The sequence below is a fragment of the Pseudomonas putida genome (assembly GCA_029953615.1).
Taxonomy (GTDB): Bacteria; Pseudomonadota; Gammaproteobacteria; order Pseudomonadales; family Pseudomonadaceae; genus Aquipseudomonas.
Genome location: CP124529.1, coordinates 4,348,646 through 4,405,179, shown reverse-complemented (window position 1 = coordinate 4,405,179; position 56,534 = coordinate 4,348,646). Strand labels below are relative to the sequence as shown.

Below are 56,534 nucleotides of genomic sequence, written 5' to 3'. Positions count from 1 at the left end.
CGGGCACGGCGCAACAACGCCTGGATGCGCAACTGCAGTTCTTCGGGATGGAAGGGTTTGCTCAAATAGTCATCGGCCCCGGCCTTCAACCCTTCGATACGCTCGGCCCACGAGCCACGAGCGGTAAGGATCAGCACCGGCGTGGCCAGGCCGGCGGCACGCCACTGGGCCAGCACCTCCAGGCCCGGCAGGCCTGGCAGGCCAAGGTCCAGGATGATCAGGTCATAGGGTTCACTCTGGCCCTGGTACACCGCGTCGCGGCCATCGGCCAGCCAGTCCACGGCGTAGCCCTGGCGCTGCAGGCCGGCGGTCAGTTCATCGGCCAGCGGCACATTGTCCTCGACAAGCAACAGGCGCATTCAGTCGTCTTCCTCGTCTTTGAGCAGGGTACCGTTGCTGGCGTCGAGCTTGATTTCGCGCACCACGCCTTCAGCCGTCAGCAACTCGACTTCGTATTCGTAGCGACCGTCGTCTTCTTCCAGCTCGGCCTCCAGCAGGCGCGCCCCGGGGTGACGCCCCAGGGCGGTTTCCAGCAGATGCTCGAGCGGCAGGATGATGCCCTTCTGGCGTAGCTCCAGGGCTTCGTCCTGGTCCAGGTCGCGGGCAACGGCCAGGGAACACACGGCCAGCAGCGCCAGCGCGAGGTAGCGCGCCGGCCGCAGTAGGTGGGTCATCAGTTGTCCCGCTCGTCCTTCAGCACTTCACCGGTCTTGGCGTCCAGCGCCACGTCCCATTCGACGTTCTGCGCGTCACGCAGCTCGACCTTGTAGATATAACGGCCGTACTCGTCTTCAAGTTCCGAGTCGGTGACGGTGGCGCCGGGGTGCTTGGCCACGGCGGCGGCCTTGAGTTCGTCCAGCGATTTGACGGTCTTGGCATTGACCAGCTTGACCACTTCGTCGGGCTGCACGTCCTTGGCGATGGCGGAATGGGCGCCCAGGGCAAGGGCAGCGGCTACGGTGAACAGGGCAGTCATGTGTTTCATCGTTCTTCTCTCCTGAGAACTGTGCAAGTTGTCTACGGGGTTAAGATTAACCACCGGTCCTTAATTCAACCTGAAAACAACTGGCGGCATGATAGCGCAGCTCCTACAGGCCCTGTGCATGCTTGGAACCCTTTACAATGATTCGCCTGCCGCCAAGAGACCCGCCATGAGCGCCATTCACATCAAGTACCCCGCCCTCACTTTCAAGGCCGGTCAACGTGCCCTGCGGCAGATCCGCGAGCGCGGCCTGCAGGCGGCCGATGTCGGTGTGCTGCCGGGTGCGGCGGGCGGACCCAAGCCGCTGGGCATTCAGGGCCTGGACCTGGCGCTGTTCGGTGAGTGGCTGCCGTCGGCACCTCGCCAACGCGCGTTGATCGGCGCCTCGATCGGCGCCTGGCGCTTCGCCAGTGCCTGCCTCGAAGACCCCGTCGCAGGCATCCGTCGCCTTGGCGAACTGTACACCGAACAGGATTTCGCCAAGGGCGTCACCCCAGCGGAAATCAGCCGCAGCTGCCAGCACATGCTCGATGAACTGCTGCAAGGCCGCGACGGCCAGCTGCTGGCCAATCCGCACTATCGCCTGAACATCCTGGTGGTGAAAAGCCATGGCCAGCTCGCCCACGACCATCGTGGCCGCCTGGGCCTCGGCCTGGGTTCGGTAATCGCCAGCAACCTGCTCGGCCGTTCGCGCCTGGGTCGGCACTTCGAGCGCATAATCCTGCACGACGGCCGCGCCACGCCGCCGCTCGATGCACTGACCGACTTCCCCTCGCGCTGCCTGCCGCTGGACCTGGCCAACCTGCGCCATGCCCTGCTCGCCTCCGGTTCCATCCCTATGGTCATGGAAGGTGTGAAAGATATCCCCGGTGCAGGTGCAGGCACCTACCGCGACGGCGGCCTGCTCGACTACCACCTCGACCTGCCCTACCGCGGCGACGACCTGGTGCTGTACCCGCATTTTACCGACAGGGTCGTGCCCGGCTGGTTCGACAAGGCCCTGCCCTGGCGCAGGGGCGATGCCACACGCCTGCAGAACGCGCTGCTGATGACGCCCTCGCCGCAGTACTTGGCGGCACTGCCTTACGGCAAGCTGCCCGATCGCAACGACTTCAAGCGTTTCATGGGTGATGCACCAAGCCGTAGACGCTACTGGTACAAGGCCATTGCCGAAAGCCAGCGGCTGGGCGACGAGTTGCTGGAGCTGATTGCCACCGGGCGGTTGCATGAACGCCTGCAAGCCTTGTAGCGGCCATGCTGGTAGACTGCGCGCATTACTGATTCACACAGAGTTATGACAGCGTGGAAATCTTCAAGGAATTCACATTCGAATCGGCCCACCGCCTGCCACACGTGCCTGCCGGGCACAAATGCGGCCGCCTGCACGGCCACTCGTTCAAGGTCGGCCTGCACCTGACCGGCCCGCTCGACCCGCACACCGGCTGGATCCGCGATTTCGCCGAGGTCAAGGCGATCTTCAAGCCGATCTACGAGCAGCTGGACCACAACTACCTGAACGACATCCCGGGCCTGGAAAACCCCACCAGCGAAGTGATCGCCAAGTGGATCTGGGACCAGGTCAAGCCGCTGATGCCGGAGCTGTCAAAGGTGCGGATCCACGAAACCTGCACCAGCGGCTGCGAGTACAGCGGCGACTGAACCCTGGCAAGGGCGCTATACCAGCGCCCTTGTGCTTCCCTAGAACCTGGCTGACATTTCCAGCACCTGTACAGTCAGCGAACCTTGTGCGCCCAACGTCTCGGTACCCAGCCTGCGTTCGCTACGATCTGCCAGCTTCACGACTCGCCCGCTGCTGTGCCTGAGTTTCACGTTGGCCACTGTTGCCCCCGCTTGCAAGGCCACCGGGTCCAGCCCATCCAGGTGCCACAGGAAATCCGCCTCCGCACGGCCCGCCTCCCAACGCCATGCGAGGCTCATGGTCCAGCCCAGCTGTTTGCGCAGGGTGAAATTCAGGCGCCGGCCACGTTGGTCAAGCGGCCAGATCTCATAGGCATACACCCCGTTATCGACGTAGGCGGCAAACCAGAAACGCTCGCATGCCGGGCGGGTTTCGTCGCCGCGCCAACGCATGTCCAAGGCGTCTGTCTGCTCCACGCTCAGCCTTGCCCTCGGGTTCCACTCCACGCCTTCGTCAAAGCGTGCTGCAACCAACCCTGACACACCATCCGCCTCGCCGGGCCGGGCGACTGGCGCCTCATCCGGCCGCCACCATGCACAGGCGATGAAACTGTGCTCTGGCTTGAACACATAGCGGCTGCCCACACGCTGCAGGCCCGCCCCCCAAGCGACCTCACGGGCTTCATGGGCGTAGTCCAGGACTTCCAGGGCCATCAGGCCTGGCTGGCCCGCCAGCGTGTTTATCAGCCACCCCCCCGGCCTGGCATAGCGCCTTGCCCGTTGCCCGGCGGCATTGAACAGAAACACGTTGCACAACCGCGCCCCACGCTGGAAATCCTTATGGTTGATGCCTTCCAGATTCCACAGGTGCACCGGGTCGGTCAAACGCTGGCGCCCGGCTGCCGCTTCGGTCTGGTCCTTGATGCCCGCATAGCCTGACAACGCCCCTGGGTTACTGTCGACGATCCGGTTCAGCGGTTTCCAGTCTCTGTCATAAGGCCGCATTTCATAGCGCAACGTTGCCCCGGTCCGATCCGAACCGCAGACATAGGCACCAAACCAGAACAGCTCGCCATAAACATGACCGGGCCTGGTGAAGTACTCTGCCTCCAGTCGCAATGGCCCGGTGCCTTCCGGTTCAGCCCGCAGATACCGGTACCAGTTGTCGTTGTGAAGTCCGGCCCCGCCATGATGCAGCCACATGGGGGCGAGTTTGGCAGTTGAGGCGTCCCACTGGTCGGGGCGCAGGAGATCATCGGTCAGCTGCCACCAGCAGCGGGCCAGAAAGGAGAATTCCGGATGGTAGACGTAGTCGGTCACGGGGCGCTTCCTGAATAGTGGAGACGCCGGACACTACGCGAGCAGCGCCAACCGGAATCAGTGGGAAACAGCCTACTCCAAAGCCTGCTGCAGGAACGACGGGGCGATATAGCGCTGGTAGTGCGCTTCTGAAAGCAGGAAGAACTCGCGGTCGATGGCATCGCGCAGTTGCGGCAGCTCCCAGTCGCGGAATTCGGGAAGCAGCACCATGCCGTAGGCCTCCAGGTCACGGATCATCCGTGCCCCGCGGGCTATCAGCTGGTACGCCCAGCAATATTCCGACTGCTGCTCGACAAAGCGGATGGAACGCTGCTCCAGTTGCTGGCGCAACAGGCCTTTGTCGAACACCTCCAGCTTGGCCATCATCACCTGCACCAGCAACTGCTCCAGACGCAGCCACACCGCGCGCTTCTGCGCATCGTCGTAGCCGTTCCAGTTGATCACTTCGTGGTGGAAACGCTTGCAGCCACGGCACACCGTGTCTCCGTACACCGTGGAGCACAGGCCGACGCAAGGGGTCTTGATGGACTTGTTGGACATGAAAAACAACAGCTTGGCGGTGGAACACGAGCCCATGTTAGCCCTTTGTCTAACCAGGGTCACTCGTTAAAGTCGTCATCGCCGCCTTACCTTCGGGCTTTTTTTGCCGTAGAATCACCCGGCCTTTTCAAAGGCAACAATGTCCGTTGGAAGCTGTTTTCAAAGCGTCACGAGCACAGTTCATCCGGTAGAACGGCGTTGGCCCGGGCCATGCATCCCTCGCATGCCCGTGCCAGCCCTCATCAGCTCCCCGTTCTGCTGGCGTAAAACTTTGAAAGCAGCTTCTGTAAGGATTCTTTGCGACTCTGGCTGGGCGGCCCACAAAGCCGTGGCAGCGCATGGGTGCATCGAATGCTGGATGAGCGTCCCGGACCCCCTTTAGGGACCACTGATGAGGGAAATAACTGTGCTTGAAGCCTACCGCAAACACATCGAAGAGCGTGCCGCCCTGGGCATCGTGCCCCAGCCGCTGAACGCCGAACAAACTGCAGGCCTGGTCGAGCTGCTGAAAAACCCGCCGGCCGGCGAAGAAGCCTTCCTCGTAGACCTGATCACCCACCGTGTACCGCCAGGGGTCGACGAAGCTGCCTACGTCAAGGCCGCGTTCCTCTCCGCCGTCGCCAAGGGCGAAGCCAAGTCGCCTCTGATCGACCGCAAGCACGCCACCGAACTGCTGGGCACCATGCAGGGCGGCTACAACATCGAAACGCTGGTCGCACTGCTGGATGACGCCGAACTGGGCGCCGTCGCGGCCGAACAGCTCAAGCACACCCTGCTGATGTTCGATGCCTTCCATGACGTGGCCGAAAAGGCCAAGGCCGGCAACGTTCACGCCAAGGCCGTGCTGGAATCGTGGGCTGCCGGCGAGTGGTTCACCTCGCGTCCGGCCATCGCCGACAAGTACACCCTGACCGTGTTCAAGGTGCCTGGCGAAACCAACACCGACGACCTGTCCCCTGCCCCGGACGCCTGGTCGCGCCCTGACATCCCGCTGCACGCCCTGGCCATGCTGAAAATGGCCCGTGACGGCATCGAGCCGTCGCAGCCTGGTTCGGTCGGCCCGCTGGCCCAGATCGAAGCCGTCAAGGCCAAGGGTTACCCGGTTGCCTACGTCGGTGACGTGGTCGGTACCGGCTCCTCGCGCAAATCCGCCACCAACTCGGTGCTGTGGTTCTTCGGCGACGACATCCCGTACGTACCGAACAAGCGCGCCGGTGGCTTCTGCTTCGGCACCAAGATCGCCCCGATCTTCTACAACACCATGGAAGACGCCGGCGCCCTGCCGATCGAATTCGACTGCACCAACCTGGCCATGGGCGACGTCATCGACGTCTACCCGTTCAAGGGCGAAGTGCGCCGTCACGGTAGCGACGAGCTGGTCACCAACTTCGAGCTGAAAACCGAAGTGCTGCTGGATGAAGTCCGCGCTGGCGGCCGTATTCCGCTGATCGTCGGCCGTGGCCTGACCGAAAAGGCCCGCGCCGAACTGGGCCTGGGTGCCTCCGACCTGTTCAAGAAGCCGGAGCAACCTGCCGATTCGGGCAAGGGCTTCACCCTGGCGCAGAAAATGGTCGGCCGTGCCTGCGGCCTGCCGGAAGGCCAGGGCGTGCGCCCAGGTGCCTACTGCGAGCCGAAGATGACCACCGTCGGTTCCCAGGACACCACTGGCCCGATGACCCGCGACGAGCTGAAAGACCTGGCGTGCCTGGGCTTCTCGGCTGACCTGGTGATGCAGTCGTTCTGCCACACCGCGGCCTATCCGAAGCCGATCGACGTCACCACCCACCACACCCTGCCAGACTTCATCCGCACCCGTGGCGGCGTGTCGCTGCGCCCGGGCGACGGCATCATCCACAGCTGGCTGAACCGCATGCTGATGCCGGACACCGTGGGTACCGGTGGTGACTCGCACACCCGCTTCCCGATCGGCATCTCGTTCCCGGCCGGCTCCGGCCTGGTGGCCTTTGCCGCTGCCACCGGCGTCATGCCGCTGGACATGCCGGAATCCGTGCTGGTGCGCTTCAAGGGCAAACTGCAGCCAGGCATCACCCTGCGTGACCTGGTCCACGCCATCCCTTACTACGCCATCCAGAAGGGCCTGCTGACCGTCGAGAAGAAGGGCAAGAAGAACATCTTCTCCGGCCGCATCCTCGAGATCGAAGGCCTGAACGAGCTGACCGTCGAGCAAGCCTTCGAGCTGTCCGACGCCTCGGCAGAGCGTTCCGCTGCCGGTTGCACCATCAAGCTGCCAGAGAAGGCCATCGCCGAGTACCTGCAGTCCAACATCACCCTGCTGCGCTGGATGATCGGCGAAGGCTACGGCGATGCCCGCACCCTGGAGCGCCGCGCCCAGGCCATGGAAGCCTGGCTGGCCAAGCCTGAGCTGCTGTCGGCCGACGCCGATGCCGAATACGCCGAAATCATCGAGATCGACCTGGCCGACGTGAAAGAGCCTGTGCTCTGCGCACCGAACGACCCGGACGATGCCCGCCTGCTGTCTTCGGTACAGGGCGAGAAGATCGACGAAGTGTTCATCGGTTCGTGCATGACCAACATCGGCCACTTCCGCGCTGCCGGCAAGCTGCTGGACAAGGTCAAGGGCGGTATCCCGACCCGTCTGTGGCTGGCTCCGCCAACCAAGATGGACGCTCACCAGCTGACCGAAGAAGGCTACTACGGCATCTACGGCAAGGCCGGCGCGCGCATGGAAATGCCAGGCTGCTCGCTGTGCATGGGTAACCAGGCACGTGTGCAGACCGGTTCGACCGTGGTCTCCACCTCGACCCGTAACTTCCCGAACCGTCTGGGCGACGCCACCAACGTGTACCTGGCATCGGCCGAGCTGGCTGCTGTCGCGTCGATCATCGGCAAGCTGCCGACCGTCGAAGAGTACATGCAGTACGCGAAGGACATCGACAGCATGGCTGCCGACGTTTACCGCTACCTGAGCTTCGACCAGATCGCCGAGTTCCGCGAAGCGGCAGCCAACGCCAAGATCCCGGTGGTTCAGGCGTAAGCTGAGTTGTAGGATGTAAAGGAAAGCCCCGGCAGAAATGCCGGGGCTTTCTTGTTTCCACCTGTGCTGGCCTCAGATCACGAACAGGTCGACAAACCTGTGCACCGCCATCTGTTCCAGCTTCTGCTGGTCCTTGCACACCTCAAGAATCTCCCCGCACCGCTGCCGCGCAAAGCGCGTCGCCAGGTTGTCCCTGAACTTGGCCTCCAGCAACGGTATGCCCTCTCCTCGCCGCCGACGATGCCCGATCGGGTATTCCACCACCACCTGCTCGGTACTGCTGCCATCCTTGAAGAACACCTGCAGCGCATTGGCGATTGAGCGCTTGTCCGGCTCCAGGTACTCACGACTGAAGCGCGGTTCCTCTACCACCTCCATCTTCTCGCGCAGGCGGTCGATGCTTGGGTGGTTGGCATGGAAGGCGTCTTCGTAGTGCTCGGCCACCAGGTGCCCGAAAATCAGCGGCACCGCCACCATGTACTGCAGGCAGTGGTCACGGTCGGCGGCATTGGCCAGCGGGCCGCTCTTGGAAATGATGCGGATCGCCGATTCCTGTGTGGTGATAACGATACGGTCGATTTCGTGCAGTCGGTTACGCACCAGTGGATGCAGGGTTACTGCGGCCTCGCAGGCGGTCTGGGCGTGGAACTCGGCCGGGAAACTGACCTTGAACAGCACGTTTTCCATCACGTAGCTACCCAAGTCTTGCGGCACCCGCAGCGCTTGCTGCTCGGAAGGTTTGAGTGCCAGGTCCTTGTTGGTGTGGCTGAACAGCACATCGTAGAACCCCCACTGTGGCGCGGTGAGCACGCCTGGCACGCCCATTTCGCCACGCAGGGCAATATCGGCCAGGCGCACGCCACGGCTGGAAGCATCACCGGCGGCCCACGATTTGCGCGAGCCGGCATTGGGCGCATGGCGGTAGGTTCGTAGCGCCTGGCCATCGACGAAGGCGTGGGACAAGGCTGACAGCATCTGCTCGCGGTTGGCCCCCATCAGCCTGGCACACACGGCCGTGGAGGCTACCTTGACCAGTATCACGTGATCGAGGCCAACACGGTTGAAGGCGTTTTCCAGGGCCAGCACGCCCTGGACCTCATGGGCCATGACCATGGCTTCGAGCACATCGTGCATCAGCAGCGGTGCTTCACCTGCGGCCACGCGCTTTTGCGACAGGTGATCGGCAACCGCCAGGATGCCGCCGAGGTTGTCCGAGGGGTGGGCCCATTCGGCGGCCAGCCAGGTATCGTTGTAGTCCAGCCAGCGCACCGTGCAGCCGATATCCCAGGCGGCCTTGACCGGGTCGAGGCGGTAGGCGGTGCCGGGGACGCGCGCGCCGTTGGGCACGACGGTGCCTTCCACCTGGGGGCCGAGCAGCTTGGTGCATTCGGGGAAGCGCAAGGCCAGCAGGCCACAGCCGAGGGTATCCATCAGGCAGTTGCGCGCGGTGTCCAGGGCTTCGGCGGATTCGACCCGGTACGTGAGGGCGTAATCGGCGAGGGTTTGCAGCACCCGGTCGTAGTCCGGGCGGGCGTTGAGGTCTACGTTGGCGCTCATATGCAGCTCCCTTCAGAATTGCCGGGGCTGCGTTGCAGCCCTTCGCGGGCTTGCCCGCTCCCACAGGTACACCACAGCCTTCGGAACCTGCGATTACCTGTGGGAGCGGGCAAGCCCGCGAAGGGGCGAAAAGCGGCCCCAACGAACTAAAGCCGAGCGCCAGTGGTGCGTTAGAAGCTATCGCCAGGCACGCGAACCCAGCCTTCCATCAGCACGCGAGCACTGCGGCTCATGATTGCCTTGGTCACTGTCCACTCACCATTCACCTGGCGCGCCTCGGCCCCCACCCGCAGGGTGCCCGAGGGGTGGCCGAAACGCACGGCACTGCGCTCGCCCCCGCCTGCGGCGAGATTGACCAGCGTGCCCGGAATGGCTGCCGCGGTGCCGATGGCCACCGCGGCCGTACCCATCATCGCATGGTGCAGCTTGCCCATCGACAAGGCCCGTACCAGCAGGTCGATATCACCCGCCTGCACCGCTTTGCCACTGGACGCAGTGTAGGTGCTCGGTGGCGCGACGAAAGCCACTTTGGGCGTGTGCTGACGCCCGGCAGCCTGGTCGACGTTGTCAATCAGCCCCATGCGCACAGCGCCATAGGCGCGAATCGTCTCGAAGCGCAGCAGCGCCTGCGGGTCGCCGTTGATGGCGTCCTGCAGTTCGGTGCCGGTGTAGCCGATATCCGCCGCGTTGACGAAGATGGTCGGGATGCCGGCATTGATCAGGGTCGCCTTGAACGTACCGACACCCGGCACCTCGAGCTCATCCACCAGGTTGCCGGTAGGGAACATCGCCCCGCCGTCGCCATCGTCGTCGGCAGCCGGGTCGAGAAACTCCAGCTGCACCTCGGCGGCCGGGAAGGTCACGCCGTCCAGTTCGAAGTCGCCGGTTTCCTGCACTTCACCTTCGGTGATCGGCACATGGGCGATGATGGTCTTGCCGATGTTGGCCTGCCAAATGCGCACGGTGGCGATGCCGTTACGCGGGATGCGCGCGGGGTCGACCAGGCCGCTACTGATGGCGAACGACCCGACCGCGGCGGAAAGATTGCCGCAGTTGCCGCTCCAGTCGACGAAGGCCTTGTCGATACTGACCTGGCCGAACAGATAGTCGACATCGTGATCGGGCTTGATGCTTTGCGACAGGATCACGGTCTTGCTGGTGCTCGAAGTGGCGCCGCCCATACCGTCGATCTGCTTGCCGTAGGGGTCGGGGCTGCCGATTACCCGCAGCAGCAGGGCATCGCGCGCCGGGCCGGGGATTTGCGCCTGCTCGGGCAGGTCTTGCAGGCGGAAGAACACGCCTTTGCTGGTGCCGCCACGGATGTAGGTGGCGGGGATTTTTACTTGCGGTACATGAGCCATGGATGTGCTGTCCCGTCTGAAATGCAAATTACCCTGGGGCCGCCTTGCGGCCCATTCGCGGGCTCGCCCGCTCCCACAGGTATTGCGCAGTATTCAATACCTGTGGAGGGCCTGTGGGAGCGGGCGAGCCCGCGAATGGGCTGCAAAGCAGCCCCCCTTAGCTACGCCGTGGCTTCGAGGAAATCCTGGGCAAAGCGCTGCAGCACCCCGCCGGCCTCGTAGATCGACACTTCCTCGGCGGTGTCCAGGCGGCAGGTCACCGGTACCTCCAGGCGCTCGCCGTTGGCGCGGGTAACCACCAGGGTCAGCGTCGCCCGCGGCGTCCGCGCGCCCAGCACGTCATAGGTCTCGCTGCCATCCAGGCCGAGGGTCTTGCGATCGGTGCCCGGCTTGAACTCCAGCGGCAGTACGCCCATGCCCACCAGGTTGGTCCGGTGAATACGCTCGAAGCCTTCGGCGACGATCGCCTCGACACCGGCCAGGCGCACCCCCTTGGCCGCCCAGTCACGGGACGAACCCTGGCCGTAGTCGGCACCGGCTACAATGATCAGCGGCTGCTTGCGCTCCATGTAGGTCTCGATCGCCTCCCACATGCGGGTGACCTTGCCTTCCGGCTCGATACGCGCCAGCGAGCCCTGCTGCACGCTGCCGTCTTCCTTGCGCACCATTTCGTTGAACAGCTTGGGGTTGGCGAAGGTGGCGCGCTGGGCGGTCAGGTGGTCACCACGGTGGGTCGCGTAAGAGTTGAAGTCTTCCTCCGGCAGGCCCATCTTCGCCAAGTACTCGCCGGCAGCGCTGTCGAGCATGATGGCGTTGGACGGCGACAGGTGGTCGGTGGTGATGTTGTCCGGCAGCACTGCCAGCGGGCGCATGCCGCGCAGGGTACGTTCGCCGGCCAGGGCCCCTTCCCAGTATGGCGGGCGGCGGATGTAGGTGCTCATCGGGCGCCAGTCGTACAGCGGCGCCACCTTTGGCCCGCGGTCTTCCTCGATGGCGAACATCGGGATGTATACCTTGCGGAACTGCTCAGGCTTGACCGCGGCACGCACCACGGCGTCGATCTCTTCGTCGCTGGGCCAGATGTCCTTGAGGCGGATCTCCTTGCCATCGACCACACCCAGCACATCCTTCTCGATGTCGAAGCGGATGGTGCCGGCGATGGCGTAGGCCACCACCAGTGGCGGCGATGCGAGGAAGGCCTGCTTGGCATAGGGGTGGATACGCCCGTCGAAGTTGCGGTTGCCCGACAGCACGGCGGTGGCGTACAGGTCACGGTCGATGATCTCCTGCTGGATCACCGGGTCCAGGGCGCCGGACATCCCGTTGCAGGTGGTGCAGGCGAAGGCGACGATGCCAAAGCCGAGCTGTTCCAGCTCCTTCTCCAGCCCCGCCTCTTCAAGGTACAACTGCACGGCCTTGGAGCCAGGTGCCAGCGACGACTTGACCCAAGGCTTGCGGGCCAGGCCCAGCTTGTTGGCATTGCGCGCCAGCAGGCCTGCGGCAATCACGTTGCGCGGGTTGCTGGTGTTGGTGCAACTGGTGATGGCGGCAATGATCACTGCGCCGTCAGGCATCTGCCCAGGCACTTCTTCCCACTTGCCGGCGATACCCCTGGCCGCCAGTTCACTGGTGGCGACACGGGCATGCGGGTTGGACGGGCCGGCCATGTTACGCACCACACTCGACAGATCGAAGCTCAGGGTGCGCTCGTAGACGGCGCCGCCCAGGCTATCGGCCCACAGGCCGGTGGCCTTGGCATAGGCTTCTACCAGCTTGACCTGCTGCTCTTCGCGGCCGGTCAGGCGCAGGTAGTCGATGGTCTGCTGGTCGATGGCGAACATCGCCGCGGTGGCGCCATATTCAGGGGCCATGTTGGAGATGGTGGCGCGGTCGCCCAGGGTCAGGGCACGGGCACCTTCGCCGTGGAACTCCAGGTAGGCACCGACGACTTTCTGCTTGCGCAGGAATTCGGTCAGGGCCAGCACCAGGTCGGTGGCGGTGATGTTCGGCGCCAGCTTGCCAGTCAACTCGACGCCGACGATTTCCGGCAGGCGCATCCACGAGGCACGGCCGAGCATCACGTTCTCGGCTTCCAGGCCACCCACGCCAATGGCGATCACGCCCAGGGCGTCGACGTGCGGGGTGTGGCTGTCGGTGCCGACGCAAGTGTCCGGGTAGGCCACGCCACGGTCGTTGTGGACCACCGGCGACATCTTCTCCAGGTTGATCTGGTGCATGATGCCGTTGCCCGGCTGAATCACGTCGACGTTCTTGAACGCCTTCTTGGTCCAGTTGATGAAGTGGAAGCGGTCTTCGTTGCGGCGGTCTTCGATGGCGCGGTTCTTTTCGAAGGCCTGCGGGTCGAAACCACCGCACTCGACGGCCAGCGAGTGGTCGACGATCAGCTGCACCGGCACCACCGGGTTGACCTGGGCCGGGTCGCCGCCCTTGTCGGCAATGGCGTCACGCAGGCCGGCGAGGTCGACCAGCGCAGTCTGGCCGAGAATGTCGTGGCACACCACGCGGGCCGGGAACCACGGGAAGTCGAGGTCGCGCTTGCGCTCGATCAGCTGACCCAGCGAGGCGTCGAGGGTAGCCGGGTCGCAGCGGCGCACCAGGTTTTCGGCGAGCACGCGAGAAGTGTAAGGCAGCCCGTCGTAGGCGCCGGGCTTGATCGCCTCGACCGCCGCGCGGGCATCGAAATAGTCCAGGTCGGTGCCTGGCAGGTGCTTGCGGAATGCAGTATTCATCATGGAATCAGGCTCGGTCACAGGATTCGGAAGGTTTCACCGCCCCCGTGGGAGCGGGCGTGCCCGCAAATGCGTCAGCAGGTGCAATGCGGTTGCCAGTACGGACGCATTCGCGGGCAAGCCCGCTCCCACAAGGGGAACGGGTTGCCTCTCTATATCTAATCAGCGCTGGTCGATCGGCACGAACTGGCGCTGCTCGACACCGACATACTCGGCGCTCGGGCGGATGATGCGGTTGTTGGCGCGCTGCTCGAAGACGTGCGCCGCCCAGCCGGTCAGGCGCGAGCAGACGAAGATCGGGGTGAACAGCTTGGTCGGGATGCCCATGAAGTGGTACGCCGAGGCATGGTAGAAGTCGGCGTTGGGGAACAGGCGCTTCTGCTCCCACATGGTCTTGTCGATGGCTTCGGAAACCGGGTACAGCACCTTGTCGCCCACTTCGTCGGCCAGCTGCTTCGACCAGCCCTTGATCACCTCGTTGCGCGGGTCGGACTCTTTGTAGATGGCATGGCCAAAGCCCATGATCTTGTCCTTGCGCTCAAGCATGCGCAGCAGCTCGGCAGTAGCTTCCTGCGGGCTCTGGAAACGCTCGATCAGCTCCATCGCCGCCTCGTTGGCGCCACCGTGCAGCGGGCCGCGCAGCGAGCCGATGGCAGCGGTGATGCAGGAATACAGGTCGGACAAGGTCGAGGCACAGACGCGTGCGGTGAAGGTGGAAGCGTTGAATTCGTGCTCGGCGTAAAGGATCAGCGAAACGTTCATCACCTTGACGTGAAGGTCGCTGGGTTTCTTGCCGTGCAGCAGGTGCAGGAAATGCCCGCCGAGGGTGTCTTCGTCGCTGGTGCAGTCGATGCGCACGCCGTGGTGGGTGAAGCGGTACCAGTAGCACATCACCGCCGGGAACAGCGCGAGCAGGCGGTCGGTCTTCTCGCGCTGGGCTTCGAAGGTCAGCTCCGGTTCCAGGGTACCGAGCACCGAGCAACCAGTGCGCATAACGTCCATCGGGTGGGCGTCGCGCGGGATGCGCTCGAGCACTTCCTTCAGCGCCTGCGGCAGGTCACGCAGGCCCTTGAGCTTGCGCTTGTAGTCGGCCAGTTCGGCCTTGCTCGGCAGCTCGCCGTACAACAGCAGGTAGGCGACTTCTTCGAATTCGGCACCGGCGGCCAGGTCACGCACGTCGTAACCTCGGTAGGTCAGCCCGGCACCGGCCTGGCCCACGGTGGACAATGCAGTCTGGCCGGCCACCTGGCCGCGCAGGCCTGCGCCACTGAGTACTTTTGCTTCGGCCATGGTGTTTCTCCTTTCTTGAACTTGTTATGGAAGTCTGGCTAATCGTTGAAACCTGTGCCGGCCCCTTCGCGGGTAAACCCGCTCCCACAGGGTTCCACAGGCATCGAGCATCACGCCGTACTTGTGGGAGCGGGCGCGCCCGCGAAGAGGCCAGCCGCTCCAATGCAAATCTTTGACCTTCAGCCCTTCTTCTGGGCAAACAACGCATCGAGGCTCTGCTCGAAGGCGTGATAACCAATGGCCTCGTAGAGCTCCATGCGGGTCTGCATGGTGTCGATCACGTTCTTCTGCGTGCCGTCACGGCGCAGCGCGGTATAGACATTCTCGGCGGCTTTGTTCATGGCGCGGAAGGCCGACAGCGGGTACAGCACCAGCGACACGTCGACCGAGGCCAGCTCTTCGGTGGTGTACAGCGGCGTGGCGCCGAACTCGGTGATGTTGGCCAGGATCGGTGCCTTCACCCGGTCGGCAAAGGTCTTGTACATCTGCAGCTCGGTAATGGCTTCCGGGAAGATCATGTCGGCACCTGCCTCGACGCAGGCGGCGGCGCGGTCCAGCGCCGCGTTCAGGCCCTCGACGGCCAGGGCGTCGGTACGCGCCATGATCACGAAGCTGTCATCGGTACGGGCATCGACTGCGGCCTTGATGCGATCGACCATTTCCTGCTGGCTGACGATCTCCTTGTTCGGGCGGTGGCCGCAGCGCTTGGCGCCAACCTGGTCCTCGATATGGATGGCGGCAGCGCCGAACTTGCTCATCGAGCGCACGGTGCGGGCGACGTTGAAGGCCGAGGCACCGAAACCGGTGTCGACATCCACCAGCAGCGGCACGTCGCACACGTCGGTGATGCGACGCACGTCGGTGAGCACATCGTCCAGGCCGCTGATGCCCAGGTCCGGCAGGCCCAGCGAACCGGCGGCGACGCCGCCACCGGACAGGTAGATGGCCTTGAAGCCGGCGCGTTTGGCCAGCAGGGCATGGTTGGCGTTGATGGCGCCAACCACCTGCAGCGGATGTTCAGCGGCAACGGCGTCGCGGAAACGCTGACCGGGGGTGCTCTTCACAGTCATTTCTCACCTCGTGGGCTGTTGTTGTGGGCGTCCAGGTAGTGACGCTCAATATTGCGCTTGGACGCGCCGATGTGGCGGCGCATCAGGAGTTCGGCCAGCTCGCCGTCACGGTCGGCGATGGCGTCGAGAATGCGGTGGTGTTCGGCAAAGGCCTGACGTGGCCGGTTGGGCGTGGCCGAGAACTGGATGCGGTACATGCGCACCAGCTGGTACAGCTCGCCGCAGAGCATCTTGACCAGGGTCTGGTTGCCGCTGCCCTGGATGATCCGGTAATGGAAGTCGTAGTCACCTTCCTGCTGGTAGTAGCCCTGGCCGGCCTGGAAGGCGGCATCGCGCTCGTGGGTATCGAGCACCCGGCGCAATTCGTCGATGTCGGCCTGGCTCATGCGTTCGGCGGCCAGCCGGCAGGCCATGCCCTCCAGCGATTCGCGAATTTCATACAGCTCGATCAGTTCGACGTGATTGAGCGAAACCACCCGTGCCCCCACATGCGGCACGCGCACAAGCAGACGCTGGCCTTCGAGGCGGTGGATGGCCTCGCGCAGCGGCCCGCGGCTGATGCCGTAGGTGCGCGCCAGCTCCGGCTCGGAAATCTTGCTGCCGGGGGCGATATCGCCCTTGACGATGGCCGCCTGGATACGCCGGAAGACGTTTTCGGACAGGGTTTCCGTTTCGTCTGTCAGCACCGGACTGGAGGTGGATAGGTCCTGCATATTGTCGACACCTTGCAAATCTCTTTGCCAGAAATTAGCTAATTCGGTCACGGCAGTCAAAGACAAAATGAATATTGTCGACAATCGTCTAAGAGCGAACTAACGCCGGCCCGCCGCTGTCAGATCGCGCACCGCTGGCGTCAAGACGCCGGCGTGATAGAATGCCGCGCCTCCGTTGGAGTATGGATAGCCTGTCTGTCATCCATTCATGCTGTTGACAGATGAACGAGGAAGCTTGCGCAGTCGCTGCCAGTCGCCTTGCCCTGAACACGGCTCTGAACATGGCTTTGAAAACAGCCCCGAACCTTGCACTGCACCGCGCCAGGATTATGAGACTTACACCCGCATTATTGCTGCTCTGCCTCACCCTGCTGCCGGCCCTAGGCCAGGCCGCAGGCAAGACCGTGTACGGTCTCAACGAATATGCACGCCTGGGCGACCTGGACCTCGGAAGTGGCCGCCAAGCTCGACACCGGCGCCAAGACCGCCTCGCTCAGCGCTCGCGACATCAAGCGTTTCAAGCGCAACGGCGAAAGCTGGGTGCGCTTCTACCTGGCCATCGACGCCGCCCATTCGCACCCTATCGAACGCCCGCTGGCACGCGTAAGCAAGATCAAGCGCCGGGCCGGCGACTATGATGCTGAATCGGGCAAGGCCTACACCGCTCGCCCGGTCATCGAACTTGAAATCTGCATGGGCCAGGCCATGCGCACCATCGAAGTCAACCTCACCGACCGCAGCGCCTTCCAGTTCCCGCTGCTGATCGGCTCCGAGGCGCTCAAGCACTTCGACGCGCTGGTCGACCCAAGCCTTAAATACGCGGCCGGCAAACCTGCCTGTGCCACCGACGCTCCCAAAGCAGAGTAATCCCGATGCGCTCTCTTACCCTCCATCTGAAAGTCCTGATCACCGTGCTGGTGCTGTTGGGCGTGGCGGTCACGGCTTATCAGATCTTCGTACTCGGCATCCCGGTAACCGAGGATGAAACCGACGATTTGTGGAACATCGACGCCAAGGTCGAGTTCGTGGCCAGCACCAAGGACCCGGTCAAGGTGCAGATGTTCGTGCCACCGTTGAACCGCGACTACGTCAGCCTCAACGAGAGCTTCATCTCCAACAACTATGGGGTGAGCGTCAACCGTGCCGACGGCAACCGCAAGGTCACCTGGTCGGCCCGCCGCGCCAGCGGCAACCAGACCCTCTACTACCGCCTGGTACTGACCAAGCGCTACAGCAACGAGAAGACCACGATCAAAGGCCCGACCTTCCGTGACAGCCTGGCCGTGGAAGGCCCCGAGAAGATCGCCGCCGAGGCCCTGATGGCGCCGATCCGCCAGCACTCGGCCGACGTCGAGACCTTCGTCAGCGAGACCATCAAGCGGGTCAACAACCTCAACGACGACAACGTCAAGCTGCTGCTGGCCGGCGACACCACGACCATGAAGAAGGCCCAGGTCATCGACCTGCTGCTGTCGATCGCCCACGTACCGATGGAGAAGGTGCACACCATCCGCCTGGTGGCCGACACCCCGCAAACCCCGGAACTGTGGCTGCGCAGCTTCAACGGCACCGACTGGCTGTACTTCAACCCGGACACCGGCGAGCAGGGCCTGCCCAGCGATCGCCTGCTGTGGTGGACCGGTGACGACAACCTGATCACCGTCGATGGCGGCAAGAAGGCCAACGTCACCTTCAGCATGAACAACAGCGAGATGAACGCCATCCGCCTGGCCAAGCTGACCGACGAGAATACCGACGCCGACTTCCTCGAATATTCGCTGTACGGCCTGCCGCTGCAAACCCAGCAAACCTTCATGATCATGGTGATGATCCCGATCGGTGTGCTGGTGATTCTGGTGCTGCGCAACCTGATCGGCCTGCAGACCCTGGGCACCTTCACCCCGGTACTGATCGCCCTGGCCTTCCGCGAGACCCAGCTGGGCTTCGGCATCATGCTGTTCACGGTCATCACCGCGCTGGGCCTGTCGCTGCGCTCGTACCTGGAACACCTGAAACTGCAGATGCTGCCTCGCCTGTCGGTGGTACTGACCTTCGTCGTGGTGCTGATTGCCGCCATCAGCCTGTTCAGCCACAAGCTGGGCCTGGAGCGCGGGCTGTCGGTCGCGCTGTTCCCGATGGTTATCCTGACCATGACCATCGAGCGCCTGTCCATCACCTGGGAAGAACGTGGCGGTGGCCATGCCATGAAAGTGGCCATCGGCACCCTGTTCGCAGCTTCCCTGGCACACCTGTTGATGATGGTGCCGGAGCTGGTGTACTTCGTGTTCACCTTCCCCGCCGTGCTGCTGATCCTGGTGGGCTTCATGCTGGCAATGGGCCGCTACCGAGGCTACCGCCTGACCGAGCTCGTGCGCTTCAAGGCATTCCTGAAGAAGGCTGACGCCTGATGTTTGGCCTGATCAAGACATGGAAAGCCCTGGAGGCCCGGGGCATCATGGGTATCAACCGGCGTAACGCGGACTACGTACTGAAGTACAACAAGCGCCACCTGTACCCGATCGTCGACGACAAGATCATCACCAAGGAGCGCGCCCTGGCGGCCGGCATTCATGTGCCGGAAATGTACGGCATCATCGAGACCGAGAAAGAGATCGAGAAGCTCGACCAGATCATCGGCGGGCGCAGCGATTTCGTCATCAAGCCGGCGCAGGGCGCCGGCGGTGACGGCATCCTGGTGATCGCCGACCGCTTCGAGGACCGCTACCGCACGGTGTCGGGCAAGATCATCAGCCACGAGGAGATCGAGCACCAGATCTCGAGCATCCTCACCGGCCTGTACTCGCTGGGCGGGCACCGCGACCGCGCGCTGATCGAGTACCGGGTCACCCCTGACCAGATATTCAAGAGCATCAGCTACGAAGGCGTGCCGGACATCCGCATCATCGTGCTGATGGGCTACCCGGTGATGGCCATGCTGCGCCTGCCGACCCGCCAGTCCGGCGGCAAGGCCAACCTGCACCAGGGCGCCATCGGCGTGGGTGTCGACCTGGCCACCGGCGTGACCCTGCGCGGCACCTGGCTGAACAACATCATCAGCAAGCACCCCGACACCACCAACGCAGTGGATGGCGTGCAACTGCCGAACTGGGACGGCTTCATGAAGCTGGCCGCCGGCTGCTACGAGCTGTGCGGCCTGGGCTACATCGGTGTCGACATGGTGCTGGACCAGGACAAGGGGCCGCTGATTCTAGAGCTCAACGCGCGCCCTGGCCTGAACATCCAGATCGCCAACGATTGCGGGCTTACCCAACGTACCCATGCGATCGAGGCGCACATCGAAGCACTGGCCAAGGATGGCATCAGCGAAGATGCCGAACAGCGCGTGCGGGTGTCGCAAGGCTTGTTCGGGCACGTGCATCCGCGCTGAAAATACCGGGGCCGCTTTGCGGCCCATTCGCAGCACAAGGCTGCTCCTACAGGTTTACGCTATCTCCTGTAGGAGCAGCCTTGTGCTGCGAATGGGCTGCAAACAAAATGCTGAATGTCGCACCAGTGCTAGGCGCTTTACCTGCACAGGTCTACAATCGCCCTCCTCGCTTTTACATCGCCGTCCACACTGATGCCGACCTGTACGCTCCACCCCCTGCCCTACCAGCCCGACCCTGCCGCCTACTTCGCCCGCCTGCGCCAGGTCCCCGGCGCGATCCTGCTGGACAGCGCCCGCCCCGGCGCCGAGCGCGGCCGCTTCGACCTGATCAGCGCCTGGCCGCTGCAACACTTGCAAGCACAACCCGGCGAAGAGGGCCGTGCCTTCCTCCAGCGCCTGCGCGCTGGCCTGGCGCAACTGGGGCACGCGCAGTTGCCCGAAGGCAGCGAGCTGCCTTTCGCCGGCGGCCTGATCGGCTACCTGAGCTACGACTTCGGCCGCCGCCTGGAGCACCTGCCCAGCCTGGCCATGGACGATCTCGGCCTGCCAGACGCCCAGTTGGGCCTGTATGCCTGGGCGCTGGTCACCGACCACCAGTGCGCGACCAGCCAACTGGTGTTGCACCCGAGTCTTTCGGGCAGCGAACGCGAACGCTTGATCGACCTGTTCGAGGGTGTCGACAACGCAGAGAGCGGCAGTTTCCAGCTACTTGCGCCAATGGCCGGCGACCTGCTGCCCGAGCAGTACAAGGCGGCCTTTGACCAGGTGCAGCGCTACATCCAGGCCGGCGACTGCTACCAGATCAACCTGACGCAGCGCTTCCGCGCGCCCTGCCAGGGCGACCCGTGGCACGCTTACCAGGCCCTGCGCAAAGCCTGCCCCACCCCCTTCTCCGGCTATCAGCAACTGGCCGACGGCAGCGCCCTGCTGAGTTTTTCGCCCGAGCGCTTCATCCGCGTCAGCCAGCGCCAGGTGGAAACGCGGCCGATCAAGGGCACCCGACCGCGCGCCAGCAATCCTGCCGAAGACGTGCGCAATGCCGAGGAGCTGCTGCATAGCCCCAAGGATCGCTCGGAAAACCTGATGATCGTCGACCTGCTGCGCAACGACCTGGGACGCACCTGCGAAATAGGCTCGGTGAAGGTACCGGAACTGTTCAGCCTGGAGAGCTATCCCAACGTGCACCACCTGGTCAGCAGCATCACCGGCCGGCTGGCCAGCGACAAGGACGCCCTTGACCTGATCGGCGACAGCTTCCCCGGCGGCTCGATCACCGGCGCACCTAAGATCCGCGCCATGCAGATCATCGATGAACTGGAGCCGGCGCGCCGGGCGCTGTACTGCGGGTCACTGCTCTACGTGGATGTGCGCGGCGAGATGGACAGCTCGATTGCCATTCGCAGCCTGCTGGTCAAGGGCGGACAGGTTAGCTGCTGGGGCGGCGGCGCGGTGGTGGCCGACTCCGAGTGGCAGGCCGAGTATGAAGAGTCGATTGCCAAAGTGCGCGTGCTGATGGAGACCTTGCAAGGCTTGTGAGCGGGCGAGCCCGCGAAGCAGCCGCTACCGACTCCAAGTCCGTCTACCCCGCCATTTTTTGTTACCATCACCTTACTACGAGCGCACAGCGCCACAGCCACGATGGAAACCGCCTGATGAGCCAACCCTTCGACGTCGCCGCCCTGGCCGCGACCTATGCCAACAAGTCCCCGCAGGACATCCTCAAGCTTGCCTTCGAGCACTTTGGTGATGACCTGTGGATCTCCTTCAGCGGCGCCGAGGACGTGGTGCTGGTGGACATGGCCTGGAAGCTGAACAAGCAGGTCAAGGTATTCAGCCTCGACACCGGCCGCCTGCACCCGGAGACCTATCGGTTCATCGACCAGGTGCGCGAGCAGTACAACCTGCCGATCGAAATCCTCAGCCCCGACCGTGCCAAACTCGACCCGTTCGTCAAGGAAAAGGGCCTGTTCAGCTTCTACAAGGACGGCCACGGCGAGTGCTGCGGCATCCGCAAGATCGAGCCGCTGCGTCGCAAGCTGGCCACCGTCAGCGCCTGGGCCACCGGCCAACGCCGCGACCAGAGCCCGGGAACCCGCAGCCAGGTGGCGGCAGTGGAAATCGACAGCGCCTTCTCTACCCCCGAGCGTACCCTGTACAAGTTCAACCCGTTGGCGCAGATGTCCAGCGAGGAAGTGTGGGGCTATATCCGCATGCTGGAGCTGCCGTACAACAGCCTGCACGAGCGCGGCTTCATCAGCATTGGCTGCGAGCCATGTACCCGCCCGGTGCTGCCTAACCAGCATGAGCGCGAAGGGCGTTGGTGGTGGGAAGAGTCGACGCAGAAGGAATGCGGGTTGCACGCTGGCAACCTGATCAGCAAGGCTTGAGGTAGCCGGGGCTGTTTCACAGCCCATCGCGACACAAGGCCGCTCCTACAGGGGAATGTGATCTCCTGTAGGAGCGGCCTTGTGTCGCGATGGGCCGCAAAGCGGCCCCCTGCAATTCTGGATCAGTGCACCGGCAGTTCGACGCCTTCGAACAGCTCTTCCAGCTCCTGCTTGTTATGGCACTGAATGGCCTTGGCCATCACTTCACGGGTCAGGTGAGGGGCGAACTTCTCGATGAAGTCGCACATGAAGCCGCGCAGGAAGGTGCCACGGCGGAAGCCGATCTTGGTGATGCTGGCTTCGAACAACTCGCTGGCATCCAGTGCCACCAGGTCGCTGTCGAGCTTGGCGTCCACGGCCATGCCGGCGACGATACCCACGCCCAACCCCAGGCGCACATAAGTCTTGATCACGTCGGCGTCTGCCGCAGTGAACACCACCTTCGGCGTAAGGCCACGGTGGTTGAAGGCCTCGTCCAGCTTCGAGCGCCCGGTAAACCCGAATACATAGGTGACGATCGGGTATTCGGCCACAGCTTCCAGGGTCAGCTTCGGCAGCTTGGCCAGCGGGTGACCTTGCGGCACCACCACGCAGCGGTTCCACTTGTAGCACGGCATCATGATCAGGTCGCCGAACAGCTCCAGCGCTTCGGTGGCGATGGCGAAGTCGACGGTACCGTCGGCGGCCATCTCGGCAATCTGCATGGGCGAACCCTGGTGCATGTGCAAGGACACTTCCGGGTACTGCTTGATGAAGCTGCTGATCACCGGCGGCAAGGCGTAACGCGCCTGGGTGTGGGTGGTGGCGATGGACAGCGTGCCCTTCTTCTCGTTGGAGAACTCCTGGGCAATCTGCTTGATGCTTTCGACCTTGCGCAAGATTTCGCCGGCGGTCGTGATGATGCGCTCACCGGCCGGGGTGACGCGGGTCAGGTGCTTGCCGCTGCGGGCAAAGACTTCAACACCCAGTTCATCCTCGAGCAGGCGGATCTGCTTGCTGATACCTGGCTGGGAGGTATACAGGCTTTGCGCCGTCGCGGAGACGTTGAGGTCATGGTGCGCCACTTCCCAGATGTAGCGCAGTTGTTGAAGCTTCATAGGTTCCCCTCGGTTCAGCGATGAGTCCGCGGCAGCAGGCGGCGACGATATATAACTATATTAGTGGTTCTGGAAATAAATCTAGAACTATTTTGTTACATACCTATCGAAATGGCCTACAGCCATCTTCATGCTTTCCTACGCCCCAAATGGTGCGCCAACGGCACCATGTACACCGGCACTGGCGACAGCTGCAGCAGCCGTACCGCCGTGCGCCCCAATGGCACATCCACGCCGGCACCAGCACTGTGGCTACCGAAAATCAGCAAGTCGACGCTCAGCCGCTGCGCCTGCTCAAGGATCACCTGCGCCGGGTCTCCCTGGCGTACCCGCACCGCCTTGATCACCGCCAGGTCGGCCTCCTCGCCCAGTTCGTCGCGAAAGTTTTCCAACACACGCTGCTCGATGTTGGCCATCACCGTGTTCACCCCCTGGCTGTGCAGTTGGTCGAGCGTCTGTTCATCGAGGTAGCTTTGCAGGAGAGATTCAGCGAACTGGCCCATGGGCTCTACCGCGTGGATCACATACAACTCGGCGCCGAATGTGCGCGCCAGCGCCAGCGCGTGCTGCATGACAAGAAGGGGCGTAGACACCGAGGTCGGTGGCGTACAGCATGGAGTGGATCATTCGACCTCCTCGACTGCCGCTGCGGCAGAGCAAGCTTCAGCTTAGCAGCGCGCCGGACACACGCTTTGCCGTCTGGCGCGCTGCCGGCGAGGGCTGCAGAGCCCCGGGCGCGGGCGAAGCCGCCCTCAGCGGGGCTGCTCGCCACGGTTGATGAAGGCCAGCGCCTGGTACAGCATCTCCATCCGCGGCAAACGGCAGCCTGCCGCACGCGCCTGCGCCAACGGCTCGGCATAGATGGCCTGTAGCTCCAGCGGGCGCTTGTGGACATGGTCGTGGTACATGCTGGGCCAGTAGTCGGGCATGCGCTCGGTCACCTGGAACAGGTGCTCGGCATACCCCTCAGGCAACACATGGCCACACGCCGCCGCGCCCTGCACCACCTCGGCCATCAAGGCCTGGATCAAGGTGCGGCTATGGCTGTCCGCCATCAGCGCCGTGGTGCTGGCGGCGAGCAGCACCGACAGGCCGTTGTAGGGCACGTTCCACACCAGCTTCTGCCAGCGCGCCAGGGCCAGGTCGGGCATGGCCTGCGAGTCGATGCCCGCCGCCTGGAAAAGCCCCACGCCTTCATTGACCAGCGCGCTGCCGCCATCGCTGGCCGGCCCACTGTGGTAGCCAAGATTGACCGCCCCCAGGGCCTGGTGGCGGATCACACCGGGCGCCTGGCGGTTGACGCAGATGAAACACAGGCCGCCAAGCAGGTGCATGTCGCTGCGCAACGCCGGGCGCAACTGCGCCTCCACGCCCAGGCCGTTCTGCAGCAGTACCACCTTGGCACCCGGCGCGGCCGCCTGCACGATCAGCGGTGCCAACTGGTCATTGCTGGTGGCCTTGGCCCCCACCAGCAGCCAGTCGCAGGGTGGCATTTCGGCTGCACTGGCATACGCCTGCACCTTCATCTGCACGGTGCCATGCACGGCACTGTCCAGCGCTAACCCCTGCTCGCGGACAACCTCGTACTCGCTGCGCAGCAGAAAATGCACATCGAAGCCGGCCCGGGCCAGCATCAACCCATAGAAGCCGCCGATGGCGCCACTGCCGATGATGCCGATTCGTGGTGTGTGCGGATGCATGCCGATCTCCAGGTAAAGGTCAGCCCTCTTTTTACACAGGTTGCGCAGCGCTGGGCAGCCTCTGCGTGGCAAACACCTGTCATCTCGGAAAAACCCCACACAGACTGGGCCCAGCCCATTGTCGCGCCACCTGTAACGCGCTAAGGTTCGGCTCCCCGCTGCGATTATTCTTGCTGCTGGGCCGCACGGGGATAGTTGGCGGCCGGCACCGTGACCTGACGAGTAACACGATGGCTGATTTACCGATCGATGACTTGAACGTTGCCTCCAACGAGACCCTGATCACCCCCGATCAGCTCAAGAAGGAAATCCCCCTCAGCGCCAAGGCCCTGCAGACCGTGACTGCCGGCCGTGAAGTGGTGCGCAATATTCTCGACGGCAAGGACCATCGCCTGTTCGTCGTGGTCGGCCCCTGCTCGATCCACGACATCAAGGCCGCCCACGAGTACGCCGAGCGCCTGAAAGTGCTGGCCGAGGAAGTGTCTGACACGCTGTACCTGGTAATGCGCGTGTATTTCGAAAAACCGCGCACCACCGTCGGCTGGAAAGGCCTGATCAACGACCCGTACCTGGATGACTCGTTCAAGATCCAGGATGGTCTGCACATCGGCCGCAAGCTGCTGCTGGACCTGGCCGAAATGGGCCTGCCGACCGCCACCGAAGCGCTCGACCCGATTTCCCCGCAATACCTGCAGGACCTGATCAGCTGGTCGGCCATCGGCGCTCGCACCACCGAATCCCAGACCCACCGCGAGATGGCTTCGGGCCTGTCCTCGGCAGTCGGCTTCAAGAATGGCACCGACGGCGGCCTGACCGTTGCCATCAATGCCCTGCAGTCGGTGTCCAAACCGCACCGCTTCCTCGGCATCAACCAGGAAGGTGGCGTGTCGATCGTCACCACCAAGGGCAACCCGTACGGCCACGTGGTACTGCGCGGCGGCAACGGCAAGCCGAATTACGACTCGGTCAGTGTCGCCCTTTGTGAGCAGGACCTGGCCAAGGCCAGGATCAAGGCCAACATCATGGTCGACTGCAGCCACGCCAACTCCAACAAGGACCCGGCCCTGCAACCGTTGGTGATGGAGAACGTCGCCAACCAGATTCTCGAAGGCAACCAGTCGATCATCGGCCTGATGGTCGAGAGCCACCTGAACTGGGGCTGCCAGTCGATTCCGAAGAACCTGGACGAGCTGCAGTATGGCGTGTCTATCACCGATGCCTGCATCGACTGGTCGGCGACCGAGAAGACCCTGCGCAGCATGCGGGCCAAGCTGAAAGATGTGCTGCCGCAGCGCAAGCGCGGCTGATTGACCCAAAAAAAGCGGGGCCGCTGCGCGCCCCATCGCAGGCAAGCCAGCTCCCACATGTACAGCGTAATGCTTTGAATGTGGGAGCAACTGTCTTGCTCAATTTCTAAAAGCTGGCGCGATCCCTGTGGGAGCTGGCTTGCCTGCGATGGAACGCGCAGCGGCCCCGCTTTTTTACGGAATCAGACCTTGCTCGACTGCCGCTGCTGGCGCTCCATGTAGCGCTCCACGTACGAGCAGGACGGGATCACCGTGTAGCCCATCTGTTCCGCGTACTCCAGGGCCCGTTCGGTCAGGGCGGCAGCAATCCCGCGGCCGCGCAGGGCGTTGGGTACGAAGGTGCGATAGATGTCCAGCGTCTGCTTGCCCAGATCCATGTACGTCAGATAGGCACGATGACCGTCCACGTTGGTCTCGAACTGATGACCGGCCTGGTCATGGTGGATGGTCAGCGCTTCGCTCATCACTACTCCTCGCAGGTCTTGTCGGCAGACCCATACCTTAACCGATGGTGGTTTATCCGGCACAGAATCCTCTACGCCACCTGTTGCCCACTTCGACCACTGGACGATTGCAATCGTTCGGATCCTCTGGCACTCACAAGATAGTAGGCGCCGCGGGCGGGATTGCTCAAGGTGGTGGCGGTTAAAAATGGCTGGAATGCAGCCAGAGCGACTCTTGCTTGCACGCCAACGGCCACCGGATGTACTAGGGCTTAAGACGCTGAACGACAGTTAAAGTCACCGCTAGTTCAACAAAAAAGTTCCCGTACTACAAACGCTTGCGGTCCCTGCACGTTTTTTTCACAGGCGTGTCGCAAATCTTGTCGGAAAGGCGTCAAGCAACATTTTTTTTGCAGTTCTTGCGCTTAGTCAGTTTACTTACTACAAGTAATGGGTACTATGTACGCCGGCCAGTTTCTCTTTTCCGAGAGATGGCTATTTAATAGAAAGTCCTTGAAGGGGAACACGATGAACAACGTTCTGAAATTCTCTGCTCTGGCTCTGGCCGCAGTTCTGGCTACCGGTTGCAGCAGCGTATCCAAAGAAACCGAAGCTCGTCTGACTGCGACTGAAGACGCAGCAGCTCGCGCTCAAGCTCGTGCTGACGAAGCCTACCGTAAGGCTGACGACGCACTGGCAGCCGCTCAGAAGGCTCAGCAGACCGCTGACGAAGCCAACGAGCGCGCTCTGCGTATGCTGGACAAAGCCAGCCGCAAGTAATAATCCTCACGGATTGTTATGGAGCCGACCCACTTGTGGGTCGGCTTTTTTATTGCCTGCGACAAGGCAAACGCGCCAGGCAGAAACGAAAAGGCCTGCACTAAGGCAGGCCCGGGTATGTCGCAATAACCTTACTGCAGTTCGGGCGGAATGCTCGAAACCATCGGCGCGCCACCCTGGCTTTCGGTCGGCACGGCAATTTCGACCGGCATGCCATCTTCCGCGGCCACCACGTCACGCACCATGTCCCAGTTCATGCGCAGGTTATTGGCCAGGTCTTCACGCTTGAGCAAGGCGTTGATGACTGCAGTGTGTTTATCGACCACCGACGGATTACCCTGGTCGTCCAGCGGCGTGTGTGCCTCCAGATAGACCTTGCCGCCACTGATACCGAACTTGTAGGGCTCGTTGATGATGCGCACCGGCGTCCCCACCGGCACCATCTTCGACAGTTCCAGCACATTGTTGTTGAGCATGCGGAAACAACCGTGGCTGGTACGCATGCCAATGCCGAACTTCTTGTTAGAGCCGTGGATCAGGTAGCCCGGCACCCCGAGGGTGAACTTGAACGGCCCCAGCGGGTTGTCCGGACCGGCCGGCACCACGCTCGGCAGGATATCGCCATCAGCCGCGTGCTCGGCGCGGATCGACGCTGGCGGGGTCCAGGTCGGGTTTGGCGTCTTGGCGGTGATCTTGGTGTTGGCGATCGGTGAACCCCAGCCTTCACGGCCAATGCCCAGCGGGAAGGTATGCACCACATTCTGCCCTTTCGGGAAGTAGTACATGCGGTATTCGGCCAGGTTGATGACGATGCCTTCACGCGGGCCAGGCGGCAGGATGTAGCGGGTGGGCAGGATGATCTCGGTGCCCGCTCCTGGCAGCCATGGGTCTACGCCCGGGTTGGCAGCGATCATTTCCAGGTAGCCGAGGTCGTTGGCAGTGCCGATATCGGCGAACGTGTCCTCGTACTTTGCCTTGATCACCTGCACCTGGCCGATGATGTCTTCACCGGGTGGTGGCAGTGGCAGCTCCAGCGCAGCAGCGGGGCCTGCTACCAGCAGGGCGGCCAGGGACAGGCTACGGGTGACGGCAGGAAAGCGCGGCAACATCCGGTAAATCCTTCGAAAGGTGGGTCAAGAGAATCGATTGTACACCCGCGCCGATGCAAGCGGGAGGCATTGGCACCATGCAAGCGTTTCAGATGATGAAAGGTGCGCTGTTCAGCCGCCCTGCAGTTCCGGCCACACCGGGCGCATGCCGCGCCGCTGCGCATCTAGAATGGCGCGGCACAGGTCGCACAGGCGGCCGTCGCGGTAGATCGAGCGCGGCACCCCCGACCAGCGCGGTTGCGCCGGCAACAGGCCACCGCACAACGTGCGGTCAGCCGGTACGCCCAGCTCGAGCTGGCGGGCCACCAGGTGGACGCGGATTTCCTGGCAGGCAAACAGGTCGAGCTGCTCATCAGGCTCGATCAGTTGGTAGGCGTACAGGGACCAGGCAGGGCGCGGCATTGGTGGCACTCGAAACGGGGGGCGCAACATTAGCCGAAAGCCGGCGCCGTTTAAAGCGTCACAGCAAGGGTTTTATCGCCGGCCAGGCATTTTCCAGCAGGCGCTGCTGGGCGGCCTGGGCCGGGTGAATACCATCCGCCTGCATCAATTCCGGCACGCCCCCTACCCCCTCGAGGAAAAACGGCACCAGCGGAACCTGTTTCTCTGTCGCCAGCCGTTCATAAACCTGGGCGAAGGCAGTGGTGTAGCGCAGGCCATAATTGGGTGGCAGGCGCATGCCCAGCAGCACCACCTTGGCACCGGCCTTGCGCGCACTCTCGATCATCGAGGCAAGATAATTTGTTGCAATTGCGCTGGCGGCTGCCCGCGCAGGCCGTCGTTGCCGCCCAGTTCCAGCACCACCAGGCTCGGCTTGTGTGCTGCAAGCAGCGCCGGCAGCCGCGCCTGGCCACCGGCACTGGTGTCACCGCTGATCGATGCATTGACCACTTTGTCGTCGAAACCTTCGTCCCGCAGGCGGGTCTGCAACAGGGACACCCAGCCCTGGCGGGTATCCAGGCCAAAACCGGCGCTGATACTATCGCCGACAACCAGAAGTGTTCCCGCCGCCGCGCTCTGGGCCAGGCAATACAGGGCCAGACCGGCACTCAACCACCACACTCGCATCGGATTCTCCATGGGCCCCAGCATTCTCGTTGCGCAGAACCTTAGCAAAGTGGTCCCCAGCGCGGAAGGTGACCTGACCATCCTGCACGCGCTGTCTCTCGACCTGGCCCAGGGCGACAGCCTGGCCATTGTCGGCGCCTCGGGCTCGGGCAAGTCGACCCTGCTCGGCCTGCTCGCCGGTCTCGACCAGCCCAGTGCCGGCAAGGTCATCCTCGCTGGTCACGACCTTGGGCCGCTGGATGAAGACCAACGCGCACGGGTGCGCGCCGAACATGTGGGCTTCGTATTCCAGTCGTTCCAGCTGCTCGACAGCCTCAATGCCCTGGAGAACGTCATGTTGCCCCTGGAACTGGATGGCCGCCGCGATGCCCGCGAACATGCGCGCACTTTGCTCGAACGGGTCGGCCTGGGCAAGCGCCTGAGCCATACCCCGCGCCAGCTTTCGGGCGGCGAACAGCAACGGGTGGCCATCGCCCGCGCCTTCGCCGCGCAACCGGCAGTGCTGTTCGCCGACGAACCTACCGGCAACCTCGACAGCCACACCGGCGAGCGTATCAGCGATCTGCTGTTCGAACTAAACAAGGAGCGCGGCACCACCCTGGTGCTGGTTACCCATGACGAACGCCTGGCCCGGCGCTGCCGCCGCCAGATCCGCCTGGATGCGGGCCGCCTGGTGGCCCCGGTGGAGGTCTGATGAACCACATGCCGCTGTCCCGCCTGTGCGGCCTGGCCCTGCGCCAGTTGCTGCGCGACATCCGCGCCAGCGAAGTGCGCGTGTTGTTCTTCGCCCTGCTGGTGGCGGTGGCAGCGAGCACTGCCATCGGCTATTTCGGTGCCCGCCTCAACGGTGCCATGCAACTGCGTGCCAGCGAGTTCCTCGGTGCCGACCTGGTGCTACAGGGCAGCGCCCCGGCCCGCGACCAGCAGATCGAGGCCGGCAAGGCACTAGGCCTGCGCCACGCCCGGGTGGTCGAATTCACCAGCGTTGTCGGCGGCGACAACGGCATCCAGCTGTCCAGCGTCAAGGCTGCCGATGGTGCCTACCCGTTGCGCGGGCAAGTGCGCAGCGCCGCGGCGCCGTATGCCGCAGAAACCCCGGGCGGCGGCCCGGCACCCGGCGAAGCATGGGTCGAACCACGCCTGCTGGCGGCACTGGGACTGAAGGTTGGCGACAGCATCGACGTGGGCATGAAAACCTTGCGCATGAGCCGCGTGCTGACCTACGAACCGGACCGCGCCAACAACTTTTACAGCCTTACCCCTCGGGTAATGATGAACCTGGCCGATCTGCCGGCCACCGGCGTGATCCAGCCGGGTAGCCGGGTTACCTACCGCGACCTGTGGCGCGGCGATGCCGAAGCGTTGACCCGGTACCGCGAGGCACTGAACAAGGACCTGGCCGCCAACCAGCGCCTGCGCGACACTCGCGATGGTAACCAGCAGGTTGGCGGCGCCCTGGGCAAGGCCGAGCGCTACCTGAACATGGCCAGCCTGGTGGCCGTGCTGCTGGCAGGCGTCGCCGTGGCCCTGTCGGCCAGCCGCTATGCCGCACGCCGCTTGGACGCCAGCGCCCTGCTGCGCTGCCTGGGCCTTTCGCGCCGCCAGGCGCTGGGCCTGTACTGCCTGCAATTGGCCATGCTCGGCCTGGTCGCAGCGCTGGCCGGCGCCCTGCTCGGCTGGCTGGCCCAACTGGGCCTGTTCCGCCTGCTGCACGGCTTGCTGCCGAGCGTGGTACCTGCAGGCGGCATCGTCCCGGCCATGGCCGGCATCGCTACCGGGCTGGTGGCCCTGGCCGGTTTCGCCCTGCCGCCAATCGCCGCGCTGGGCCAGGTGCCACCGCTGCGCGTGCTACGCCGCGACCTGCTGCCGATACCGCCCAGCAGCTGGCTGGTGTACGGCGCGGCGCTGTTCGCCCTGGGCCTGATCATGTGGCGGCTGAGCCTCGACCTGCTGCTCACCTTCGCCCTGCTCGGTGGCGGCCTGGTCGCCGCGCTGCTGCTCGGCGGCCTGCTGCTACTCGGTTTGCGCAGCCTGCGCCAGTTGCTGGGCGGGGCCCCACTGACCTGGCGCCTGGGGCTGGGCCAACTGCTGCGCCACCCCATGGCCGCTGCCGGCCAGGCCCTGGCCTTCGGCCTGATCCTGCTGGCCATGGCCCTGGTCGCCCTGCTGCGTGCGGAACTGCTCGACACCTGGCAAGCGCAGCTGCCCAAGGATGCACCCAACCATTTCGCCCTGAACATCCTGCCGGATGACCGTGAGCCCTTCGCCCGCCACCTGCAGCAGGTCAATGCAACCTCGGCGCCGCTGTACCCGGTGACACCTGGCCGCCTGGTGCGTATCAATGAGCAACCGGTGCAGCAGGTGGTCAGCAAGGACTCGGCAGGCGAACGTGCCGTGCAGCGCGACCTCAGCCTGACCTGGGCGGCCGAACTGCCCGAAGGCAACGCCTTGACGGGCGGCAACTGGTGGCAGGCGCTGCCCGCCGCAGATGAAATCCCCGGTGTATCGGTGGAGGCGGAACTGGCCAACAGCCTGAAGCTGCAACTGGGTGACCTGCTGACCTTCGACATCGGCGGCCAGCAGCGCCAGGCACGGGTCAGCAGCCTGCGCAGCGTGCACTGGGACAGCTTCCAGCCGAACTTCTACATGATCTTCCAGCCCGGCACGCTGCCAGGGGCTGCCAACCACCTATCTGACCAGCTTCTATCTGGCAGCGGGCCATGACCTGGATGTGGTGGCGCTGTCACGGGCATTCCCGGCGGTGACCATTCTGCAGGTGGACGCCTTGCTCGATCAGTTGCGCAGCATCCTGGCCCAGGTGACCCTGGCGGTGGAGTACGTGTTGCTTTTCGTGCTGGCGGCCGGGCTGGCGGTACTGTTCGCCGGCTTGCAGGCAACGCTGGACGAGCGCATTCGCCAGGGTGCCTTGCTGCGTGCACTGGGCGCGGCGCGGCCACTACTGGTCAGGGCACGGCGGATCGAGTTCGGCTTGCTGGGTGCGGCCAGCGGCTTGCTGGCCGCGGTCGGGTGCGAGCTGATTACCCTGGTGCTGTACCGCTACGCCTTCGACCTGCAATGGAGCCCGCATATGTGGCTGTTGGTGTTGCCGCTGGCAGGGGCGCTGTTGGTGGGTGGTGCGGGGGTGCTGGGAACGCGGCGGGCGTTGAATGCCAGCCCGTTGGCGGTGTTGCGCGAAAGTTGAGGGTTGCCTGTGCCGGCCTCTTCGCGGGCTTGCCCGCTCCCACCACGCCGGCACAACCTTCAAATGCGCTGGTAAACCTGTGGGAGCGGGCAAGCCCGCGAAAAGGCCGGCCCAGGCAACATCAGATCACTGCCCGTAGCTGATGCTGTTCACATACCAGGTCGCTTCACCGGTAGGCGTGTGCACCACCACCTCGTCACCCTCCTCCTTTTTCAGCAGGGCACGAGCCATGGGCGAGTCGATCGAGATGTAGTCATTGCGCCCATAGATCTCGTCATAACCGACAATGCGAAACTTCATGGTCTCGCCCTCATCGTTCTCGATCTCTACCCAGGCACCGAAGAACACCTTGCCCTCCTGCTGCGGCGAGTAAGCCACCACCTTCACATCTTCAAGACGCTTGCGCAGGTAACGCACCCGACGGTCGATCTCGCGCAGCAGCTTCTTGTTGTACTGATAGTCGGCGTTCTCGCTGCGGTCACCCAGCGATGCCGCCCAGGTTACCTTCTGGGTGATCTCCGGGCGGTACACCCGCCACAGGTGGTCCAGCTCTTTCTTCAGCGCCTCATGGCCTTCCGTGGTAATGATGTTGGTGCTCAACAGCGCGCTCCTCAGCGGCGGGTAATCAGGCCTTGGCGCGCGATACGGGTGAGGTGGCCGATGATTTCGGCGGCCTCGTCCGGCGCCGGGGCCTGGATCACAGCCAGGTCGAAACGGTCATTGCCATACTGCGCGAGGTGGCAGCCGGTATCGGCGAACTGGATCAGAAATGCACGCGCCTGGCCCTTGCGCCGGGACAGGCCTTCAAGGTGACGTAAAAGAGTGGGTTGATGCTGGCCGCCGAGCAGGATGCGCGGTGTGCGGGAAACCTGGCTGGCAGGCAAGGGGCTCAAACAGACACTGGTACGTGGGCAACTCATGGAGCTTCTCTCCGCCTCGCGAATCCCGCTGGGCAGCGGTGGGAGGCGTCACCGAACCAGCGCTTTAGCGGTATTTCGGATGACCCGGAGGTGGGCTTCCTGCGCCCCGCAAGTAGCTGTTTAAATCGGCGCAGTCGGTATGCTAGAGCTACAAGCGGCAAGATACAAGCCTCAGGCCGAAAGTGAACGGCCTGGGCTTGTATCTTGGCGTATGCGGTATCAGCGAGCGATCAGGCGGTCCAGCGAGAAACGGCCAGCGCCTTCGATCAGTACCGCGACGGTACCGGCCAGCAGGGCCAGGCCGAACTCATAACCGTTGTTGGACATGAACAGGCCGTTGCCGATGTGCACCGAGAGGATCGCCACCACCAGGGTCACTGCCAGCACCAGAGCCGCGGGGCGGGCCAGCAGGCCGATCACCAGGGCCAGGCCGCCAAAGAACTCGGCACTACCGGACAGCAGCGCCATCAGGTAACCCGGGGCCAGGCCGATGCTCTCCATCCATTGGCCGGTGCCTTCCAGGCCATAGCCGCCGAACATGCCGAACAGTTGTTTTGCGCACCATGCGCGATGAAGATGATGCCGAGCAGGATACGGATGACGCTCAGGCCAGCGCCGGCGCGGGTGGAGAACAGAGCGTTGAGGGTAGCGTTGTTCATGTCGAAAACTCCTTGAAGCGGGAAAGTTGTGTTGGGATGGGCGCCATCATAATCGATTCAATAGATATGAAAATCGCAAAAAACCCAACATAACAATCGACAAAATCGATTTGTCAGCGCTTCGCCACACGCTCCAGCGCGGCACGCTCCCGATTGAACGCTACAAAGTACTTGTTCACGCTATTGACGAAGTTGACCGGCCCCATGCCCACCTGCTCCATGGCGATGCGTTCGGTCTGGAAGAACCATTGATCGCCATTCAGCCCACGCCGCCGCGCTTCGGCGCGCATGGCCTGGACCCGCTCGGGCCCCAGGTTGTAGGCCGCCAGCACGAAGGCCATGCGCTCGCGTTCGTTGATTCTGGCACTGGCAAAGAACTTGCGCCGAATCAGCGCCAGGTAGCGGGCACTGGCCTGGACATTGCCATCCACCGTGGCGGTGTTGCTCACCCCCACGCGCTGCGCCGCCGACGGAGTAATCTGCATCAGGCCATGCGCCCCGCCGGTGCCGCGCGCTGCCGGGTCGAGCGTCGATTCCTTGAAGGCCAGTGCGGCAAGGTTGAGCCAATCGATCTGCTGCGCCTCACCGTGCTTCTGCAGCACCGCACGCAGCGCGGTCAGGCGCTGGCGATTCCTGCTGGCCAACGGGTCGTGTACCCGGTACTGGCGGCGGTAGATGCGCTCGAACGCGGCGTCCTGGTTGTCCGGCGCGCGGTAACCCTGCAGAAAGCGATCGACCGTGGCCAGCAACTGCGGCGCATCGGGCCTCACATACCAACGCATGGCTTGCGGCGCCCCCATTTTCACGCGGCTGTCCAGGCGCAGGCGCGGCATCACCCGGGCCCAGCGCCGGGCGATCGGCTGCTCGACCACGGTCAGGTGATAGATGCCAGCCTGGACCATTTCCAGCACATCCTCCACCGCCAGGGTCGAGTCGACCCACTCCACCTTGATCGGCGCGCGCTTGCGCAGCGCCAGCTGCTGGTTGACCTGCTGGATCAACGGGCCAGCGGCACTGGCGCTGGTCAGGGCCACGGTACGCCCGGACAACTGCTCGACATGGCTGAAGCTGCGTTCGCCCTTGCGCCCCACCAGCAGCAGCGGCACCTGGTCGAGCACCGGCGCACTGCTGCTGACCCCGCGCACCACGCCAAGGTCGAGCAGCTCGCCCGGCGCGGCCAGGTCGCCCTCGCCACGGGCCAAGGCGCCCAGCAGCTGCTCCTTGGCCCGAGGGATCAGCTTGAGCTGGATCTCCTGGCCGTCAGCGGCGCGGGCATTGAGATAGTGCTCCAGGGCACGCAGGCGATAATATTCGATGCCGACCGGCTCACCCTTGACCTCACCAGAGCTGTTGCGGCTCTGGTTGACCAGCACCCGTAACACCTGGCTGGTGCGAATCTGTTGCAGATCACGGATCTTGGTCGGCGGGATGCTCTGCTGCGGCCCTGGCGCGCGTGCGTGGGCGGGCCCTGTCAAGGTCAGCCCCAGCGTCAGCAGGAAAATGAGCCAGCATCGCTGCATGCGAAGTCGTGTCCGTGGTCGGTGGGCGGCATCCATGGGGTTGCACCGCCAGGAGAGAAATGACGGTAAAAGACCATGGCAACAGCATGAAGTTCTTGGTTTTTTCAGAAAAACACGGTTTTTGTTATGCTGGCCGACCCGCGGCACGAGGTAGCACCATGCAACTGATCGATATCGGCGTCAACCTGACCAACAGCAGTTTCCACGACCAGCAGGCGGCAATCGTCGAGCGCGCCCTTGAGGCCGGGGTCACGCAGATGGTGCTGACGGGCACCAGCCTGGCGGTCAGCGAACAGGCGCTGGAACTTTGCCAGCAACTGGATGCCGGCGGCGCGCACCTGTTCGCCACGGCAGGCGTACATCCCCACGATGCCAAGGCCTGGGATGTCGGCAGCGAGCGCCAGTTGCGCCAGCTGTTGAGTGAACCACGTGTACGCGCCGTGGGTGAATGCGGCCTGGACTTCAACCGTGACTTCTCCCCTCGACCGCTGCAGGAAAAAGCCCTGGAGGCTCAGCTGGCACTGGCAGCCGAGCTGCGCCTGCCGGTGTTTCTGCACGAACGCGACGCCAGCGAACGCCTGCTGGCGATCCTCAAGGATTACCGCGACCACCTGCCCGGCGCAGTAGTGCACTGCTTTACCGGCGAGCGCGACGCGCTGTTCGCCTACCTGGACATGGACCTGCACATCGGTATTACCGGCTGGATCTGCGATGAACGCCGTGGCACCCACCTGCATTCGCTGGTGGGCAACATTGCCGAAGGGCGGCTGATGCTGGAGAGCGATGCGCCTTACCTTTTACCGCGCAGCCTGCGGCCCAAGCCGAAGAACGGGCGCAACGAACCGGCGTTCCTGCCGGAGGTGTTGCGCGAAGTGGCCTTGCACCGGGGTGAGTCGGCCGAGCATACGGCGGCGCATACCACAGCGACGGCGCGGGCGTTTTTCCAACTCCCCTGAACCTGTAGGGGCCCTATCGCCGGCAAGCCAGCTCCCACATCGATCGCATCGACTTCAAGCCATGTGCAGTACCTGTGGGAGCTGGCTTGCCGGCGATGAGGCCTGTACAGGCAGTACAAATTAGTTGTCCCAAGAAAACCTATTACAGACGCAGGAATTTTCTTGATACACATCAAGAAAGGGCTTGGCTTGCGCAGGCACAATGATGGCACCTTGCCAATATTGTTTCCGCTCAACTCAGAGAAGACCTGCCCATGGGTGCCTGGCTTAGCAATGTTTCCCTGAAGTACAAGTTCTGGGCCGTCAACGCGGTGGCCTTTGTCACGACCTTGCTGCTGGTGCTCTATGCCGTACACCTGGAGCAGCGCGCACGCGCCGAGGCCGCGCAGGCCCAGGCAGCTGCACAGGCACAACTGCTGGCTGCATGGCCCGCCGGGCAGACGCTGCCCCGACCGACCAACGTCATCAGCTGGTCTGCCGGGCAAACGCCCACCTTTGCGGGTGAACCCCTCGAAGCCCTGCGCAATGCCCAAGGCTGGGTCGAACTGCCCGCCTCCCGGCTCTTCGGCAACGACCCGCTATATGGCGCGCAGGTGCTGCGCAAGGGCGATCAGCAAATGGCAGTGCTGGCCCAGTCGCCGAGCCTGCGCCAGGTGTTCTTCGACCGCTTCAGCAACTACGCGGTATGCGTACTGATCCTGATGCTGGCCATGCTCGGCGCCTCGCAGCTGCTGATCCGCTTCCTGCTCAGCCAGCTCAATACCCTAAAGGACGTGATGCTGCATGTAGAAAAGACCGGCGACCTGTCGGCCCGCGTACCACTGGCCTGTGGCGACGAGGTTGGCCAGATGGCCGGGGCCTTCAACGCCATGCAGGCGACCTACCACCGCGTGGTCAGTACCGTTGCCCACACCGCCGCACAACTGGACTCTGGCGCTGCGCGCCTGGCTGCAAGCATGAGCGACGTGCGCCACGGCATGCTCGGCCAGCAGAGCGAGACCGACCAGGCCGCTACCGCCATCAACGAAATGTCGGCGACGGTGCACCACATTGCCCAGCATGCCGGCGCCACCCGTGACCTGTCACAAACAGCCGACACCCTGGCCGGTAGCGGGCAGGAGGTGGTCAGCCGGGTTCAGGATTCGATTTCCGGGTTGTCCAGCGGCGTGCAGCAAACCGCCGAGATGATCCGCCAACTGGCCGAAGACAGTCAGAAGATCAATGGCGTGGTCAGTGTGATCCACAGCATCGCCGAGCAGACCAACCTGCTGGCCCTCAATGCCGCCATCGAAGCCGCGCGCGCCGGCGACCTGGGCCGCGGCTTTGCCGTGGTGGCCGATGAAGTGCGCAACCTGGCCAAGCGCGTGCAAACCTCCACCGACGAGATCACCACCATGGTCTCGGCCCTGCAGTCTGGCACCCGCGATGCAGTGGAGTTCATGCAGGAAAGCTCGTACAAGGCCGACGACTGCGTCAGGCAGGCCCAGGAGGCCGGCGAAGCACTGGCCGAGATTACCGGTGCCGTGGCGCAGATGCGCGAAAGCAACACCCAGATTGCCGTGGCAGCCGAGCAGCAAAGCCAGGTGGCCGAAGAAATGAACCGCGCCGTAGTGAGCATCCGTGATGTCACTGAACAAACCGTGCAGCAGACCGTGGGCTCGGCGACCACCAGCAGCGAACTGGCAACCCTGGCCGGTGAACTGAACAAGGCCATTGGCCAGCTCAAGCTATAGTCACCATAGCCAGCCTCGATTGGCTCCCTCCTGGAGGCCGCACTAAGCTTTGGGCATGACCGAGAGGAAATGCCCATGAGCAAACGCCTGCCCAACCTGCCCGCCTGGCAATGGCGCGGCTACCACCACAACCACCGCCACCCGACCAACTTGGTGCTGCACCTGATCGCCGTGCCGTTGTTCATTCTTGGCGCGTTGCTGATTCTGTCCGGGCTGTTCGGCCTGGATCCGGGCCAGATTGCCGTTGGCGTCATTGCATTGATTGCCGGCCTGGGCCTGCAGCGCCAGGGCCATCGCCTGGAAGCCGAGCAACCCGAGCCCTTCGCCAACCGCAAGGATGCCGTGCAACGCCTGCTGACCGAGCAGTTCATCACCTTTCCACGCTTCTTGCTGAGCGGGGCCTGGTGGAAGGCCTGGCGGGAACGGCACAAGCATCGCCATTGATGCTCCAATCACGCACAAACTTTTGCGGGAGCGGCCTTGTGTCGCGAAAGGGCTGCGCAGCAGCCCCAGACTTACAGCTTCGCCGTGAAGATTGCCGGGGCCGCTTTGCGGCCCTTTCGCGACACAAGGCCGCTCCTACAGGAAAGCGTGCAGGCCGGCAGGTATCTGCTAGGCAAACACGGTAACCGTCTGCCGGCTCAAGGCCAGCAACTCGCCCTGCGCCGTCCTCAAGGCAGCAGCGGCATGCCCATAACCATCCCGCGCATATTCGGTTTCCACGCAATAGTGGCACCAGTCCAGGGTCGACAACTGCGCCGTGGGCTGCATGAATTCGATGGTCCAGGTCAACGTACTGCCGGCAGCAGGCTGCTTGAGAAAAGGCATCAGGCTCGGCGGCCAGGCATCGACCAACGCCAGCAGGTGTGCCTCGTTGACCGGCTCTTCGGCCACGCCGCGCAAACGTACCCAGCCGCCCATCTGGCGCGACTGATTGCCACTGAACGGCAACCCGCCCACCGTCCAGCGCAAAGCCACATGCTGCATGAACTCCGGGGTAACACCTTTGATATGGGGTAGCTCGGAAGCGGCCTCTTCGAGCGCTTTCATTTCCGTGGCCGGCAGCGCCGGTACATCGACCACCGACGGCCGCCCTGCACCGAAATTACCCTGCACCAGGGTTACCACCTGGCCGTTTTGAATGGCACGCCCCAGCAAGGTGCTGACGGCTTTGCCTTCACGCAGCACCTCCACCTCGAAGCGGATTGGCACATCCGCCGCGGCCGGCGCCACGAAGCTGATGGCCAACGAGCGCACGGGGCGGCCATCGGAGATTTTCTGGCGCATGGCTTCATATACCATGGCCGCCATCAGCCCGCCGAAGGCTGCGCGGCCCTGGGCCCAGCTGGGCGGGATGCTCACCGCATCGGGGTTGGCCCGCACGGCGTCGAGCAGTTGGTTGAAATTCATTGGCCGGTCCTGCCTGCTGCGAAAGGGTCTGCCCATCCTAGCCAGCAAACCCTTGCCGATCAGCCCGCATATCGGTCATTTTTCGGGCTTTCGCCGCTCCAGCGCCTGCTGCAATGCCTCCAGCGTCAAATCCGAATGGCGCTCGGCCTCGTGCAATTCCTGCTCCCAGGCAACCTTGCATGGTGCCAGGTCGGCATGCTCGCGCGCCTGCAACAACCATTGCAGGCGGTCATGCCAGTCACCCAGGTCGCCCTGGGCCTGCTTCAGCAAGCGCCGCAATCGCTTGCCCGCATGGTCGAGCTGCGGGTAGGCCTCGTCGCCGTAGCGCGCACGCTTGATCAGCAAACGCAGGCGGTGGCGATCGTGGGCCGGGTCCTGCAACGCTTTATGCAACTTGCGCCACTGTTTGACCAGGCGTTTGTCGACACGCTTTTCCAGCCCCTTGACCAACCCTTCGCGGCCGGCTGCGCGCAGGAACAGCGGAAACGCGTCGACAATCGCCAGCACCCGGGTCAGCTGCGGGCTGGCGGCAACACTGGCGAAGGTCCTGTCACGGCCTTCCAGGCGCAGTTGCCCGGCCTGGGCAAAACCACGCCCGATCAGCTCAGCCGCCAACACCTCACGGTCACGCAGCGGCGTGGTCAGGGTACCCAACGACTTGGCGGCGTCCTCCAGTTGCTCGACCCCTGGCAACCCACGCAGTGGCCGCAGCAGGCTGCGCAGGCGCCGCAGGGTGGTGCGCAGGTCATGCAAGGCCTCGCTGTCGGTATCGGCAGCCAGGCGTTCGCGACAGGCCAGCAGGCGCACCTGCAAGGCCACTATCTGGGCAACCACGTGATCGAGCATTGCAGACATTGAAAGACGCTCCTTGGTCAGCGCCCGGCGCGAGACTCACGAATGTAGAAACGGGCCTTTTCGGCTTTTCTGGTGCAACTTTCATAACCTTCGAACTGCTGCTGGGTCTTGGCACCGGTCAGCAGCGACAAGGCCTTGGAGTAACTCACGGCACCGGCAAAGCCTTCGGCCTTGGCCAGGTCCAGCTCCTTCCAGGCGGCATCCAGTTGGGTCGCGCAACTTTCGCGATAGGCCGTCTTGCCCGCGCAGCCAGCAAGGGCCAAGGCGATCAGTGGAAGGCAGATCCAGGCTTTCATCGGTAATACCTCAATGGAAAAAAATGTAGGCTGTTCGACGCCCCGGCAGCTGAAAAGTGCCCTGCCCAGCCAGCTTGGCCCAGCCAGTTTTATTACAGTAGCTTAACGCGATGCACATTGAAGCACAGGTGGCGATGGGTGCATTGTAGAACCATGGTTGCACTGGCCGGGGAATGTTCATGAGCAAACGCGTGGCACTGGTACTGGGTTCAGGTGGAGCCCGGGGGTATGCACACATCGGCGTGATCGAGGAAATCGAGCGCCGCGGCTACGACATCGCCTGCATCGCCGGCTGTTCCATGGGCGCGGTGATCGGTGGCATCTATGCCGCCGGCAAGCTGGAAGACTACCGCAACTGGATCGAGAGCCTCGACTACCTGGATGTGTTGCGCCTGGTCGATGTCAGCTTTCGCCTCGGCGCAATTCGCGGCGACAAGGTGTTCGGGCAAATTCGCAAGATCGTCGGCGAGATCAACATCGAGCAATTGCGCATCCCCTACACGGCGGTTGCTGCCGACCTCACCAACCAGCAGGAAATCTGGTTCCAGGAGGGCTGCCTGCACCAGGCCATGCGCGCCTCGGCAGCCATCCCCAGCCTGTTCACTCCAGTGATGCAAGGCAACCGCATGCTGGTCGACGGCGGCATTCTCAACCCGCTGCCGATCGTGCCAGTGGTGTCCAGCCACTGTGACCTGATCATCGCGGTCAACCTCAACGCCACCAACCAGAAGCAGTACCAGTTACCGGTGATCGAACGCCCGGCGGCGTTCAAGATGCGTTTCGATGCCCTGCTCAGCTCGCTAGGCTCGCGCTTGCCGTTCCGACGCAAGCCGGCCGAGGAGTTGATCCGCATCGAGCAGGAAATCGTCGCCGAAGGGCTGGCGCAGCCGAACCCGTGGCTGGCCGATGCCGCCGACCCGGAAGGCCAGCAACCGGCGGCGGCACCGGAACGCGAAGGCGCGCCGAAGTCGGCGACCGGTTCGTTCATCATCGACAACGTGGGGCCCGCCTCACTGCTGGACCTGATCAACCAGAGCTTCGAGGTCATGCAGACCTCGTTGGCGCAATACAAGATCGCCGGCTATCCACCGGATGTACTGATCAACGTGCCCAAACGGGTTGTGCCGGTTTTTCGAGTTCTACAAGGCGCCGGAGCTGATTGCCTTGGGGCGGGAAATTGCTCGGGATACGCTGGATAGCTATGAAGGGGTGAAGCGCTAGGCCTTGTGCTGCCTGTACTGGCCTCATCGCCGGCAAGCCGGCTCCCACAGGTACCCACAGCGCTTGAGACCAGTGTGATATCTGTGGGAGCTGGCTTGCCGGCGATGAGGCCGGAACAGGCAGCAGAAACGAAACAGGCCGCTCAAGGCGGCCTGTTCGTTCATGCATCCATCACCTTAGTAACGGGTGATGTCCGCCTTGGCTTCCAGCTGCTTGCGGTACGCCGCGAAGTCCTGCTGGCCAGCACGCGACGCGAGGTAGCGGCGGATCTGCTGCTTCTCTTCGTCGGTGGCAGCAGCACCTTCGTTGACGCCCTTGAGCTGCAGAACCACCAGGCTACCGTCACGCAGCACCACGCTGCCATATACCGGCTTGTCCTTGGCCTGCGGCTTGCCCAGGCGGAACAGCGCCTGCAACTCGGCCGGGTCTATACCGTCCTCGCCGCGGGTAACTGCTTCATAGGCCTTCCAGCCCTGCCCTTCGTGCACACTGCCCGCTGCGATGGAACCGTCACGCAGGCCGGCAATCAGCTTGTCCGCCTTGGCCTTGAGCTCGGCAGTTGCCTTCTCCTTGGCCAGGTGTTCGCGAATGTTCTTGGCCACGGCGTCCAGCGGCAGTTGCTCCGGCTTGCGGTGCTCCTTGACGCGCAGCACCACGGTGGTTTCCGGGTCGAGCTCGATGGCGGTGCTGTTGGCACCCTCCTCCAGCACTTCTTCGGAGAATGCGGCCTGCACTACGGAACGGTTGGCAGTGATGCCTTCGCCACCCTCGCGGCCGAAGGCTGCGGAAGTCTGCACTTTCAGGTTCAGGTCCTGGGCCGGCTGGGCCAGGTCGGAAGCCTCGTAGGCGGCATCCTGCAGCTGCTTGCTGGCATCGACGTAACGCTGTTCGACCAGCGGGATCTTCAGGTCACGTGTCAGCTTGTCCTTCAGGCTGGCAAAGCTCGGCACCTCAGGTGCCTGCACACCCAGCAGCTTGATCAGGTGGTAGCCGAACTCGGTGCGCACCGGCGCCGAGACCTGGCCCTCCTGCAACTTGTACAGCGCATCCTCGAACGCCGGGTCGTAAACGCCCGGGCCAGCGAAGCCAAGGTCGCCGCCGCTATTGGCCGAACCCGGGTCCTGGGAGAACTCTTTGGCCAGCGCGGCAAAGTCTTCACCCTTGGCCAGACGCTGCTCGATCTCTTCAGCGCGGGCCTTGGCCTGGGCGTCGGTGACCTTGTCGTTGACCTCGATGAGAATGTGCGCGGCATGGCGCTGCTCGGCAAGGTTGGCGATTTCCTTCTCGTACTGGGCCTTGAGCTCCTCGTCGGTCACCTTGACCTGGTCGAAGAACGCCGACTTCTTCAGCTCGATGTAGTCGATCACAACCTGGTCTGGCGACATGAACTCCTTGGCATGCTGGTCGTAGTGCGCCTTGACCTCTTCATCGCTGACCTTGACCGCGGCCGGGTCGGCCTTGAAGGTCAGGGAAGCGAAGTCGCGGGTCTGCTTCTCGAGGCGAGCAAAGGCATCGACCTGCTGGTCGGTGACGAAGCTGCTGCCGGCCAGGCCGGTGCGCAGCTGGCCGATGAGCATTTCTTCGGCGAGCATGTCGCGGAACTGCATGCGGCCATAGCCCATCTGGCGAATGACCTGGTCGAAACGGTCGGCACTGAACTTGCCGTCCACCTGGAACTCCGGTGTCTGCAGGATCACCTGATCCAGTGCGGCGTCGGAGAAGGCGAATTTGGCATCTTCGGCGCCTTGCAGCAGCAGCTTGCGGCTGATCAGGCCCTTGAGTGCCTCTTCACGCAGCATTTTGTCGTCCAGCAGCGCCGGGTCGAAATCCTTGCCCAACTGTTGCATCAGCTGACGGCGCTGCATGTCGGCCGCCTGGCTCAGCTCGTTCTGGCTGATGGTCTGGCCGTTCACCTTGGCGGCGTCCTGGCTATGGGTGGCGGCCTGGAAAATGGCTTCGAAGCCGGTCAACGCCATCAACACGACGATAAGGCCGATGATGGTCTTGGCAATCCAACCTTGTGAATTGTCCCTGATATTTTGCAGCATGCGTCCCCCAGAAACGGCTGTACCACTGCGTCGACAACCGCGGAGCGTGGGTAGAAACCTGATAAAAGAAAGGCGCATCCGAGGATGCGCCTTTTCTTAGCAAACGTGTCAGGCGGGAAGGTTCGCCCCCCGCCATCACCGTGCTCGGATCTGGCCAGGCCAGATCCGGCTGAAAGAGACGACTTAGTTGACGGCGTCTTTCAGGCCTTTGCCAGCCTTGAAACCTGGAACCTTGGCGGCTTCGATCTTGATTGCCTTACCGGTTTGCGGGTTGCGGCCGGTGCGCTCAGCACGCTCCTTGACCGAGAAGGTACCGAAGCCAACCAGTACCACATCGTCACCTTGCTTCAGGGCGCCGGTGACGGATTCGATGACTGCGTCCAGCGCACGGCCGGCTACAGCTTTCGGGATGTCAGCAGATGCGGCGATAGCGTCAATCAGTTCCGACTTGTTCACTCTAAGTCCCCTTATTTCTCTATTGAGTTTGTTTCTAAGTATGTAATGAAAAGCTTATGAAACGTGCGCTGGGTGGCCTGATGACAATAGCGTGCCGCTTTATAGCAAGGCCCCGAAAAAACTGTCAAGGAAAGCCCCCCAGCCAAAAACTACTAGTGCGTGCTGATTCTTTCCTTAGCATCGCCGTCGCGCTTTTCATCTTTCGCGACAATCTCCGGAGCCACATCTGGCAAGGGCTCCGGGGCGTATTGCAGCGCAATTTGCAGGACTTCGTCAATCCATTTGACCGGTTTGATCTGAAGATCCTGTTTGATATTTTCCGGAATCTCCTTCAGATCGCGAACATTCTCCTCGGGAATGATCACCGTCTTGATCCCGCCGCGGTGTGCCGCCAGCAGCTTTTCCTTCAACCCGCCAATCGCCAGCACCTGGCCACGCAGGGTGATTTCGCCGGTCATGGCCACATCGGCACGTACCGGAATCTGCGTCAGCGCCGACACCAGCGCGGTGCACATGCCGATACCGGCACTTGGGCCGTCCTTCGGCGTGGCGCCTTCAGGCATGTGGATATGCACGTCGTGCTTCTCATGGAAGTCGGCGGCAATCCCCAGGCTGCGAGCGCGGCTGCGTACCACGGTCTGCGCGGCGGTGATCGACTCGACCATGACATCGCCCAGCGAGCCGGTCTTGATCAACTGGCCCTTGCCGGGGATGACCACGGCTTCGATGGTCAGCAGTTCGCCGCCCACCTGGGTCCAGGCCAGGCCTGTGACCTGGCCGATCTGGTCCTTCTGCTCGGCCAGACCGTAGCGGAACTTGCGCACGCCCAGCAGGTGCTCCAGCTGCTCGCTGGCCACCTTGACCTTGACCTGCTTCTGCCCGGTATGTTCCTTGACCACCTTGCGGCAGACCTTGGCGATTTGCCGCTCCAGGCCACGCACACCGGCTTCGCGGGTGTAGAAACGAATGATGTCGCGAATCGCCGAGACGTCGACTTCCAGCTCGTCCTTCTTCAAGCCATTGGCCTTGACCTGCTTGGGCACCAGGTACTTGACCGCGATGTTGATCTTCTCGTCCTCGGTGTAACCCGGCAGGCGAATGACTTCCATCCGGTCGAGCAGCGCCGGCGGAATGTTCATCGAGTTCGAGGTGCACAGGAACATCACGTCCGAGAGGTCGTAGTCGACCTCCAGGTAGTGGTCGTTGAAGTTGTGGTTCTGCTCCGGGTCGAGTACTTCGAGCAGTGCCGAGGCCGGGTCGCCACGCATGTCGCTGCCCATCTTGTCGATTTCGTCCAGCAGGAACAGCGGGTTGCGCACCCCCACCTTGGTCATCTTCTGGATCAGACGGCCAGGCATGGAACCAATGTAGGTACGGCGGTGGCCACGGATCTCGGCCTCGTCACGCACGCCCCCCAAGGCCATGCGCACGAACTTGCGGTTGGTGGCAGCGGCGATCGACTCGGCCAGCGAGGTCTTGCCGACGCCGGGCGGGCCGACCAGGCACAGGACCGGGCCGCGGATTTTCTTGACGCGCTTTTGCACGGCGAGGTACTCGAGGATGCGCTCCTTGACCTCTTCCAGGCCATAGTGGTCGGCATCGAGGATTTCCTCGGCCTTGGCCAGGTCCAGGCGCACCTTGCTCTGGGCCTTCCACGGCACCTGCACGAGCCAGTCGAGGTAGGAGCGGACCACGGTGGCCTCGGCAGACATCGGCGACATCTGCTTGAGCTTGTTCAGTTCGGCCTGGGCCTTGGCCAGTGCGTCCTTGGGCAGGCCAGCGGCTTCGATGCGCTTTTTCAGCTCTTCGACTTCGTTGTGGCCTTCGTCGCCATCGCCGAGCTCTTTCTGAATGGCCTTCATCTGCTCATTCAGGTAGTACTCGCGCTGGCTGCGCTCCATCTGCTTCTTGACCCGACCACGAATGCGCTTTTCGACCTGCAGCAAGTCGATTTCGGCATCCAGCAATGCCAGTACGTGTTCGACACGGGTCGGCAGGTCGACGATTTCGAGAATTTCCTGTTTCTGCTCGATCTTCAGGGCCATGTGTGCGGCCATGGTGTCGACCAGGCGCCCTGGCTCTTCGATGCTGTTCAGCGACGACAGCACTTCGGCAGGGACTTTCTTGCCCAACTGCACGTACTGCTCGAACTGCGACAGCAGCGTGCGCACGAATACTTCCGACTCGCGCTCGGCGGCATCGGCTTCGTCGATCAGGGAAACTTCGGCACGGATGTGCCCTTCTACTTCGCTGAAACGCTCCACGGCGCCGCGCTGCTCACCTTCGACCAGCACCTTGACGGTGCCATCGGGCAGTTTCAGCAATTGCAGCACGGTGGCAACGGTACCGACGCGGTACAGGGCATCTTCGCCCGGGTCATCGTCGGCAGGGTTTTTACTGGGCCAGCAGGAGAATCTGCTTTTCGCCCGTCATCGCTGCCTCAAGGGCTTCGATGGACTTTTCGCGCCCCACGAACAGCGGGATAACCATGTGCGGGTAAACAACGACATCGCGCAATGGCAAAAGAGGCAAGTCGAGGGTGGTCTTCATGATTTCGCCTCTACAGCGGCCTTATGGCCGGAAACCGGTGGAAATGATGCTTGGACCTAATGTGGGGGCACGCCTGGGAAATTACAAGCGCTAGCGCAGGAAAAGCAGAAAGGGGCCCGTAGGCCCCCTTCTTGCTTGCACCGTCAACCGGCCGTTGCCTGGATCAGGCGTCCGGCGCCGCCTTGGCTTGCGGCTCGCTGTTTTCGTAGATCATCAGCGGCTGCGAGGTGCCATCGATGACGCTCTCGTCGATCACCACCTTGCTGACATCCTTCTTCGAAGGAATCTCGTACATGGTGTCGAGCAGCACGCCTTCGAGGATCGAACGCAGGCCACGGGCGCCGGTCTTGCGCTCCAGGGCTTTGCGCGCCACGGCCTTGAGCGCATCGCTGCGGAACTCGAGGTCGACGCTTTCCATCTCGAACAGCTTGGCATACTGCTTGGTCAGGGCGTTCTTCGGCTCGGTGAGGATCTGCATCAGCGCAGCCTCGTCCAGCTCGTCGAGGGTTGCCAGTACCGGCAGGCGACCGACGAACTCTGGGATCAGGCCAAACTTGACCAGATCGTCCGGCTCGACCTCACGCAGGGACTCGCCAACCTTCTTGCCCTCTTCCTTGCTGCGGACTTCGGCGCCAAAACCGATGCCACCTTTGGTGGAACGGTTCTGGATGACCTTTTCCAGGCCGGAGAAGGCGCCACCGCAGATGAACAGGATATTGCGGGTATCGACCTGCAGGAATTCCTGTTGCGGGTGCTTGCGGCCACCTTGCGGCGGAACCGAAGCAACGGTACCTTCGATCAGCTTCAGCAGCGCCTGCTGCACGCCCTCGCCCGAAACGTCACGGGTGATGGACGGGTTGTCCGACTTGCGCGAGATCTTGTCGATCTCGTCGATGTAGACAATGCCCATCTGGGCCTTTTCCACGTCGTAGTCGCACTTCTGCAACAGCTTCTGGATGATGTTCTCGACGTCTTCACCCACGTAACCGGCTTCGGTCAGGGTGGTGGCGTCAGCAATGGTGAACGGTACGTTCAACAGGCGTGCAAGGGTTTCGGCGAGCAGGGTCTTGCCCGAGCCGGTCGGCCCGATGAGCAGGATGTTGCTCTTGCCGAGTTCGACTTCGTCACCCTTCTTGTCACGCTGGTTCAGGCGCTTGTAGTGGTTGTACACCGCTACGGCAAGCACCTTCTTCGCGCGTTCCTGACCAATGACGTACTGGTCCAGGATACCGCTGATTTCTTTCGGCGAAGGCAATTTGTGCGCGCTGCTCTCGGCCTGGGCTTCCTGCACCTCCTCACGGATGATGTCGTTGCACAGGTCGACGCACTCGTCGCAGATAAATACCGAGGGCCCGGCAATCAGTTTGCGCACTTCGTGCTGGCTTTTGCCGCAGAAGGAGCAATAAAGCAATTTGCCGCTGTCCTCGCCGTTACGGGTGTCAGTCATTCGATCGATCCAATCCGGTAGGCTTGCAACACAAGATGAAGGCAATTGCGGGCTTTTTCAAGTCCGCAGGTAGGCGCTTTCCGCACCCACCTGCTCTGGCACCCCGGTTCAGGAGGCCAGTTGCCGCTTGTCGTAGACCGAGTCGATCAGGCCGTACTCGGCCGCGCGCGAGGCGCTCATGAAGTTGTCACGTTCGGTATCGCGCTTGATGGTCTCGAGATCCTGGCCGGTGTGGTAAGCCAGCAGCTCGTTCAGGCGGGCCTTGATATTGAGGATTTCCTGGGCGTGGATCTCGATATCGGTGGCCTGACCCTGGAAGCCGCCCAGCGGCTGGTGGATCATCACGCGCGAGTTCGGCAGGCAGTGACGCTTGCCCTTGGCACCTGCAGCCAGCAGGAAGGCGCCCATGCTGCAGGCCTGGCCGATGCAGATGGTCGAGACGTCCGGCTTGATGAACTGCATGGTGTCGTAGATCGACATGCCGGCGGTGACGGAACCGCCCGGCGAGTTGATGTACAGATGGATATCCTTGTCCGGGTTTTCCGCTTCAAGGAACAGCAGTTGCGCGACGACGAGGTTGGCCATGTAGTCCTCTACCGGGCCAACCAGGAAGATCACACGCTCCTTCAACAGGCGCGAGTAGATGTCGTAAGCGCGTTCGCCACGGGCGGACTGCTCGATAACCATCGGGACCAGGCCGCCTGCGGCCTGGATGTCAGAGCTCTGCTGAATATAAGAATTGCGGGACATGTCCTGCGCTCACTCCCAAATAGTCATGGCTTGAATACGCACAAGCCAGCTCGAAGGCTGGCTTGTGGGGGTTTCCTACGAGAGAAGCCTGTTACTCAGCGGCGGCAGGAGCCTGTGCTGGTTTAACGGCATCTTCGTACGAGACCGACTTGTCGGTCACAGTCGCTTTCTGCAGAACAGTATCTACAACTTGTTCTTCCAGCACAACCGAACGGACTTCGTTCAGTTGCTGGTCGTTCTTGTAGTACCAGGCGATGACCTGCTCAGGCTCCTGGTAAGCCGAAGCCATTTCTTCGATCATTTCGCGAACCTTGCCTTCGTCCGGCTTCAGTTCGAACTGCTTGACCACTTCGGCCACGATCAGGCCCAGGACCACACGGCGCTTGGCTTGTTCTTCGAACAGCTCGGCTGGCAGTTGCTCAGGCTTGATGTTGCCACCGAACTGCTGAACAGCCTGCACGCGCAGACGGTTGACTTCGTTTTCCAGCAGGGCTTTTGGCACTTCGATCGGGTTGGCGGCCAGCAGGCCATCCATGACCTGGTTCTTCACCTTGGCCTTGATGGCCTGGCGCAGTTCACGCTCCATGTTCTTGCGAACTTCGGTGCGGAAGCCTTCCAGGGTCGATTCCTTGATGCCGAACTGGGCGAAGAACTCTTCGTTCAGCTCTGGCAGCACAGGCGCGGCAACGCTGTTGACGGTGATGGTGAACTCGGCAGCTTTGCCAGCCAGGTCCAGGTTCTGGTAATCCTCAGGGAAGGTCACGTTGACAACGCGCTCTTCGCCAGCCTTGGCACCAACCAGGCCGTCTTCGAAGCCCGGGATCATGCGGCCGGAGCCCAGTACCAGCTGGGTGCCCTTGGCCGAACCACCGGCGAACACTTCACCGTCGACCTTGCCGACGAAGTCGATGTTGACCTGGTCGTCGTTCTGCGCGGCGCGCTCGACGGCCTCGAAACGGGTGTTCTGCTTGCGCAGCACTTCCAGCATGTTGTCCAGGTCGGCGTCAGCCACTTCGGCGCTCAGGCGCTCGACGCTGATCGACTCGAGGCCGGCAACGGTGAATTCCGGGAATACTTCGAAGATGGCGACGAATTCCAGGTCCTTGCCCTTTTCGAAGGACTTCGGCTCTACTGCAGGGGCGCCAGCCGGGTTCAGCTTCTGCTCGACGATGGCTTCGTAGAAGGAAGCCTGGACCAGGTCACCGAAAGCCTCTTGACGGGCATCGGCCTCGAAACGCTGACGGATCACGCTCATCGGCACTTTGCCCGGGCGGAAGCCGGCAACCTTGGCGCGCTTGGCAGTCTGTTGCAGACGCTTGTTGACTTCGTTCTCGACGCGCTCGGCCGGAACGGCGATGGTCATGCGGCGCTCGAGAGCGGAAGTGTTTTCAACAGAAACTTGCATGGATATTCCTCGTTGCACAGACGTTAGCCGGCGTTAGCCCGACTCCAGAATCAAGGGCAAGCATTCTAGTGAGTCGCGCAGCAGAAGTCACCCCACTCGGGACGACGGGAAACCACGCCGGTCGATTAACTTTCAAGGCCCGCACGCCATGGCGCAGGGCCTGCTTCAATAGGGGCCGCACGACGCCCGGGGCGACCTGCGACCGAAATACCTTGTCAAACAACTGCCACGACCGAATTCGCTTCCCTTATTCAGGGTCGATTTCGTTGAACTGGCAGTACTCCTCCCATTCCATCCCCAGCGCCTCGGCGACCTCGCGATGCGTCTCCAGGCGCATGGCCTGCAGCTGCTCGGGGGTTTCGGCGATCAGTTGCAAGGCCAACTCCCAAGGCTGGACTCCCTGCTCCTCGGCCGCATCCTCGAACGCCCACTCGATCTGCTGGGCCTGCTCGCGCGCATCCAGACCGCGGATCTCTTCCAGCAGCTGCGGGTTGGCCTCGGCAAAGCGCTGTAGCGCCAGGGTCTGACGGGCTTCTTTTGCGATCATTGGGTTGTTCCTCTGCCGGCCAGCTGGGCCGGTGTTTCAACCGGCTGAAATCTAACAGCTTTTATTGGGGTGTCACCAGAGGATTGCAAGGGGCGGGATGCGATTTGGCCGGGAGGTGGTTCGCCAGGGCATTTTCAGCGAGTTCGCCATGACATTTTCAGCGCCTGTGAGATCGAGCGCCGCGCGGGCGGCGCTCGATCTCACAGGCGCCAGAACACCCAAGACATGCACGCCACAACCAACCCAAAACAAAAAGGCGCCCAATCTCACGATCAAGGCGCCTTCGAAAAATATGGGGTGGACGATGGGAATCGAACCCACGACAACTGGAATCACAATCCAGCGCTCTACCAACTGAGCTACGCCCACCATATTGCAGTCTTGCGATGTTGCGGTACAGCCCTACAGAAGCATGGTGCGGACGAAGAGACTCGAACTCTTACAGCTTGCGCCGCTGGAACCTAAATCCAGTGTGTCTACCAATTTCACCACGTCCGCGTAACGCTTAAAACAAAGGCGCCAGATGCTATCGAGGCGCCTTTGAAGAATATGGGGTGGACGATGGGAATCGAACCCACGACAACTGGAATCACAATCCAGCGCTCTACCAACTGAGCTACGCCCACCATATTGCATTACAGCCTACTTGCTTGCCAAAGCTGCCTAATGGCGCACCCGGCAGGACTCGAACCTGCGACCATCCGCTTAGAAGGCGGATGCTCTATCCAGCTGAGCTACGGGCGCTTAAGCTTGAAGCCTAACCGAACGAGACATTAACAGGTAACTGCTAAACCACTCATTCTGCCCGACTTCGCCAACCAGTGCTAGGCTGTGCCCGACAAGTGCGGCGAATCTTATAGGCGGGCCTGATAGTCGTCAACACCTTTCTCAAAAAAATTTAAATTATTTAAGGGCTTAGGGGATTTGCCCGACCACCCGCCTTTGCCCTTGGCCCGTGTCGTGCGAGAATACGCCCTCTTTAATTGTTTCCTTCTCGATGGTTAATCACGCGTCTATGACTGCACACCTAATCGATGGCAAGGCGATCGCCGCCAGCCTGCGCCAGCAGATCGCTCAACGTGTCGTGGAGCGTCGCCAGCAAGGCCTGCGTACGCCGGGCCTGGCGGTGATCCTGGTCGGCACCGACCCCGCCTCCCAAGTCTATGTCTCGCACAAGCGCAAGGACTGCGAAGAGGTCGGCTTCATTTCGCAGGCGTTCGACCTGCCCAGCGAAACCACGCAGCAGGCCCTGACCGAGCTGATCGACCGCCTCAATGACGACCCGGCCGTCGACGGTATCCTGCTGCAGTTGCCACTGCCGGCGCACCTGGACGCCTCGCTGCTGCTCGAGCGCATCCGCCCCGACAAGGACGTGGACGGCTTCCACCCGTACAACATCGGCCGCCTGGCCCAGCGCATCCCGCTGCTGCGCCCGTGCACGCCGAAGGGCATCATGACCCTGCTGGAAAGCACCGGCCAGGACCTGTACGGCATGAACGCGGTCATCGTCGGTGCGTCCAACATCGTTGGCCGCCCGATGGCCATGGAGCTGCTGCTGGCCGGCTGCACCGTGACCGTCTGCCACCGTTTCACCAAGGACCTCGCCGGCCATGTCGGCCGCGCCGACCTGGTGGTAGTAGCCGCAGGCAAGCCGGGCCTGGTCAAGGGTGAGTGGATCAAGGAAGGTGCCATCGTCATCGACGTGGGCATCAACCGCCAGGAAGACGGCAAGCTGGTCGGTGATGTGGTCTACGAGACCGCCCTGCCCCGCGCCGGCTGGATCACGCCGGTGCCGGGCGGCGTCGGGCCGATGACCCGGGCATGCCTGCTTGAAAACACGCTGTATGCGGCAGAAGAGCTGCACAGGTAATACCGCGTGATATGAAAACGGCACCTCTGGCAGGTGCCGTTTTTTTTGCCCGTAAACCATGCACTGGGTTTACCGGCCTCTTCGCGGGCTTGCCCGCTCCCACAGGTACTGCGCTCGGGGTACCCGTGGGAGCGGGCAAGCCCGCGAAGAAGCCGGCGCGGTACTCAGCCGATCACTTTCTGGCCGCCTCCCACGACTTCAGCAGTTCGTTGTAGCTGACCGTTTCGCCCTTGGGCTTTTCGTTGGCCAGTTTCGGTTTCGGCGCCCCGGGCTGGTCGAACCAGTACTGGGCGTCCTTCTCCGGGTTCAGCTTTGGTGCACAGGTGGCCTGGGCGTTGGACCGCTGCAAGCGTTCCATCATCCGGTCCTGGTCGCGGGCCAGGCCGTCCAGCGCTTCCTGCGGGGTCTTTTCGCCGCTGGCCACTTCGGCGATGTGGCTCCACCACAACTGCGCCAACCGCGGGTAATCCGGCACGTTGGTACCGGTCGGCGTCCACTGTACCCGCGCCGGGCTGCGGTAGAACTCCACCAGCCCGCCCAGCTTGGGCGCCAGCTCGGTCATGGCCTGGGAGTTGATATCCGACTCACGAATTGGCGTGAGGCCGACGATGGTCTTTTTCAGCGACACGGTCTTGGAGGTGACGAACTGGGCGTACAGCCAGGCCGCCAGGCGTTGCTTCTCGGGGGTGGACTTGAAGAAGGTCCATGAACCGGTGTCCTGGTAGCCCAGCTTCATACCCTCCTCCCAGTACGGCCCCTTCGGCGAAGGCGCCATGCGCCACTTCGGCGTGCCGTCGGCATTCACCACCGGCAAGCCGGGCTTGGTCATGTCGGCGGTAAACGCGGTGTACCAGAAGATCTGCTGGGCGATGTTGCCCTGGGCCGGCACCGGGCCAGCTTCGGAGAAGGTCATGCCCTGGGCTTCCTTGGGCGCATAGGCACGCATCCAGTCCACGTACTTCTGGGTGGCATAGACGGCAGCCGGGCCGTTGGTGTCGCCGCCTCGGGTCACGCTGGACCCCACCGGATGGCAGTCCTCGACGCGGATGCCCCATTCGTCCACAGGCAAGCCATTGGGCAAACCTTTGTCGCCGCCACCGGCCATGGAGAACCAGGCATCGGTGAAGCGCCAGCCCAGCGACGGGTCTTTCTTGCCGTAGTCCATATGGCCATAGACGCGTTTGCCGTCGATTTCCTTGACGTCTTCGGTAAAGAACTTGGCGATGTCCTCGTAGGCTGACCAGTTAACCGGTACGCCAAGCTCGTAACCGTACTTTTCCTTGAATCTGGCCTTCAGCTCGGGCCGTTCGAACCAGTCGGCGCGGAACCAGTACAGGTTGGCGAACTGCTGATCGGGTAGCTGGTAAACCTTGCCATCCGGCGCGGTGGTGAAGGAAATGCCGATGAAGTCCTTCAGGTCCAGGGTCGGCGAGGTGTAGTCCTTGCCCTCATTGGCCATCAGATCGGTGATCGATTCCACCTTGCCGTAGCGAAAGTGCGTACCGATCAGGTCGGAGTCGTTGACCCAGCCGTCATAAATGTTCTTGTCCGACTGCATCTGTGTCTGCAGCTTTTCCACCACGTCGCCTTCCTGCAGCAGGTCGTGGGTCAGCTGGATACCGGTGATCTCGCTGAAAGCCTTGGCCAGCACCTTGGACTCGTATTCATGGGTGGTGATGGTTTCCGATACCACGTTGATCTTCATGCCACGAAACGGCTCGGCAGCCTTGATGAACCACTTCAACTCGGCCAGCTGCTGCTCAGGGGTAAGGGTCGAAGGCTTGAACTCGCTATCGAGCCACTTCTTTGCCGCGTCTTCGTACTGGTCGGCCCAGGCTGTGCCCTGCACGCTGGCCAGTACCAGCAACGCGGCCAGGGTCAAATGTCGCCTGTTGTACTTGTTGTCGAACATTGTGATCTCCCGTTTCAGTTAACCCACAGGGCCGCTCGCTCAGCCCCAGCGCAGTACCACCACCAGCCACGCCAGCGACAGCAGCGAGGCCACCCACAATGGCCACTCGCTGACGCCAACCACCAGCAAATGCAGGTAGGCGCTGGCCAGCAGGCCGATGAACAAGCGGTCGCCACGGCTGGTGACCAGCGGCAGGAAGCCGCGCCGCTCCACGCAGGGGCGGCGCAGTTCGAGCAGGGTCATGCCCAGCAGCAGCACGCCGACGGCGGCGAAGAACAGCGCCGTCGGCAAGGTCCAGGCCATCCATTCCATGCCTTGCCCTCCTCATACCCGGCCCAGGGCGAAGCCCTTGGCCACGTGGTTGCGCACGAACCAGATCACCAGCATGCCCGGCAGGATGGTCAGTACCCCCGCCGCCGCCAGTACGCCCCAATCGATGCCCGAAGCCGACACGGTACGGGTCATCACCGCAGCGATCGGCTTGGCATTCACCGAGGTCAGGGTGCGCGCCAGCAGCAGCTCGACCCAGGAGAACATGAAACAGAAAAACGCCGTTACGCCGATGCCGGAACCAATCAGCGGAACGAATATCTTCACGAAGAAGCGCGGGAAGCTGTAGCCGTCGATGTAGGCCGTTTCGTCGATTTCCTTCGGCACACCGGACATGAACCCTTCGAGGATCCACACCGCCAGCGGCACGTTGAACAGGCAGTGGGCCAGGGCCACGGCGATATGGGTATCGAACAGGCCGATCGACGAATACAGCTGGAAGAACGGCAGCAGGAACACCGCCGGTGGCGCCATGCGGTTGGTCAGCAGCCAGAAGAACAGGTGCCGGTCACCGAGGAAGCGGTAGCGCGAGAAGGCATATGCCGCAGGCAGCGCCACCAGCAGCGAAATCAGCGTGTTCAGGCACACGTAGTACAGCGAATTGATGTAGCCGCTGTACCAGCTGGCATCGGTGAAGATCACCCGGTAGTTGTCGAGCGTGAACGCCTGTGGCCACAGCGACAGGCCGCCGAGGATCTCGGTGTTGGGCTTGAACGACATGTTCAGCAGCCAGTAGATCGGCACCAGCAGGAAGAAGAAGTACAGCAGCAGGGCCAGCGATTTGCGCTTGCTCATGGCCTAGTCCTTGTCGGCATGGGTCATGGCTGTGTAGAACAGCCACGACACCAGCAGGATGATCAGGAAGTACACCAGCGAGAACGCCGCCGCCGGGCCCAGGTCGAACTGCCCCACGGCCATGCGCGTGAGGGTC

At 62.9% G+C, this 56,534-nt stretch carries 47 protein-coding genes, 4 tRNA genes and 7 pseudogenes (2 of these 58 running past the window's edge); 18 read left to right on the top strand and 40 right to left on the bottom strand.

Features of this window, described 5'->3' with window-relative positions; genetic code table 11:
• The 3 genes in view from QIY50_20210 to QIY50_20200 are tightly spaced (each overlapping or abutting the next) and all read right to left on the bottom strand, a layout consistent with a single transcriptional unit that may run on beyond the window.
• Window positions 1–359 carry the 5' portion of a response regulator transcription factor gene (locus QIY50_20210; protein ID WGV19636.1) on the bottom strand. 310 nt of this gene lie to the left of the window's left edge, so only the first 359 of its 669 coding nucleotides appear in the window; the start codon lies at window positions 357–359; its stop codon lies off the left edge, out of view.
• Complete coding sequence (locus QIY50_20205; GenBank protein WGV19635.1) at window positions 360–674, bottom strand: PepSY domain-containing protein; 315 nt, start codon at window positions 672–674, stop codon at window positions 360–362.
• Entirely contained in the window at window positions 674–985 is a 312-nt protein-coding gene (locus QIY50_20200) for a PepSY domain-containing protein (GenBank protein WGV19634.1), read from the bottom strand. The genes QIY50_20205 and QIY50_20200 overlap by 1 nt, the downstream gene beginning before the upstream one ends.
• Window positions 986–1,151: 166 nt before the next feature.
• On the opposite strand from QIY50_20200, the gene QIY50_20195 reads away from it, so the two are divergent.
• Both QIY50_20195 and queD read left to right on the top strand, forming a co-directional pair.
• Window positions 1,152–2,231 (top strand): patatin-like phospholipase family protein, encoded by a 1,080-nt coding sequence (locus QIY50_20195; protein WGV19633.1) that lies wholly within the window; start codon window positions 1,152–1,154, stop codon window positions 2,229–2,231.
• A 53-nt stretch (window positions 2,232–2,284) separates the two neighbouring features.
• Window positions 2,285–2,641, top strand: coding sequence for a 6-carboxytetrahydropterin synthase QueD (queD, locus tag QIY50_20190; protein WGV19632.1), 357 nt, complete (start codon window positions 2,285–2,287; stop codon window positions 2,639–2,641).
• A gap of 39 nt (window positions 2,642–2,680) precedes the next feature.
• On the opposite strand, the gene QIY50_20185 is transcribed toward queD, so the two are convergent.
• The gene (locus QIY50_20185) at window positions 2,681–3,940 is read right to left on the bottom strand and encodes a hypothetical protein (protein WGV19631.1); all 1,260 of its coding nucleotides are present in this window, start codon (window positions 3,938–3,940) and stop codon (window positions 2,681–2,683) included.
• Window positions 3,941–4,012: 72 nt separating this feature from the next.
• The gene (locus QIY50_20180) at window positions 4,013–4,480 is read right to left on the bottom strand and encodes a DUF1289 domain-containing protein (GenBank protein ID WGV19630.1); all 468 of its coding nucleotides are present in this window, start codon (window positions 4,478–4,480) and stop codon (window positions 4,013–4,015) included.
• 406 nt (window positions 4,481–4,886) lie between these two features.
• On the opposite strand from QIY50_20180, the gene acnB reads away from it, so the two are divergent.
• A complete protein-coding gene (acnB, locus tag QIY50_20175) occupies window positions 4,887–7,496 on the top strand; it encodes a bifunctional aconitate hydratase 2/2-methylisocitrate dehydratase (GenBank protein WGV23099.1) in 2,610 nt (869 codons plus the stop codon).
• A gap of 72 nt (window positions 7,497–7,568) precedes the next feature.
• Here the strand turns inward: acnB and prpD are convergent, their stop codons facing one another.
• The 6 genes from prpD to QIY50_20145 all read right to left on the bottom strand — a co-directional run bounded on the left by prpD (window position 7,569) and on the right by QIY50_20145 (window position 16,237).
• The gene (gene prpD, locus QIY50_20170) at window positions 7,569–9,053 is read right to left on the bottom strand and encodes a 2-methylcitrate dehydratase (protein WGV19629.1); all 1,485 of its coding nucleotides are present in this window, start codon (window positions 9,051–9,053) and stop codon (window positions 7,569–7,571) included.
• Window positions 9,054–9,223: 170 nt separating this feature from the next.
• On the bottom strand, window positions 9,224–10,414 hold the full coding sequence (gene prpF / locus QIY50_20165) for a 2-methylaconitate cis-trans isomerase PrpF (GenBank protein ID WGV19628.1): 1,191 nt from the start codon (window positions 10,412–10,414) through the stop codon (window positions 9,224–9,226).
• 161 nt (window positions 10,415–10,575) lie between these two features.
• Window positions 10,576–13,164 carry a Fe/S-dependent 2-methylisocitrate dehydratase AcnD gene (gene acnD, locus QIY50_20160; GenBank protein ID WGV19627.1) on the bottom strand — a complete coding sequence of 863 codons (2,589 nt, stop codon included), beginning with the start codon at window positions 13,162–13,164 and terminating at the stop codon, window positions 10,576–10,578.
• Window positions 13,165–13,326: 162 nt separating this feature from the next.
• A complete protein-coding gene (gene prpC, locus QIY50_20155) occupies window positions 13,327–14,454 on the bottom strand; it encodes a 2-methylcitrate synthase (protein WGV19626.1) in 1,128 nt (375 codons plus the stop codon).
• Between the two features lie 179 nt (window positions 14,455–14,633).
• Complete coding sequence (gene prpB, locus QIY50_20150; GenBank protein ID WGV19625.1) at window positions 14,634–15,524, bottom strand: methylisocitrate lyase; 891 nt, start codon at window positions 15,522–15,524, stop codon at window positions 14,634–14,636.
• Window positions 15,521–16,237 (bottom strand): GntR family transcriptional regulator, encoded by a 717-nt coding sequence (locus QIY50_20145; protein WGV19624.1) that lies wholly within the window; start codon window positions 16,235–16,237, stop codon window positions 15,521–15,523. The genes prpB and QIY50_20145 overlap by 4 nt, the downstream gene beginning before the upstream one ends.
• Before the next feature lie 329 nt (window positions 16,238–16,566).
• Here QIY50_20145 and QIY50_20140 point away from each other — a divergent pair.
• From QIY50_20140 to QIY50_20120, 5 genes and pseudogenes are all read left to right on the top strand, one after another.
• Window positions 16,567–17,104 (top strand): annotated as a pseudogene (locus tag QIY50_20140) (ATP-dependent zinc protease).
• A gap of 5 nt (window positions 17,105–17,109) precedes the next feature.
• The gene (locus tag QIY50_20135) at window positions 17,110–18,645 is read left to right on the top strand and encodes an inactive transglutaminase family protein (GenBank protein WGV19623.1); all 1,536 of its coding nucleotides are present in this window, start codon (window positions 17,110–17,112) and stop codon (window positions 18,643–18,645) included.
• Window positions 18,645–19,625 carry an alpha-L-glutamate ligase-like protein gene (locus QIY50_20130; GenBank protein ID WGV19622.1) on the top strand — a complete coding sequence of 327 codons (981 nt, stop codon included), beginning with the start codon at window positions 18,645–18,647 and terminating at the stop codon, window positions 19,623–19,625. Before QIY50_20135 ends, QIY50_20130 begins: the two co-directional genes overlap by 1 nt.
• A gap of 192 nt (window positions 19,626–19,817) precedes the next feature.
• The gene (pabB, locus tag QIY50_20125) at window positions 19,818–21,161 is read left to right on the top strand and encodes an aminodeoxychorismate synthase component I (protein WGV19621.1); all 1,344 of its coding nucleotides are present in this window, start codon (window positions 19,818–19,820) and stop codon (window positions 21,159–21,161) included.
• Window positions 21,162–21,277: 116 nt separating this feature from the next.
• Window positions 21,278–22,012, top strand: coding sequence for a phosphoadenylyl-sulfate reductase (locus QIY50_20120; GenBank protein ID WGV19620.1), 735 nt, complete (start codon window positions 21,278–21,280; stop codon window positions 22,010–22,012).
• A gap of 122 nt (window positions 22,013–22,134) precedes the next feature.
• On the opposite strand, the gene cysB is transcribed toward QIY50_20120, so the two are convergent.
• The 3 genes and pseudogenes from cysB to QIY50_20105 form a co-directional block, all read right to left on the bottom strand.
• Window positions 22,135–23,109: an HTH-type transcriptional regulator CysB gene (gene cysB / locus QIY50_20115; protein ID WGV19619.1), complete on the bottom strand. Its 975-nt coding sequence runs from the start codon at window positions 23,107–23,109 to the stop codon at window positions 22,135–22,137.
• Between the two features lie 128 nt (window positions 23,110–23,237).
• Window positions 23,238–23,736: pseudogene (locus QIY50_20110) on the bottom strand (universal stress protein).
• A gap of 125 nt (window positions 23,737–23,861) precedes the next feature.
• The gene (locus tag QIY50_20105; protein WGV19618.1) at window positions 23,862–24,809 is read right to left on the bottom strand and encodes a putative 2-dehydropantoate 2-reductase; all 948 of its coding nucleotides are present in this window, start codon (window positions 24,807–24,809) and stop codon (window positions 23,862–23,864) included.
• Between the two features lie 230 nt (window positions 24,810–25,039).
• Between QIY50_20105 and QIY50_20100 the strand changes: the two genes are divergently transcribed.
• Window positions 25,040–26,116 carry a 3-deoxy-7-phosphoheptulonate synthase gene (locus QIY50_20100; GenBank protein WGV19617.1) on the top strand — a complete coding sequence of 359 codons (1,077 nt, stop codon included), beginning with the start codon at window positions 25,040–25,042 and terminating at the stop codon, window positions 26,114–26,116.
• Window positions 26,117–26,298: 182 nt separating this feature from the next.
• Here the strand turns inward: QIY50_20100 and QIY50_20095 are convergent, their stop codons facing one another.
• Window positions 26,299–26,580 (bottom strand): GNAT family N-acetyltransferase, encoded by a 282-nt coding sequence (locus tag QIY50_20095; GenBank protein ID WGV19616.1) that lies wholly within the window; start codon window positions 26,578–26,580, stop codon window positions 26,299–26,301.
• A 507-nt stretch (window positions 26,581–27,087) separates the two neighbouring features.
• Here QIY50_20095 and oprI point away from each other — a divergent pair.
• The gene (gene oprI, locus QIY50_20090; GenBank protein WGV19615.1) at window positions 27,088–27,339 is read left to right on the top strand and encodes an outer membrane lipoprotei OprI; all 252 of its coding nucleotides are present in this window, start codon (window positions 27,088–27,090) and stop codon (window positions 27,337–27,339) included.
• Window positions 27,340–27,470: 131 nt separating this feature from the next.
• Here the strand turns inward: oprI and QIY50_20085 are convergent, their stop codons facing one another.
• The 3 genes and pseudogenes from QIY50_20085 to QIY50_20075 form a co-directional block, all read right to left on the bottom strand.
• A complete protein-coding gene (locus tag QIY50_20085) occupies window positions 27,471–28,448 on the bottom strand; it encodes a L,D-transpeptidase family protein (GenBank protein ID WGV19614.1) in 978 nt (325 codons plus the stop codon).
• Window positions 28,449–28,559: 111 nt separating this feature from the next.
• Complete coding sequence (locus QIY50_20080; GenBank protein ID WGV19613.1) at window positions 28,560–28,850, bottom strand: hypothetical protein; 291 nt, start codon at window positions 28,848–28,850, stop codon at window positions 28,560–28,562.
• Window positions 28,851–28,908: 58 nt separating this feature from the next.
• Window positions 28,909–29,516, bottom strand: a pseudogene (locus QIY50_20075) (arylesterase).
• A 10-nt stretch (window positions 29,517–29,526) separates the two neighbouring features.
• On the opposite strand from QIY50_20075, the gene QIY50_20070 reads away from it, so the two are divergent.
• Together QIY50_20070 and QIY50_20065 are read left to right on the top strand one after the other, a co-directional pair.
• Window positions 29,527–30,210, top strand: coding sequence for an ABC transporter ATP-binding protein (locus QIY50_20070; protein ID WGV19612.1), 684 nt, complete (start codon window positions 29,527–29,529; stop codon window positions 30,208–30,210).
• Window positions 30,210–32,718, top strand: a pseudogene (locus tag QIY50_20065) (ABC transporter permease). The gene QIY50_20070 and the pseudogene QIY50_20065 overlap by 1 nt, the downstream one beginning before the upstream one ends.
• A gap of 126 nt (window positions 32,719–32,844) precedes the next feature.
• Here the strand turns inward: QIY50_20065 and greB are convergent.
• From greB to QIY50_20050, 3 genes and pseudogenes are all read right to left on the bottom strand, one after another.
• Entirely contained in the window at window positions 32,845–33,318 is a 474-nt protein-coding gene (gene greB, locus QIY50_20060) for a transcription elongation factor GreB (GenBank protein WGV19611.1), read from the bottom strand.
• An 11-nt stretch (window positions 33,319–33,329) separates the two neighbouring features.
• Window positions 33,330–33,638 carry a hypothetical protein gene (locus QIY50_20055; GenBank protein WGV19610.1) on the bottom strand — a complete coding sequence of 103 codons (309 nt, stop codon included), beginning with the start codon at window positions 33,636–33,638 and terminating at the stop codon, window positions 33,330–33,332.
• Window positions 33,639–33,857: 219 nt separating this feature from the next.
• Window positions 33,858–34,237 (bottom strand): annotated as a pseudogene (locus QIY50_20050) (DoxX family protein).
• Here QIY50_20050 and QIY50_20045 point away from each other — a divergent pair.
• A complete protein-coding gene (locus QIY50_20045; protein ID WGV23148.1) occupies window positions 34,202–34,390 on the top strand; it encodes a hypothetical protein in 189 nt (62 codons plus the stop codon). The pseudogene QIY50_20050 and the gene QIY50_20045 overlap by 36 nt on opposite strands.
• Before the next feature lie 20 nt (window positions 34,391–34,410).
• Here the strand turns inward: QIY50_20045 and QIY50_20040 are convergent, their stop codons facing one another.
• Window positions 34,411–35,817: a transglycosylase SLT domain-containing protein gene (locus QIY50_20040; GenBank protein ID WGV19609.1), complete on the bottom strand. Its 1,407-nt coding sequence runs from the start codon at window positions 35,815–35,817 to the stop codon at window positions 34,411–34,413.
• A 158-nt stretch (window positions 35,818–35,975) separates the two neighbouring features.
• On the opposite strand from QIY50_20040, the gene QIY50_20035 reads away from it, so the two are divergent.
• The 3 genes from QIY50_20035 to QIY50_20025 all read left to right on the top strand — a co-directional run bounded on the left by QIY50_20035 (window position 35,976) and on the right by QIY50_20025 (window position 38,950).
• A complete protein-coding gene (locus QIY50_20035) occupies window positions 35,976–36,773 on the top strand; it encodes a TatD family hydrolase (protein WGV19608.1) in 798 nt (265 codons plus the stop codon).
• A 254-nt stretch (window positions 36,774–37,027) separates the two neighbouring features.
• Window positions 37,028–38,506 (top strand): methyl-accepting chemotaxis protein, encoded by a 1,479-nt coding sequence (locus tag QIY50_20030; protein WGV19607.1) that lies wholly within the window; start codon window positions 37,028–37,030, stop codon window positions 38,504–38,506.
• Window positions 38,507–38,581: 75 nt separating this feature from the next.
• The gene (locus QIY50_20025; GenBank protein WGV19606.1) at window positions 38,582–38,950 is read left to right on the top strand and encodes a DUF962 domain-containing protein; all 369 of its coding nucleotides are present in this window, start codon (window positions 38,582–38,584) and stop codon (window positions 38,948–38,950) included.
• A 168-nt stretch (window positions 38,951–39,118) separates the two neighbouring features.
• On the opposite strand, the gene QIY50_20020 is transcribed toward QIY50_20025, so the two are convergent.
• From QIY50_20020 to QIY50_20010, 3 genes are all read right to left on the bottom strand, one after another.
• Window positions 39,119–39,916, bottom strand: coding sequence for a thioesterase family protein (locus tag QIY50_20020; GenBank protein WGV19605.1), 798 nt, complete (start codon window positions 39,914–39,916; stop codon window positions 39,119–39,121).
• A 75-nt stretch (window positions 39,917–39,991) separates the two neighbouring features.
• Window positions 39,992–40,771, bottom strand: a complete 780-nt coding sequence (locus QIY50_20015) for a CHAD domain-containing protein (protein WGV19604.1) — start codon at window positions 40,769–40,771, stop codon at window positions 39,992–39,994.
• 17 nt (window positions 40,772–40,788) lie between these two features.
• Window positions 40,789–41,067 carry a hypothetical protein gene (locus QIY50_20010; GenBank protein WGV19603.1) on the bottom strand — a complete coding sequence of 93 codons (279 nt, stop codon included), beginning with the start codon at window positions 41,065–41,067 and terminating at the stop codon, window positions 40,789–40,791.
• Window positions 41,068–41,246: 179 nt separating this feature from the next.
• Between QIY50_20010 and QIY50_20005 the strand changes: the two are divergent.
• Window positions 41,247–42,288, top strand: a pseudogene (locus QIY50_20005) (patatin-like phospholipase family protein).
• A gap of 176 nt (window positions 42,289–42,464) precedes the next feature.
• On the opposite strand, the gene QIY50_20000 reads toward QIY50_20005, so the two are convergent.
• The 11 genes and pseudogenes from QIY50_20000 to QIY50_19950 form a co-directional block, all read right to left on the bottom strand.
• Window positions 42,465–44,336, bottom strand: coding sequence for a SurA N-terminal domain-containing protein (locus QIY50_20000; GenBank protein ID WGV19602.1), 1,872 nt, complete (start codon window positions 44,334–44,336; stop codon window positions 42,465–42,467).
• Window positions 44,337–44,519: 183 nt separating this feature from the next.
• Window positions 44,520–44,792: a DNA-binding protein HU-beta gene (hupB, locus tag QIY50_19995; protein ID WGV19601.1), complete on the bottom strand. Its 273-nt coding sequence runs from the start codon at window positions 44,790–44,792 to the stop codon at window positions 44,520–44,522.
• A gap of 152 nt (window positions 44,793–44,944) precedes the next feature.
• Window positions 44,945–47,342, bottom strand: a pseudogene (gene lon / locus QIY50_19990) (endopeptidase La).
• A 163-nt stretch (window positions 47,343–47,505) separates the two neighbouring features.
• Entirely contained in the window at window positions 47,506–48,789 is a 1,284-nt protein-coding gene (gene clpX / locus QIY50_19985) for an ATP-dependent Clp protease ATP-binding subunit ClpX (GenBank protein ID WGV19600.1), read from the bottom strand.
• 108 nt (window positions 48,790–48,897) lie between these two features.
• The gene (clpP, locus tag QIY50_19980) at window positions 48,898–49,539 is read right to left on the bottom strand and encodes an ATP-dependent Clp endopeptidase proteolytic subunit ClpP (protein WGV19599.1); all 642 of its coding nucleotides are present in this window, start codon (window positions 49,537–49,539) and stop codon (window positions 48,898–48,900) included.
• Window positions 49,540–49,630: 91 nt separating this feature from the next.
• Window positions 49,631–50,944 (bottom strand): trigger factor, encoded by a 1,314-nt coding sequence (tig, locus tag QIY50_19975; GenBank protein ID WGV19598.1) that lies wholly within the window; start codon window positions 50,942–50,944, stop codon window positions 49,631–49,633.
• Between the two features lie 247 nt (window positions 50,945–51,191).
• Window positions 51,192–51,491, bottom strand: coding sequence for a DUF6388 family protein (locus QIY50_19970; GenBank protein WGV19597.1), 300 nt, complete (start codon window positions 51,489–51,491; stop codon window positions 51,192–51,194).
• 293 nt (window positions 51,492–51,784) lie between these two features.
• Window positions 51,785–51,860 (bottom strand) — tRNA-His (locus QIY50_19965).
• Between the two features lie 44 nt (window positions 51,861–51,904).
• A tRNA-Leu gene (locus tag QIY50_19960) sits at window positions 51,905–51,989 on the bottom strand.
• 52 nt (window positions 51,990–52,041) lie between these two features.
• Window positions 52,042–52,117: transfer RNA gene (locus QIY50_19955), tRNA-His, on the bottom strand.
• Window positions 52,118–52,158: 41 nt separating this feature from the next.
• Window positions 52,159–52,235, bottom strand: a tRNA-Arg gene (locus tag QIY50_19950).
• 271 nt (window positions 52,236–52,506) lie between these two features.
• On the opposite strand from QIY50_19950, the gene folD reads away from it, so the two are divergent.
• A complete protein-coding gene (gene folD / locus QIY50_19945) occupies window positions 52,507–53,361 on the top strand; it encodes a bifunctional methylenetetrahydrofolate dehydrogenase/methenyltetrahydrofolate cyclohydrolase FolD (protein WGV19596.1) in 855 nt (284 codons plus the stop codon).
• 172 nt (window positions 53,362–53,533) lie between these two features.
• Here folD and QIY50_19940 read toward each other — a convergent pair whose 3' ends face one another.
• The 4 genes in view from QIY50_19940 to QIY50_19925 are tightly spaced (at most 39 nt apart) and all read right to left on the bottom strand, a layout consistent with a single transcriptional unit that may run on beyond the window.
• Window positions 53,534–55,273, bottom strand: a complete 1,740-nt coding sequence (locus QIY50_19940) for an ABC transporter substrate-binding protein (GenBank protein WGV19595.1) — start codon at window positions 55,271–55,273, stop codon at window positions 53,534–53,536.
• Window positions 55,274–55,312: 39 nt separating this feature from the next.
• Window positions 55,313–55,585 carry a DUF2160 domain-containing protein gene (locus tag QIY50_19935; GenBank protein ID WGV19594.1) on the bottom strand — a complete coding sequence of 91 codons (273 nt, stop codon included), beginning with the start codon at window positions 55,583–55,585 and terminating at the stop codon, window positions 55,313–55,315.
• Window positions 55,586–55,597: 12 nt separating this feature from the next.
• Window positions 55,598–56,398 (bottom strand): carbohydrate ABC transporter permease, encoded by an 801-nt coding sequence (locus tag QIY50_19930; GenBank protein ID WGV19593.1) that lies wholly within the window; start codon window positions 56,396–56,398, stop codon window positions 55,598–55,600.
• A gap of 3 nt (window positions 56,399–56,401) precedes the next feature.
• Window positions 56,402–56,534, bottom strand: partial view of a sugar ABC transporter permease gene (locus tag QIY50_19925; protein ID WGV19592.1) — the final stretch only. It continues 731 nt past the right edge of the window; 133 of the gene's 864 nt are visible here — the last part of the coding sequence; the start codon falls outside the window, past its right edge; the stop codon is at window positions 56,402–56,404.

What these genes read in the sequence shown, in the direction of transcription:
- QIY50_20205 (WGV19635.1), bottom strand. Translation starts at nt 674, where the DNA reads ATGACCCACCTACTGCGGCCGGCGCGCTACCTCGCGCTGGCGCTGCTG.
- QIY50_20200 (WGV19634.1), bottom strand. Translation starts at nt 985, where the DNA reads ATGAAACACATGACTGCCCTGTTCACCGTAGCCGCTGCCCTTGCCCTG.
- QIY50_20195 (WGV19633.1), top strand. Translation starts at nt 1,152, where the DNA reads ATGAGCGCCATTCACATCAAGTACCCCGCCCTCACTTTCAAGGCCGGT.
- QIY50_20180 (WGV19630.1), bottom strand. Translation starts at nt 4,480, where the DNA reads ATGTCCAACAAGTCCATCAAGACCCCTTGCGTCGGCCTGTGCTCCACG.
- prpD (WGV19629.1), bottom strand. Translation starts at nt 9,053, where the DNA reads ATGAGCGCCAACGTAGACCTCAACGCCCGCCCGGACTACGACCGGGTG.
- prpF (WGV19628.1), bottom strand. Translation starts at nt 10,414, where the DNA reads ATGGCTCATGTACCGCAAGTAAAAATCCCCGCCACCTACATCCGTGGC.
- acnD (WGV19627.1), bottom strand. Translation starts at nt 13,164, where the DNA reads ATGAATACTGCATTCCGCAAGCACCTGCCAGGCACCGACCTGGACTAT.
- prpC (WGV19626.1), bottom strand. Translation starts at nt 14,454, where the DNA reads ATGGCCGAAGCAAAAGTACTCAGTGGCGCAGGCCTGCGCGGCCAGGTG.
- prpB (WGV19625.1), bottom strand. Translation starts at nt 15,524, where the DNA reads ATGACTGTGAAGAGCACCCCCGGTCAGCGTTTCCGCGACGCCGTTGCC.
- QIY50_20145 (WGV19624.1), bottom strand. Translation starts at nt 16,237, where the DNA reads ATGCAGGACCTATCCACCTCCAGTCCGGTGCTGACAGACGAAACGGAA.
- QIY50_20135 (WGV19623.1), top strand. Translation starts at nt 17,110, where the DNA reads ATGCGCTCTCTTACCCTCCATCTGAAAGTCCTGATCACCGTGCTGGTG.
- QIY50_20130 (WGV19622.1), top strand. Translation starts at nt 18,645, where the DNA reads ATGTTTGGCCTGATCAAGACATGGAAAGCCCTGGAGGCCCGGGGCATC.
- pabB (WGV19621.1), top strand. Translation starts at nt 19,818, where the DNA reads ATGCCGACCTGTACGCTCCACCCCCTGCCCTACCAGCCCGACCCTGCC.
- QIY50_20120 (WGV19620.1), top strand. Translation starts at nt 21,278, where the DNA reads ATGAGCCAACCCTTCGACGTCGCCGCCCTGGCCGCGACCTATGCCAAC.
- cysB (WGV19619.1), bottom strand. Translation starts at nt 23,109, where the DNA reads ATGAAGCTTCAACAACTGCGCTACATCTGGGAAGTGGCGCACCATGAC.
- QIY50_20105 (WGV19618.1), bottom strand. Translation starts at nt 24,809, where the DNA reads ATGCATCCGCACACACCACGAATCGGCATCATCGGCAGTGGCGCCATC.
- QIY50_20100 (WGV19617.1), top strand. Translation starts at nt 25,040, where the DNA reads ATGGCTGATTTACCGATCGATGACTTGAACGTTGCCTCCAACGAGACC.
- QIY50_20095 (WGV19616.1), bottom strand. Translation starts at nt 26,580, where the DNA reads ATGAGCGAAGCGCTGACCATCCACCATGACCAGGCCGGTCATCAGTTC.
- oprI (WGV19615.1), top strand. Translation starts at nt 27,088, where the DNA reads ATGAACAACGTTCTGAAATTCTCTGCTCTGGCTCTGGCCGCAGTTCTG.
- QIY50_20085 (WGV19614.1), bottom strand. Translation starts at nt 28,448, where the DNA reads ATGTTGCCGCGCTTTCCTGCCGTCACCCGTAGCCTGTCCCTGGCCGCC.
- QIY50_20080 (WGV19613.1), bottom strand. Translation starts at nt 28,850, where the DNA reads ATGCCGCGCCCTGCCTGGTCCCTGTACGCCTACCAACTGATCGAGCCT.
- QIY50_20070 (WGV19612.1), top strand. Translation starts at nt 29,527, where the DNA reads ATGGGCCCCAGCATTCTCGTTGCGCAGAACCTTAGCAAAGTGGTCCCC.
- QIY50_20055 (WGV19610.1), bottom strand. Translation starts at nt 33,638, where the DNA reads ATGAGTTGCCCACGTACCAGTGTCTGTTTGAGCCCCTTGCCTGCCAGC.
- QIY50_20045 (WGV23148.1), top strand. Translation starts at nt 34,202, where the DNA reads ATGCGCGATGAAGATGATGCCGAGCAGGATACGGATGACGCTCAGGCC.
- QIY50_20040 (WGV19609.1), bottom strand. Translation starts at nt 35,817, where the DNA reads ATGCAGCGATGCTGGCTCATTTTCCTGCTGACGCTGGGGCTGACCTTG.
- QIY50_20035 (WGV19608.1), top strand. Translation starts at nt 35,976, where the DNA reads ATGCAACTGATCGATATCGGCGTCAACCTGACCAACAGCAGTTTCCAC.
- QIY50_20030 (WGV19607.1), top strand. Translation starts at nt 37,028, where the DNA reads ATGGGTGCCTGGCTTAGCAATGTTTCCCTGAAGTACAAGTTCTGGGCC.
- QIY50_20025 (WGV19606.1), top strand. Translation starts at nt 38,582, where the DNA reads ATGAGCAAACGCCTGCCCAACCTGCCCGCCTGGCAATGGCGCGGCTAC.
- QIY50_20020 (WGV19605.1), bottom strand. Translation starts at nt 39,916, where the DNA reads ATGAATTTCAACCAACTGCTCGACGCCGTGCGGGCCAACCCCGATGCG.
- QIY50_20015 (WGV19604.1), bottom strand. Translation starts at nt 40,771, where the DNA reads ATGTCTGCAATGCTCGATCACGTGGTTGCCCAGATAGTGGCCTTGCAG.
- QIY50_20010 (WGV19603.1), bottom strand. Translation starts at nt 41,067, where the DNA reads ATGAAAGCCTGGATCTGCCTTCCACTGATCGCCTTGGCCCTTGCTGGC.
- QIY50_20000 (WGV19602.1), bottom strand. Translation starts at nt 44,336, where the DNA reads ATGCTGCAAAATATCAGGGACAATTCACAAGGTTGGATTGCCAAGACC.
- clpX (WGV19600.1), bottom strand. Translation starts at nt 48,789, where the DNA reads ATGACTGACACCCGTAACGGCGAGGACAGCGGCAAATTGCTTTATTGC.
- clpP (WGV19599.1), bottom strand. Translation starts at nt 49,539, where the DNA reads ATGTCCCGCAATTCTTATATTCAGCAGAGCTCTGACATCCAGGCCGCA.
- tig (WGV19598.1), bottom strand. Translation starts at nt 50,944, where the DNA reads ATGCAAGTTTCTGTTGAAAACACTTCCGCTCTCGAGCGCCGCATGACC.
- QIY50_19970 (WGV19597.1), bottom strand. Translation starts at nt 51,491, where the DNA reads ATGATCGCAAAAGAAGCCCGTCAGACCCTGGCGCTACAGCGCTTTGCC.
- folD (WGV19596.1), top strand. Translation starts at nt 52,507, where the DNA reads ATGACTGCACACCTAATCGATGGCAAGGCGATCGCCGCCAGCCTGCGC.
- QIY50_19940 (WGV19595.1), bottom strand. Translation starts at nt 55,273, where the DNA reads ATGTTCGACAACAAGTACAACAGGCGACATTTGACCCTGGCCGCGTTG.
- QIY50_19935 (WGV19594.1), bottom strand. Translation starts at nt 55,585, where the DNA reads ATGGAATGGATGGCCTGGACCTTGCCGACGGCGCTGTTCTTCGCCGCC.
- QIY50_19930 (WGV19593.1), bottom strand. Translation starts at nt 56,398, where the DNA reads ATGAGCAAGCGCAAATCGCTGGCCCTGCTGCTGTACTTCTTCTTCCTG.